The following is a 56,348-nucleotide window of genomic DNA, read 5'->3' as shown; positions in this document are numbered from 1 at the left end:
CCGGGGAGATCCTGCGCGTCCCGGCCAGGGGCGGCGATCCGCAGCCGGTCGGGACCGTACCCGGGGTGCGGGCCAGCTCGGAAGGGGGACTTCTCGGCATCGTCGCCTCCGCCGGGTTCGCGACCGATCGCACGGTCTTCGCATCGGTCTCCGGAGCGGACCAGAACCGGATCGTGGCGCTCACCATCGCCGCCGACTACGGCGCGCTCACCGTCGACCGGGTACTGCTCGACGGCATCCAGACCGCCGACCGGCACCACGGTGGCCGCATCGCCATCGGGCCGGACGGCCACCTCTGGATCGGCACGGGCGACGCTTTCGAACCGGAGAACGCCGCGGCCGACGACTCACTCAACGGCAAGATCCTCCGCATCGCGGTCGACGGCTCCGTCCCCCGCGACAACCCGGGACCGTCTCCGATCTACTCCAGCGGCCACCGCAACGTCCAGGGCATCGCGTTCGGACCCGACGGCACGCCGTACGCATCGGAACTCGGGCATCGCACCTGGGACGAGGTGAACGTCCTCCGCGCGGGCGCCGACTACGGGTGGCCGGAGACCGAGGGGATCGCCGGCTCCACCGGGGAAGCCCCGATCGCCACGCTCCACCCCGACGAGGCGAGCCCGTCCGGCGTCGCGTACGCCGAGGGGTCACTCTGGATCGGTGCGCTCGGCGGCCAGCGGCTCTGGCAGCTCCCCGTCCAGGGTGGGGCCGCGACGGCCGACCCCGTCGCCCACCTCGTCGGCGACCACGGCCGGATCCGCACCGTGGAGGTGGCCCCCGACGGAGCACTGTGGATCGTCACGTCGAACACCGACCGCGCCACCTGGGGTGGCACCGACCCACGGCCGGGCGACGACCGTATCCTCCGGGTCGAGGTGAACCAGGGCTGAGTCCTCCGCCGGTTTTCCACCGCCGTGCTTCAACCTTTCCGCTCCGCTCCGGGTCATTCGGATAGCTGACAGAAGCGGAGAGCAGATGACCGTGGACGACGACGGCTTCCGGGAGTTCGTCGAGACGCGCTACATGGACCTGTTGCGGGTGGCGTACCACCTGACCGGGTCGGCGCCGGAGGCGGAGGATCTCGTGCAGACCGTCCTGGTCAAGGCGATGCGACGGTGGCGGCGGATCGACGAACCCATGGCGTACCTGCGTCGGGCGATCGCCAACCAGCACATCACGGCGTGGCGCCGCCACCGGGCCGTCGAGGTGCTGACCGCGATCCTGCCCGACCGGCCGGGGCGGGACGTGGCGGACCGGGTGGTGGAGCACCAGGAGCTGCGCGAGGCAATGGACGAGCTGCCCCGGCGTACCCGGGCCATGATCGTGCTGCGGTACGTGGCGGACCTGCCGGAGGCGGAGGTGGCCAGGACGCTCGGCTGTTCGGTCGGTTCGGTGAAGAGCCGGGCGTCCAGGGGACTGGCCCGGCTCCGGGAGGCGCTGGGCCAGGCGCCGCAGGCCGTGGACGTGATGGGAGCGGAGCGATGAGCCTCGACGAGGAGGTCCGGCGGACGTTGGCCGAGATGACCGAGGAACTAAGGCCGGTACCCGATCCGTACGCCCGGGTGCTGGCCCGGCACCGGCGGATCGTGCGGCGGCGGGCGGTCGCCGCCGGTCTCGCGGTGGTCGCCGTGCTCACCGCCACCGGCGTCGTCGTCAGCACCGGTCTCGGCCGGCGCGGCACTCCCGACGGTGGCACCGCCACCGCCAAGCCCGCCACGCCGGAGGAGACCCGTCTGGCCTGGATCGAGCGGCTGCTGCAGTCCCCGCCTCGTGGTGCGCTCGGCGCCGACCGGGACTATGTCGCGGCGCTGTCGCAGAAGGTCCGGCAGGAGCAGGCCGCCGGCCGGTTCGCCGAGCTCACCGGGGCGATGCGGGACATCAGGATGCTCTACGTCGACGACGTCGGACCGCACCGGGTCGCCTTCGTCGCCTTCGTCCGGGCGGAGCCGGAGTCGCCGGAGCGATCGACCCATGTCGGGCGATGGCTGGTGGCCGGGCGGGCGCCACCCCACAGGTGCTGGGAGACCCCTCCCGCGTCGAGGCCGTCTCCGTCCGGTTGATGCCCCACGAGCAGCTCACGCTCCGCAGTGAGGTCGGGGCGGGCGGTCTCTACCACGTCTCGATCGTGCCGGACGGGTGCCGGTTCGCCGCCGCCGCGCGGGCGACGCTGACCTCACCGACACCGCCGTGGACCCCGGAGCCGACCGGCTCCTACCTGCTTCGCCCCCCCGACACGCTGCGGAACGAGTGGTGGCAGATCACCTGCGACGGCGTGGTCCGGCAGCGACTCCCCGCCCCGCGGTCGGCGCTGCGAGGCGAACTCACCGAGGCGCTACTCGATCAGACGATCTCGGCGGCCCGGGGCACCCCCGACGTCGCGCACGCCCGCTCGGCCCTGCGCGAGGCGGACTCCTCGTTGCGTACCCACGCCCTCGCCCTGCCGTCCCTCGTCTGGGGTGGCCGGACCGCCGGCACACCCGGCAGGGAGTACGACGGTGACGCGGCGGTGGTCGCCGGTCCGCTGCTCGGCGGCGGGTGGAGCGGGATGGTGAACGTCCGGTACGACCGACCCAGGCCGAACGGTTCGCTCGGCAGCCCGCTCGCCTACTTCTCCACCGACACGGACCCGACCGACCCCCGGGCGCTGCTCGGCATACCGCTCGGACGCAAGGGCGGGACCCTGCTCGTGGTCGGTCCGGTCGGAGCGGCGGAGATCCGCGCGAGCCGGGACGGCCGGGAGCTGGCCCGGACGGCGGTCGCCGACGACGCGGCGCTGCTGGTCGTGCCGTCGACCGAGAAGCTCGTCCTGGAGGCGCTCGACACCGCCGGCAACGTGATCGGCACCGGCCCGGTCGCCGACACCGCCGTCGGCTCCGCCGAGTCGGAACGTGGCTTCGAGCTGGACCGCTGGGGAGTGTACTGAGCCGCTCGCCCGGTCGGCGGTCCGCCGCGCCGGCACGATTCTTCCGGGCCGGTGACCGCCCTCCCGCCCGCCGCGACCAGGGCTGATATCGGAACGCGTATCGGCGGATCCGCCGGATGGTCTTGGACGGCGAGGACCGGCCGGTGGTTGGGTTTCGGCACTCGACCGCTCGACCGGGCGTGCCGGCGCTGCTCCGGCGCCGCACGCCCGGCCGGGCCCGAACGGAGGGGGAGACCCATGCCCGAAGCTCGACTCGACCGCCGGGGCCTGCTCCGGACCGCCGCCGCGACCGGGCTCGCCGCCGCCGCAGCGGGGCCGGCGGCACCGGCCGTCGCGGCGGCACGGCCGGGGCCGACCGCTGCCACCCGGCCGCGGGCTCGCGGCGCCGCCGCGACGTTCCGCTGGTTCGGTACGGCCGGCTGGCGGATCGACATCGGCTCCCGGACGGTACTGGTCGACCCGTACCTGAGCCGGTACCGGACCGGACTCTTCGAGGGCGGGATGAACCCGGCCACCCCGCTGACCGTCGCCACCGGCATCGTCGACGAACACGTCGGCCGGCCCGAGACGGTACTCGTCACCCACTCGCACTGGGACCACTTCAACGACGTACCGCACATCGCGACGACGACCGGGGCGCGGGTGCTCGGCACGATGACGACGTACCAGCTCGGGTTGGCCTCCGGCATCCCGTCCGGGCAGCTCGGTCTGGTCAAGGGTGGCGAGGTCCTCGACTTCGGTGACTACACCGTCGAGGTGGTCGCCTCGCTGCACAGCCGGAACGCCGCGTACTCGATCGGCCTCCCCGGGCTGCGGCTGAGTCGCCCGGCGGAGCCGGCCACCGTGGCCGACCTGCCCGAGGGTGACACCCTGGCCTACCAGGTGACGGTCCGGAACGGGCCGGCGGTCTTCTTCATGGGCGCCAGCGACTTCGTGGAACGGAACGTGGCCGGGCTGCGGCCCGACATCGCGATGGTCGCGATGGCCGCCAGTGACGCCACCCACGAATACCTGCCCCGGCTGCTGGCCGCGCTGGACTATCCGGAGACAGTGGTACCGGTGCACTGGGACAACTTCGAGACCGCGCTGCGGAATCCGCCGCCGATCGCACCGGCGGACCGGCCGCGCTTCGAGGCGATGATCACGGCGATCCGGAGGGCGTCGCCGAGGAGCCGGATCGTCGTCCCGGAGTACCTGACCGGCTACACCTTCGGCTGAGGCGATCGACGAGACCCGGCAGGGTCGGAGAGGCTCCAGATGACGATCGGCATCCCGCCGTACCGGTCCGGGCGGATGCGCCGGCTCGGGTGGCTGCTCGGTGCGGTCGCGCTGCTCGCCGCCTGCGGTACGCCGAGCAGGCCGCCGATACCCGAGCCGACCCTGACCGCCGAGCCGGCGCCGACCGCTGTCGAGTGTCCCGACGGCTTCCTGATCACCGCCGGTGAGGTGGAGCCCGCGCTCGGCCTGCGGGCGCTCGGGATCGAGCTGCGCAACTGCGGCACGGCTCCGTACCGGCTCGACGGCTATCCGGTGGTGCGGGTACTGGACCAGGAGCGGCGGCCGCTCGACGTCACGGTCGGCAACGGGTCGGCGCCGGTGAGCAGCCCGGACAGCTACGACCTGCCACCCCGGCCGGTGCTGCTGCAACCGGGCGGGACGGCGAGGGCCCGGGTGCTCTGGCGGAACACCGTCACCGGGTCGGCCGAACCGGCGACGGATGCCCGCTACCTGGAGATCGCTCCGTCGCCCGGCGCACCGACGCAGCTCGTGGCGCCGCGTGGCGGGATCGACCTCGGCACCACCGGCCGGCTGGCGGTGAACGTCTGGCGGTCGCCCGCCGGTGCCGCCGCGCCGGCCTCGGACGCGGCCGTCACACCGAGCGCGCCGGGCCCGGGTGTCGGCGAGGGTCCGGCGGTCGACGGGAGGCCGGCCGGCGGCGCGGGGTGACCAACGGGAGGCCGACCGGCGACGCGGGGGAGGTGGCCGACGGGGCCGACCGGCGACGCGAGGGAGGTGGCCAACGTGGCCGACCGGCGGCACGGGACGACCCGGCGAGACGGCATCCGGCCCGGCCGCTTGTGGCGACCGGGCCGGATGTGGTGCCCGGGATCAGGCCGGGAGTCGCCAGATCTGGTTGGCGCCGCCGAAGCAGTCCCAGATCTGTAGCCGGGTGCCGTCGGCCGAACTGTTGTCGGTGGCGTCCAGGCACCTGTTCGAGGCCGGGTTGCGCAGGGTGCCGTTGCTCTGCGCCTGCCAGACCTGCGCGCCGGTGCCGTTGCAGTCGTAGAGCTGCACCTTGGCGCCGTTGCCGGTCGCGGCGGCGGTGATGTCGGCGCACTTGCCGAGCGCCCGCAGGGTGCCGTCGGTGCCGACCGTCCACCGCTGGGCGTTGCTGCCGTTGCAGGCGTAGAGCTGGATCGCCGCGCCGTTCGCGCTGGAGGCCGCCGCGACGTCGACACACTTGCCACCGATGCCGGTGATCTGGCCGGTCCGGCCGCTCGGCGGCGGGGTGCCGCCACCCATCACCGTGTCGTAGATGGCGCTGACCAGCGAGGTCGCGTTGTTGGTGTCCTGGGAAAGCTCCCAGTTCATCATCCCGCCGGCGTTGGCCATCGCCCACTGGGTCTTGCGCTTCACCGTCGGGATGCCGTTGTAGCACTGTTGCGCACCGCCGGCCGTGGTGCAGTCCCGGTTGGCGTTCGCCGGATCCATCGCGACCAGCGCGGAGTAGGTGTAGTAGCCGGGGCGGCTGTAGAAGGGTACGCCGAGCACCGCCTTGCTGGCCGGCAGGCCGCGCGCCTTCCAGCCGTTCACGGCGTTGATCGACCAGTCGTAGTTGGCGTGCGGGCTGCCGCCGTCGTACGCCATGATGTTCAGCCAGTCGACGTAGCCGAAGACGGCGGGCTGCACCCCGTTGACGCTGCCGCCCTCGGAGACGACGGCGGCGGTGAGCAGCTTGCCCCGGCTGCGGAGCTGGCCGCTGAGCTGCTGCATCAGGGCGGTGAAGTTGTTCGCCGAGGTGCCGGGGTCCGGGTACTCCCAGTCCATGTCGACACCGTCCAGGTTGTACTGCGTCACGAAGCTGATCACGCTGTTCACGAAGGTGGTCCGGCTGGCGGCGTTGGCGGCCAGGGCCTCGAAGGCCGAGTCGTCGCCGTCGTTCCAGCCGCCGATCGCGATCGACACCTTGACATTGCTGCCGTGCGCCCGCGACACCAGCGCGGAGAGTTTGCTCGGGTTCTCCACGGCCCGCAGTGTGCCGTTCGCGTTCGGCAGTACGAAGGCGTAGTTGATGTGGGTCAGCTTGTTGTACTGGACGGCGTTGACGTCGCCGGCCCAGCTCGGCAGGTAGCCGACGCTCTTGAAGTTGTTGGGCAGCACGACGGCCTCGGCCGGGGAGAGCGGCGCGAGCGCGAAGGCGGTCCCGGTCGCGACGGTGGCGAGCGCGAGCGCTCCGGTGCAGAACCTGGACCGCCAGCCGGGGCGGCGTCCCGGCTGGCGTACCCGGCCGGCGCTCATGGTGGGTGACATCGACGTTCCCTTCTGTCGCAGGCCTCAGCCGCTCGATCCGACCTGGTGGGGGTGGGGGTCGCCACGGCACCGGTGCGGCGGCTGCGAGGTTCGGCGCCGGCACCGGGCGAAGCGGATCGGGATCGATGTCGCTGAGTTGCTGAAACATTAGGAAAGTTAACTAATAATGTCAATGCATCGCCCACCGTCGAAACGACGGCCGGGCCGGGTGGCGGTTCAGCGCGGGCGGAGGCCGTCGAGCAGCAGGTCGCAGACCGCGTCGAGCTGCCGCTCGATCTCCGGGTCGGCCCACTGGGCCGAGTGCGTCGGATCGTGGAACCGCGCGGTGGCGTGCAGGACCGCCCGGGCGGCCCGGGGCACGTCGGCGACGGCGAAGTCGCCCTCGGCCACCCCGTCGGCGATGATCCGGGAGAGTTGCCCGACCAGCCCGTCCAGCGACGCGGCGATCACCGCACTGGCCTCACCGACCAGCACGATGTAGGTGGCGAAGAGTTCGGGGTCCTCCAGCGCCGTCGCCCGCTTCGTGCCGTGCAGCGTGTGCAGCCAGGACCGCAGCCGCTCCGGCGCCGGTGCGGTGCTGGCGGTCACCGCCGGCAGGTCGGCGTGCACCCGGTCCAGCCAGCGGTCGGCGACCGCCTCGCGCAACGCCGTCTTGCTGGCGAAGTGCCGGTAGACGCTGCCGTGGCTCACTCCCAGCGCCCGGGCGACGTCCACCACGGTCGCCTTTGCCGGGCCGAAGCGGCGGAGGACCTCCTCCGCCGCTTCGAGGATCCGTTCCGGGGTCAGCGTCGAGTCGGCCATGGGCACCATTTCACCGTTCGCTGTCCAGGTGCGCCATCAGGGGGGCGGCGTAGCGGGCGCCAGCGGCGGACCCGACCGGTACGGCCCGCTCGATGGCGGCCAGGTCGTCGGCGTGGAGCTTCAGGTCGAGCGCCCCGAGCGACTCGGCCAGCCGGTCCCGGCGCCTGGCCCCGACCAGCGGCACGATGTCGGTGCCCCGGCTGAGCACCCAGGCGATGGCGACCTGGGAAACGGTGGCCCCACGGGCCTGGGCGACCTCGCGCAGCGCATCCACCAGCAGCAGGTTCGCCTGGAGGTTGTCCCCGGTGAACCGGGGGCTGAACGAGCGGAAGTCGCCGGGGGAGAGCTGCCGGTCGGCGGTCCAGTGCCCACTGAGCAGTCCCCGGGACAGCACCCCGTACGCCGTGACGCCGATGCCCAGCTCGCGACAGGTGGGCAGGATCTCCGCCTCGACGGTCCGGGACAGCAGCGAGTACTCGATCTGAAGGTCGGCGATCGGGTGTACGGCCTGGGCCCGGCGGATCGTCGCCGCGCCGACCTCGGAGAGGCCGACGTGGCGTACCCGGCCGGCGGTCACCTGCTCGGCGATCGCGCCCACGGTCTCCTCGATCGGCACCGCCGGATCGAGCCGGGAGAGCCGGTACACGTCGACGTAGTCGGTGTCGAGCCGGCGAAGGGTGTACGCGAGGAAGTTCCGTACCGCCTCTGGGCGGCCGTCGGTGCCGTCCCAGCCGCCCTCCGGGTCGCGCAGCGCGCCGAACTTGACGCTGATCGCGACCTGGTCGCGGTTGCGCTCGCGCAGCGCGCGGCCGAGGAGCATCTCGTTGTGCCCGGCTCCGTAGAAGTCGCCGGTGTCCAGCAGGGTGACCCCGGCGTCCAGGGCGGCGTGGATCGTCGCGACGCTCTCCGCGTCGTCGGCGGGTCCGTATAGGTCGGACATCCCCATCGTGCCGAGGCCGAGGGCGGAGACCGTGGGTCCGTTGCTGCCGAGTGTCCGGTTCTCCATGTTCTACTCCTGTTCGTAGGTGCCGCCGCTGCTCCGGCGGCTGCCGGCGACGTCCGGGCGCGGCGATTCCAGGCTGGCCGCTGGCCGGGGCAGGTGTCGCCGCTTCACCAAGTATGGAATGACGACTGACAGAGTGCAAACTTTGTCAGTTGATTGTCGAGGTGCCCGCCGCGCCCACCCCAGCCGGTTACCGGCCCGCGTCAGGGGTACGAGAACCGGGCGGGACGACCCTCGTCGGGAGGAAACCATGAAGACCACCTGGAAGCCCGTCGACCAGCACGGGGTGATCAGCAGCAAGCAGTCCCGGGAACTGCCGGACAGCGCGTTCGCCTTCCCCGGCAAGCGCAAGGAACCACTCACCGACGCGTCGCACGTCCGCAACGCCATCGCCCGGTTCGACCAGACGCACGACGTCACCGACGCCGAGCGGGACCAGGCGTTCGCGAACATCCTCGCGGCGGCGAAGCACTACGACATCCAGGTCGCCGAGTCCGACTGGCGGCAGCTCGGCAAGCTCCCGCACACGCCGAACCCGGCACACGGCGGGCGCGGCTCGCGCGGCTGAACGATCGCCGACCCGGCACACGGCTCGCGCGGCTGGACCGCCGCCGTCGGTAGCCGGCCGGTTGCCGGGGCGGGGTGGTCGGGAGGGCTCAGGCCGCCCGGTGGTGGGTCCGCGCCTGAGCCGTACCGGGTTGGGTCCGGACCAGCCGCAGGCGCGGCGGCGCGGGTGCCGGCTCCTCCTCGAACCTCGCCCGCCAGCCCGGCCCGGGGCGCCGCCCGTGCCGGCTCGGCGGCTCGCCCGACTCGATCGTCGGGCGGGACAGACCGAGAATGATCAGATAGCCGGCGAGGATCAGCCCGTGGCTGAGGATCCGGCTGGGGTCGACCCGGCCGGCGATCGCGTCGTTCACCGAGAGCAGGGTCAGCACGGCGACGAACGCGGTCAGCGTGGGCACCAGGCCCACCGGCCGGGTACGGCGCAGTGCGATCCAGGCGAATCCGGCCCCGAGCGCGACGTTCCAGGCGGCCGACTCGTGCCACAGGTGGTCGGGGCCGCCGCCGAACACGACCTGGAGGCCGTGCGGATGCGCCGTCGAGCCGATCCCGGCGATCTGGGCCGCGCCGAGCAGGAACTGGGCGACGCCCACCACCCCGAGCGCGATCCGGAGCGTACCGGCCAGCCGGGCGAGCCGGCTCGGACCGGGAACGGCGGCGAGGAGGCTCTCGTCGATCTCCATCGGCGGCGGCACCAGACTGGTCCTGGCCAGCCGGTTCAGTGCCGTCGCGCTCTCCAGCCAGCTCCGGCACTCCGGGCAGGCGGCGAGATGACGGTCCACCCCGGCCCGCTCGGCCGGGTGCTCCTCGCCGTCCAGCCGGGCCGACAGGGCTTCTCGATACTCTTCGCACCGCACACACTCATAGTCGGGCCTGACCCGCCGTCGGTTCCCTCGGGGGTAAGTATTCCGCCGCCGACCCGGCCGCGACCGGCGGATCAGACCGTCCCGGCACCCTCATGATCGACCCGGGTAGCGATCAGATGCCCACCGGGGGTATTCGAACCGAGCACCGGTACGGGTAGCTTTGGGGCATGCCTCCCCCCGGCGTCGACAGCGACGAGATCACCAGGCTGGCGCTGGCCGCCAAGGCCGGCGACCGCTCGGCGGCAGCGGCCTTCATCCGGGCGACCCAGCACGACGTGCAGCGGTTCGTCTCCCACCTGGTCGGTGCCGGTGAGGCGGAGGATCTCGCCCAGGAGACCTACCTGCGGGCGATGCGCGCACTGCCCCGCTTCGCGGCCAGGTCCTCCGCGAAGACATGGCTGCTCTCGATCGCCCGGCGGGCCTGCGTCGACCACGTCCGGACGGCCATGCGGCGGCCCCGCGTCGCGGCACTGCCGGACTGGCAGCTCGCCGCCGACGCCGAACTCGCCCGGGGGAGCAGCACCGGCTTCGAGGGCGCGGTGGAACTCGACCGGCTCCTCGCGGACCTGCCACCGGATCGCCGGGAGGCGTTCGTCGCCACCCAGGTGGCCGGGCTGAGCTACGCCGAGGCGGCCGAGGTCTGTGACTGCCCGATCGGCACCATCCGGTCCCGGGTCGCCCGGGCCCGCGAGGACCTGGTCGCGGCGATGCGGACGGAGGGCCCCGGTCGCCGGCTCCGCTCGACGAGCTGACCGGTCCGCCGGGCGACACCGGCCCCCCGGATCAGGAGAGGGCGGCCTCGACCGCGCCGGGCTCCGGTCCGGAGATCGGCAGGCAGACCCGGAAGGTGGTACGCCCCGGCTCGGAGTCGACCCGGATGTCCCCGTGGTGCTTGTTGACCACGATCCGGTACGAGATGTCCAGCCCCAGCCCGGTGCCGTCCCCGATCGGCTTCGTGGTGAAGAACGGCTCGAAGATCCGGGACCGGACGTCGGCCGGGATGCCCGGCCCGGTGTCGACGATCTCCACCACGATCGACTCCTCGTCCCGCCCGGTGCGCACGGTCAGCACGCCCTCCTCGCCGATCGCGTAGAGCGCGTTGTCGACCAGGTTGGTCCAGACCTGGTTCAGTTCGGCGGCGTAGACCGGGATCGGCGGCAGGCTGCGGTCGTACTCGCGGACGACCCGGACACCCGGCTTGAGCTTGGCGTTGAACATCGCCAGGGTGGCGTCGAGCAGGTCGTGCACGTCCACCGTCCGGTGCGGTGCCCGGTCGAGCTGCGAATACTGCTTCGCCGCACCGACCAGCCCGGTGATCCGGCTCAACGCGTCGTCGATCTCGCCGAGCAGCAGTTCGGTCTCGACGGTGTAGGTCAGCCACCGGATCGCCGGCTCCAGGTCGTCGGGGCGTACCGCCGTGCCGACCTGCTCCAGCCAGGCCACGTCGATGCCGCCGGCGGTCAGCGTCGGGGCGAGGTCCCAGCCTCCGGTGACCTCGTGCTCGTCCAGCCAGTCGGCCAGGGCCTCCTCGGCGTCGCTGGTCTCCAGCGGGGAGAGCGTCGGTGCCGTGGCGGCCTGCTTCACGGCGGCCTCCTGGAGTTCGACCAGGCGTTGCAGCCGCTCCCCGTCCAGCCGGCCGTCGGCGATCATCGCCAGCTTGTGCCGCATCCCGGCGACCCGGTCCCGGAGCACCGAGGTGGCCCGGACGGCCGCGGCGGCCGGATTGTTCAGCTCGTGGGTCAGCCCGGCCGAGAGCGAGCCGAGGGCCAGTAGCCGCTCCCGTTCGCCGACCACCGTCTGGGTGGTCCGCATGCCGAGGAAGAGCCCGTCCAGCAGGTGCATCGCCATCGGGAACCAGCGGCGCATCGCGGTGCTGATCACCTCGGCCGGCAGCACGAAGAGCGTCACGTCGGTGATCGCCCGCATCCCGTTCTGGTACGTCTGCACCCGCTGCTCGTTCAGGTAGGACTGGGTCGCCCCGCCGTACGCGCCGCGCTGGTCGCTGCGGGTGATCTCGACCCGGTCGCCCTGCACCAGCCGGATCAGCGAGACGGTGCCGTCCAGCAGTACGAAGAAGCAGTGCGCCTCGGCGCCCTCGACGAAGATGTCGGACCCGGCCGGCAGTCGCTGCACCCGGCCGTGCTGGTGGATGTAGCCGAGCTTCTCCTCGTCCAGCGACTCGAAGAGGAACAGCGTACGCAGTTCCTCGATCGCCAGCCGTTCGTCCGATTCGGTCATCTCGTCACCCGATTCGTGTCCGTGGGCCGACCGTCTCCCACCCGAAAGAGCTTCACTGCGCAGCCAGGTACTGGTGGGCCAGGGACACCACCATGGCACCTTCGCCGACGGCCGAGGCGACCCGCTTGATCGAGTCGGCCCGGACGTCCCCGGCCGCGAAGACCCCGGGCAGGCTCGACTCCAGCGGGTACGGGTCGCGGGGCAGCGACCAGCCGGCCGGCCGCCGGCCGTCGCTGCTCAGGTCCAGCCCGGTCAGTACGTAGCCCCGGGCGTCCCGGGCCACCACGTCGGCCAGCCAGTCGGTGCGCGGCTCGGCGCCGATGAAGACGAAGAGCCAGGACGCCTTCACGGTCCTCTGCTGCCCGGCCCGGTTGTCGCAGATGACGAGCTGCTCCAGGTGGTCGGTGCCCTCGCCGCCGACCACCTCGGAGTGCGGGTGCACCTCGATGTTGTCGATCCGCTCGATCTGCTCGATCAGGTAGTGCGACATCGAGCGGTGCAGGTCGGGGCCGCGCACCAGCAGGTGCACCCGGCGGGCGTGCCGGGCGAAGTAGACCGCCGCCTGCCCGGCCGAGTTCGCCCCGCCGACGATGTAGACGTCCTGGCCGGCGCAGTTCGGCGCCTCCGTCGACGCCGAGCCGTAGAAGACGCCCCGGCCGGTCAGGTCGGCGAGTCCGGGCGCGGTGAGCTGCCGGTAGGCGACCCCGGTGGCCAGTACCACGGTGTGCGCGGCGATGGAGGAGCCGTCGCTGAACCGGAGCAGCCGGGTGGTGCCGGCCGCCTCCAACCCGACGACGTCCCGGGCGGTCAGCAACTCGGCGCCGAACTTCAGCGCCTGCCGGCGGGCTCGGTCGGCGAGCTGCGATCCGGAGACCCCGTCGGGGAAGCCGAGGTAGTTCTCGATCCGGCTGCTCTGTCCGGCCTGGCCGCCGGTCGCCTGGCGTTCGACCAGTACCGTGCGCAGCCCCTCGGAGGCGCCGTAGACGGCGGCGCCGAGGCCGGCCGGGCCGGCCCCGACCACCACCAGGTCGTAGAAGTCGGCGGCCGGGGTGGTGGAGAGCCCGACCCGGGTCGCGAGTTCGGCCTCGGTCGGCTTGACCAGTGCGGTGCCGTCCGGGGTGACCACCACCGGCACGTCGGCCGGATCCGCTCCGGCGGCGGAGAGCAGCCGGCCGCCCTCCGGCTCGTCGGCGAGCAGCCAGCGGTACGGCACCAGGTTGCGGGCCAGGAAGTCGCGGATCTCGAACGACGGCGCGGACCAGCGGTGACCGACCACGCGTACCTCGTCGGGGGCGGCCTCCGGGGTCGCCGCCCAGGCCTCCAGCAGGCTGTCCAGTACCGGATAGAGCTTCTCCTCCGGCGGGTGCCAGGGCTTGAGCAGATAGTGGTCCAGGTCGACGACGTTGATCGCGTCGATCGCCGCGTTGGTGTCCGCGTAGGCGGTCAGCAGCACCCGGCGGGCCGTCGGGAAGAGGTCCATCGCGGCTTCGAGGAACTCGATGCCGTTCATCTGCGGCATCCGGTAGTCGGCGAGCAGCACCGCCACCTGGTCACCCCGGAGTTTGATCTCCCGCAGCGCGGTCAGCGCCTCCGCGCCGGAGGAGGCGCGGACCACCCGGTACCGGTCGCCGTAGCGCCGCCGCACGTCCCGGGCCACCGCGCGCGACACCGCCGGATCGTCGTCGACCGTCAAGATCACCGGGTTTGCCATGGCACCAATGAAAGCATCCGGAACGGGCCTTGACGAACGCCGATACCGACCCGCCGGTAGCGTCGGGCGGTCAGGCCCGACCGGGCTCGACCAGCCGGATGCCGCCGACCGGCGGCCGGTCCAGGGTCGCCAGCGCCGCCGGGGTCTCGACCAGCCCGATCGTCTCGGTCACCAGCTCCGCCGGTCGGAGCACCCCGGCGCCGACCAGGGCCAGCAGTTCCGGGTACGCGTGCGCGGCCATCCCGTGGCTGCCGCGCAGCTCCAACTCGTACCCGATGACCCGGTCCATCGGCACCGCCGGGTGCCCGGTCGCGGCCGGCAGCAGCCCGACCTGCACGTGCCGGCCCCGCCGCCGCAGGCTCTCGATCGACCCGACACAGGTCGGCGCACTGCCCAGCGCGTCCAGCGAGAGGTGGGCGCCCCCGCCGGTCAGTTCGCGGATCGCCCCGGCCACCGCCTGCGGGCCGGAGAACGTGCCGGCGTCCAGGCAGGCTGCGGCGCCGAAGCGCCGGGCCAGCTCCAGCGCGGCCGGGCTGACGTCGACCGCCACCACCCGGGCGCCGCAGGCCACCGCGATCATCACCGCGGAGAGTCCCACCCCGCCACAGCCGTGCACCGCCACCCACTCCCCGGCGGTCACCCGACCCTGCGCGACCACCGCCCGGAACGCGGTGCCGAACCGGCAGCCGAGCGCGGCGGCACCGGCGAAACTCAGCTCGTCGGGGAGCCGGACCAGGTTGACGTCGGCGTGCTCGACCGCGACGAGTTCGGCGTACGAGCCCCAGTGGGTGAAGCCGGGCTGGGTCTGCCGCTCGCAGACCTGCTGGTCCCCGGCGAGGCAGGCCGGGCAGGTACCGCAGGCGCAGACGAACGGGGCGGTGACCCGGTCACCGGGCCGCCAACCGCGTACCGCCGGACCGACCGCCGCCACCACACCGGCGAACTCGTGCCCCGGCACGTGCGGCAGCCGGATGTCCGGATCGTGCCCCTGCCAGCCGTGCCAGTCGCTCCGGCACAGCCCGGTCGCGCCGACCTCGACCACCACGCCGGCCGGGCTCGGCACCGGGTCCGGCACGGTACGCAGCTCCGGTCGACCGCCGAACTCCTCGAACACCACCGCCCGCATAGCGGATCATCCTCACACGCGCACGCCCGGAGCGTTAGGAAGGGCCCCCACTACAACAGAAAACGATAAGAGGGGGCCCTTCCTTGCACGTCAGGCGGCGTAGTCGCGGGCTATTCGGAGCAGCTCGACGAGGCCGGTGGCGTACTCCTGCGACTCGGCATGCGCCTCGGCGAACGGCGGCTGGAAGCCGACCGCCTCCCACTCGCCGGTCGCCTCGTTCCAGATGTCGTTGCCGACCTCGAAGTCCCAGGCGAAGATGCCCAGCTCGTAGTAGAGCTGGTCGGCGGAGTTGCCGGCCGCCGAATAGAGCACGTCGGCGACCGGACCGGTCTGGGACGGCCAGGTGACGGTGTCCCGCACGCTGGCGATCGCCGAGACGATCCGCCGGGCGCTGTCCAGGAACATCTTCGACTCGTCGATCGACGGGCGGGGCAGCGGGATCCGCCCCTCGGCCTGGTACGCCCCCGGCGGCCACATGAAGTACCCGCCGTAGCTGTGCACGTTCATCGCGAACTTGATGTTCGGGTGCGCCTTGGCCAGGTCGACCACGTTGCGGCTCTCCGGCTCGGAGAGTTCGCCGGTGCCGGCGTACGTGCCGGAGAGGCAGTTGGTGCTGGCCCCGGCGTAGCCGTCGAAGAGCGAGCCGACCGTGTAGTTCCGGTTGACGTCGACGCCCCAGGAGTCCCGGTTGGCTGGGTCCCGTGCCGCGCCGGTGCAGTGGTTGACCAGGTTCTTGCGCTGGAAGTTGGCGTCGTGGAACGAGTAGTTCGCCCCGTCCGGGTTGACCGTCGGCATCACGAAGACGTCGACCGCCTCCAGCAGTTCCCGGGTCGCCGGGTCGGTGCCGGCGTTGGCCAGCAGCCGCTCGGCGAACTCCAGGGTGACCAGCGGGGTGGCCCACTCCCGGGCGTGCTCCTGCGAGTACGCCAACACCCCGATCCGGGAGCCGTCCCGGTGTACCCCGATCCGCAGCGCCTGTACCGTCCACGGCTTCTTCGGCACCTCGGCGCCGGCCAGGCCGTCGTCCAGGCGTACCGGGCCGGCGACCGGCATCGGCAGCCCGGCGGAGCCGGTCTCCACGAAGGCCGAGAAGTGCTGCGGGTAGCGGGCGGAGACGAACGCCGCCACCTGGTCGGTGGTGCTGATGGTCTTACCGGCGGCGTCGGTGGCCAGCGAGATGGTCAGCACCCGGTCACGGTAGGTAGCCGACAGTGGGCGGTTCGCCCGGCCGGGCTCGACGGTGCGGACCTGTACCCCGTTCATCTTCTGGTCGCCGAACTTCACCGACTCGACCACGACCGCGGCGGTGGCCGGGTCGCCGAGGTAGCCGGCGGCGGTGCGCCGGTAGCCCTGGGTCCTGTTCGGCAGGTCGATGACGTCGACCAGGTTCCGGTACTGCCGGGCCAGCCGCTTGATCCGGGCCTGTACGTCCACCGGCGTGACGTACGCGTCGATGAAGTCGGACTGGTAGCCCTCGGGCAGGGCCGGCGGGGTCGCGTTCGGCCACGTGGCCGGCGTGGTCGGCCGGGCGGTCCCGCCGAGACTGGAGGTCGCGGTGACCTGGGTCGGCCGGGCCGGAATCCGTTGCGGCTGCGCGTAGTGGTACTGGTATTCGCCCGCGTCGGCGAAGCGGACGAGCGGGAAGCTGCCGGTGGTGCCGTCGGCGGTACGCCAGGTGACGGTGATCTCCACGTCCGGGTCCTCGGCGGCGGTGGTCGCCACCTGGGTCTGCACGAAGGTCCGTCCCCCGCTGGTCCACCAGTACGCCTGGAGGAAGTGCAGGGTGTCGGCGGCCGCGACGGCGACTCCCCGGCGGTCCGCCGGGGCGCCGCGTCCGGCGGCGCTGCGCGCCTGTGCGGCCTGGACGCTCTCGGTGTAGTGCCGGGCGGCGTCGCCGTCGCGCTGCACCACCTGCCGGGCGACGGCGCCGGTCGCGGTGAGCGCCGCGAGTTGCCGGCCGGTCAGCACCAGGTCGGCGAGGAGGTGGCCGTCGCGTTGTCGTGGCCGGTTGGCGATGTCGGCACCCTCGGCGAGGAGTTGCCGGAACTGCGCCTCGTCGCGGAGCTGGACCCGGACCAGGGCGGTCTCGTCGGCGGCGAGGGTGATCGGGCTGCCCGCGGCGGGTGGCGCGGAGTCGGGCGCGGCCATGCTCGCTCCCGGGTTGCCGAGCGCCGCTGCGGTCAGGACCAGCGTGGCGGCGGTGGCCGTCCACCATTGTCTGGCCAACGTGGACCTCCTGACGGGTTGTCGAGGTGAGTGGTTACAGACCAGTCCCTTGATCGACTGATGTCAAGGCCCGGCCGCCCCGGTGGTCCCGTGCCGCCCGCCGGCCGTCCGGTGGCCAGATTGGAACGTACGCGTTTCCGCAGAACGTCGTACGTGCACCTGCCGAGCGGATTGATATTGGCGTCGATCTACCCAAACCATCGCTCAGCCTGCACTGTTTACGCCGCAATTACCCGATCCTTTCAGGACGGTGCGCCGGCCGGGGCCCGGCCGTCCCGAGAGGGTCTCGCGACCCGGCTCGCCCGGGATCCGGTGACTCGGGGTGACGTCCGACCAGCCGGTGTGACCAGGCGGCAAGGTGCAGGCGGCAACTTGCACCCCCGGGTCGGCGCGATCTTCGTCCCGGCGCACCCGGTGCACCGGCCCGACGCCAATACAATGGCACAAACGAATACCTTGACTTACCGTCTGCCGCAGCGCATCGTGAGATTCCCAGATGTCGTCGGGAGTTTCGGGGCAACTGATTCCCGGTGGGTGAACTATTGCCATCGGATCCCTACGACAGCGTGCCGAGCGTGGGCCAGGAGGCGGCCATGGAACTCAGCCCGTTCGCTGGTAGCTATCTGACCGACCCGGCCACGGTGTGGCGGGATCTGCTGGACCGCCCCGAGAGCGTGCACTACGCCGAGGATCTCGGCATGTGGTTGCTCAGCCGGCACGAGCACGTCCGGCAGGCGTTCGGGGACGCGGACAGTTTCGGCAACGCCCTCACCCTGGCCCCGGTCTACGAGATGTGTCCCGAGGCGCTGGCGATCGTGATGCGGCTCGACGCGCCGCCGACGACGGCCGCGGCCGACTCCCCGGTGCACACCCGCACCCGTAGGGCGTTGCGGGCCACCTTCGCCAACACCGGTCCCCGGGTCGCCGCCCAGTACGGGCCGATCGTGCGGCGCCGGGTCGACGAACTCGTCGACGGCGTCGCCGCCCGCCGGGGCGAGGTGGTCGACCTGATCGGAGAGTTCACCGCCCTGCTGCCCCTGCTCGTCGTGCTGGACATCCTCGGCGTACCCGATCGGGACACCGCCCGGATCCGGCAGTGGGCCGACGGGCAGATCGCCCTCGTCTGGGGCCAGCCGGACCCCGCCGAGCAGGTGCGCCTGGCCCAGGGGTTGCTCGACTTCTGGCACTACTGCCAGGACCTGGTCGACCAGCGGGCGCGGGGCGATCTCGACGGCGACGACTTCGTCTCCCGGGCGCTGCGCTACCGCGACGGCGACGACGAGATTCTCACCGTCGCCGAGGTCGCCAGCATGGCGTTCAACCTTCTGGTCGCCGGGCACGAGACCACCGCCGGACTCCTCGCCCACGGTCTGGAACTGGCACTGTCGACACCCGCCCGCTGGCAGCGCATCGCCGATGACCCGGCCTGGGTACCGGCCTTCCTGGAGGAGGCGCTCCGGTTCGGTCCGGCCATCGACGGCTGGCTGCGGGTCACCCTGCGACCGGTCGACATCGGCGGCGTCACCATCCCCGCCGGGCAACGGTGCCTGCTCCTCGTCGGCGCCGCGAACCGCGACCCGGCGACGTTCACCGGTCCGGATCGGTTCGATCCGGACCGGGACGACTTCAAGGATCATCTCTCCTTCGGTTACGGTCCGCATTTCTGCATCGGGGCCGCACTCGCCCGCCTCGAGGCCCGGATCGCACTCGTGCGGCTCGCGGAGGCAATTCCCGGGCTGCGTCTGGTGCCGGGTTACGTGAGTAGCTACAAGCCCAATGTCGCGTTCCGTGCACACCGGATGCTGCCCGCGGTCGTCGATATCGCCGGTGCGCCGGGGGAACGGTCCGAGGATCCGCCGGACGCGCTCACCGGCTACGCCGCCTAGGCCGATCCCGTGCCGACCGGCTGATTCCGCCACCGACCGGCCGGGTCGATCCCGGCCGTCGCCCGACGACGGGTCCGGCCCGGCACCGACCGGTGCCTCCGACCGGCCGGGTCGAGGCCCGCCCGCCCGGATCACGGTCCGTCAATGAACGCCGAGAGATCGATCGACGTCGTCATGTCGACCGGTGGTCGACGTCTCCGATCGCCGACGGATCATTGTCGGGTGTCGCCATTCGCCGGTCGCGGCGGAAGGGGTGAATCCGGGCAACCGGCGGACCGGGCTTCCTTCCGAGATCATTTCCGTACCGTCAAGTAGATCGGCGTACGAGGTTTTTCACTTACCGTCAACGATAGGTGGCGCGTAAGCCTTCACACCCGTCGCTCCGAGGGTAAGAATTGGCCCCGGCAAATGCCAGGTCATGATCTGTCCCGGCGTCTCGTGACCTGGTGCGACTGATCGGATCGCTGACCAACGAAGGTGAGCAAATGGACGCTGCGTCGTCAGGTACCGCAGAATCGATGGCCACCCGACAGTTCCAGCGCGAACTGCGTCGCTGGCGTACCCGCAAGGGGTTGACCCAGCGCGCCCTCGCCGACCGCGTGCGGTTCAGCCGGGAGACGGTGGCGGCGGTCGAGGCGGGTCGCCGGTACGGCAGCCAGGAGCTGGCCGTGCGCTGTGACGACGTACTCGGGACCGGGGGTCTGCTCACCGCGCTCTGGCCCCGGGTGGCGGTGGAACAGATCGCCGCGGACGGGCGGCGTGGGCCGCGCGGAGCCGCGGCCGGTGGCCCCGACGGGACCGGAACCGACCCCGCGACCGCCGTCGGGGAGCGACAGTCCGTGGTGGAGGCGATCGACGGGTTGCGGGACCTGATCGACCAGATGTTGCGGGTCCACTTCCCGGCGGGGTCGGACCGGCCGCCGGCGGAGGCGCACCGGCTGACCGAGGAGGCGCACCGCCTCGCGGCGCAGGTGCACCGGCTGCACGGCGACGACCCCGATCCCTCGGAGGACCCGTCGTCGGCGGAGGCGCCCCGGCAGCCGGTGGCCGAGTCGCGGCGGCCGGCGGCCGGCGAGCCCCGCCGGTCCTTCGAGTCACACCGGCGCGGTCGGGTCGGCGCGCTGCGCCGCCGGCACTGAACCCGTCCGGCCCGGGTTCACTGAGTCGCGGAACAGCGGCGGCAGCGGTCGGCGAGGGTGCCGGCGGAGCCCGGCGGGTACTGCTGCCTGCGAAGGTAACTGCCTGTTCATCGGCGGGTACAGATAGTGGTACGAGCTGTTTGTACCACGGTTAACCCTGTTGCCCGCCCCGCCGGTCCGGCGCAATGGGACTTGCTAACTGCAAGATGCAGATCCCCTCGATGACGAGCCGTGGGAGTCAGTCTTGGCCTCGACCACCCGATCCCACGCGGCCCGACCCCAGCCCGTCTCCCGGCGCGGCTGGAAGATCGCCTCCCGGATGCGCATCATCGTGGCCGCGCCGTTGGTGGCGGTCGTCGGGTTCGCCGGACTCGCGCTGGCCGACAGCGTCCGGCAGGCCGGGCAGGCCAGCAACCTCGGCGTACTGGCCCAACTGGGCGCCGAGGCCGGTCGGCTGGCCTACCAGCTCCAGCGGGAACGGGCGGCCGCCGCCGACCTGTTGACCGCCGCCACGCCCCGCCAGCAGGACACCTACGCCCGGCAGGCCGCCGACACCGACGAGATCGTGGCGCGCTACCAGCGCCAACGCGCGCTCGCCCCCGAGCCGGCCAGCGGACCGGGCATCGTGCTGGCCCGGATCGACAACGCGCTGGCCGACCTGCCGCCGCTGCGTACCCAGGTGCGTACCGCCGCGCACGCGGCCGTCTCGGCCACCACGTTCAGCTACCGGATCATCATCGCCGACCTGCTCGCCTACCGGGAGTCGATCGCCCAGGGGGTCGTCTCGGCCGAGGTCGCGGACGGGATCCGGGCCGCCGCCGCGCTGTCGAAGACCGCGGAGTCGCTCGGCCAGCAACAGGTGGCCGTGCTGCGGGCCATCGCCGCCGGCCAGCTCACCCCGGCGATGCAGCAGGACATCACCGCCGCCCGGACCGGCTTCACCGAATCCAGCCTGGCCTTCCTCGGCCTCGCCCCCGGCCAGTGGCAGGTGTGGTGGGAACAGGCCGGCAGCGGCAAGGAGGCGCTCACCCTGCAACGCCTCCAGGACCAGGTCTCCCGGGCCGAGATCGGCGCCCCGCTGGAGGTCGGCACCAACGCCTGGATCGGCGCCACCCAGGGCTGGGCCGCCCGGCTCTTCGAGGTGCAGCAGCGGGTCGACGCCGCCGTGCTGGCCGAGGTGGACGCGGCCCGGGTCGAGCAACGCTGGCGGGCCGTCGCCGAGGGCGCCGCGATGGCGGTCGCGCTGCTGTTGACCGTACTTGTCACCTGGGCGGTCGCCCGGCAGATCACCCGGCGGCTGCGTCGGCTGCGGGACGCGGCGCACTCCGTGGCGTACACCGAGCTGCCGGCGATGGTCGCCGAACTGCGCAGCCTCGACAGCGCCGGCATCCATCCGGAGGCCCTCGCCCGGGCATCCGCCTCCACACTGGAGGCGTCCAGCGGGGACGAGATCGGCGAGGTGGGCCAGGCGTTCACCGCCGTGCACCAGGCGGCCGTCCGGACCGCCGCCGAGCAGGCCGTCATGCGGGCCAACACCGCCGACATCTTCGTCCACCTCAGCCGCCGCGAGCAGCGGCTGGTGGACGCGGTACTCGCCCAGGTGGACAAGGTCGAGCAGGACGAGACCGACCCGGAGCGGCTACAGCAGCTCTACACCCTGGACAGCCTGGCGACCCGGATGGGACGGATCAACGCCAGCCTCCTCGTGCTCGGCGGTGTGGGCGTCGGGCGGGTACGCCACGAGGACGTACCGATGCAGAAGGTCGTCCAGGCGGCACTGTCGCAGATCGAGCACTACACCCGGGTCAGGATCGGCGTCGTCGACCCGGACGTGGCGGTCGCGGCCGACAAGGTCGACGAGGTGGTGCACCTGCTCGCCGAGCTGATGGACAACGCGACCACGTACTCGCCGCCGGAGACCGAGGCCTGGGTGACCGCGCGCAGCCTCGGCGACCGGGTCATCGTGCAGGTCAGCGACGAGGGTGTGGGGCTCTCGCTACAACGGCTGGCACAGCTCAACGACCTGCTGGCCCGGCCACCTGCCACCGACGTGGCGGCGGTCCGGGCGATGGGTCTGGTCGTGGTCGGCCAACTCGCCGGCCGGCTCGGGGTGGCGGTCGAACTGCGGCCCGGCCCCAAGCTCGGCACCATCGCCGAGATCTCACTGCCGGCGACGCTGATCCGGCCGGTACCGCCGGAGACCCAGTTGCTGGCGCCCGGCCGGCTCGCCACGATGCCGGAGGGCCGGGTACGCGGTACCGCGGTGCCGGCCGCCGCGTCGACGGTCGGTCCGAACGACCCGGCCCGGCGACCGGCCGCGGAACGGGCCCTGCCGGCCACATCCGTCTTCCGGCCGGCGGCCCGGCGGACGGACCGGGGTGACGACCCGACCCAGGAACTCGTCATATTCGAGCAGGTCAACAACTGGTTCCGTACCGACCGGTCGAGTCCGCCGGCCGGGGTCGCCACCGGCAACGGCGCGGGCAGCCCGGTGCCGAGCAGTCCCGTTCCGGCCGGCCCACCGGTCGGTGCCTCCAACGGGACCGACGGATCCAACGGTGGCTACGCCGCGACGGGCTGGCAGACCCGAGCCGACGACGGATGGCGGGCGGCCACCGAGCTGGTCAACCCGGACATCTCCGCGACCACCCCGTCCGGGCTCCCGATCCGTCAGCCGCAGCGGCACCTCGTGCCGGGTGGCGTCGCCCTGCCACCGGAACAGCAACCGGTCTCGGAGCACCGCGACCCGGCCGAGGTGGCCAACGCGATGGCCGCCTACGCCCGGGGCGTGGCCGCCCGCCGTCCCAAGCTGGTGAACGCCTCGGCGACAAGCGACGCGACAGGGAGTACTACGTGAACCAACGAGATCTCGGCTGGATGCTGGACAGTTTCGTCGAGCGGGCCCCGGAGGTCAGCCACGCGATCGCCATCTCCAGCGACGGACTGATGGTGGCGTCCACCCGCAACCTGCCGCCGGACCGGGCCGACCAGCTCGCGGCCACCGGCAGCGGCCTGGTCAGCCTGCTCCGTGGCGCGGCGGGCTTCTTCGAGGCGGGCGCGGTGATCTCCAACGTCACCCAGCTCGAGGGCGGCTTCATGTTCTCGATGGCGTTCAACGACGGTGCCTCGCTGCTGGTGCTCGCCGCGCCCAGCTGCGACGTCGGCAAGGTCTCCTACGAGATGACAGAACTGGCGAACCGGATTGGAGACGTACTGACGCCGGCGGCCCGCGCCGCGGTGGCGCAACGACGCTGACGCGGCGAGGTACCCGGGTCCGGAGCCAGTTCCGGCGACCACCACCACGAGCACACCTTCCCCACAACCTTCCCTCACCCCTCGACTGGAGAAGTCATGCCTTTCCCCACCGGTACGAGCCGGCGTCGCGCCCTGACCGGCGCGCTGCTCGCCCTCGGGTTGACCGTGGCCGGCAGCGCCTGCAACAGCGGCGGCGACACCGGCGGCACGCCGGGCACGATAAAGATCGGCCTCCTCGCCTCGCTGTCCGGCACCTACGAGGCGGTCGGCACGGAGATCCGCGACGGTTTCGAGCTCTACCTGCGGATGCACGACGGCAAGCTCGGCGGCCACAAGGTGGACCTGATCGTCGCCGACGAGGGCAACGGCGCGCAGACCGCCGTACCGGCGGCGACGAAGCTGATCAAACAGGATCGGGTGCAGGCGCTCACCGGCATCGTCGGTGGCGGCTCGGTGGCCGGGGTCGCCCCGGTGCTCGCCGAGGCGAAGATCCCGTTCGTCGGCTCCAACGGCAACCCCGGGCTGAAGGACGTCTCCCGGTCCTGGTTCACCTCCTACCTCTCCGACGAGCCGGGCGCGGCGATCGCCGAGTACGTCCGGGACAACGTCAAGGGCGAGGTCTTCGCGATCGGCCCGAACTACCAGGGCGGCTGGGACGAGCTGCGCGGCTTCACCGAGACCTTCACCGAGATCGGCGGCAAGCTCGCCAACCCGGACGGCAAGACGCTCTGGACGCCGTTCCCGCAGACGACGAACTTCCTGCCGTACTTCGCGAAGATCAAGGCGTCCGGTGCGGAGGCGGTCTTCACCTTCTACGCCGGCAACGCCGCCGTCGACTTCGTCAAGCAGTACGCCCAGTCGGAGATCAAGGACCTGCCGCTCTACGCCGCCGGCTTCCTCACCGAGGGCGGCGTGCTGAACGCCCAGGGCGAGGCGGCCCGGAACATCTACTCCGTACTCAACTACTCGCCCGACCTGGACAACGCCGAGAACCGCTCCTTCGTCGCCGCCTGGAAGGAGAACCACGACGGTTCGCCGACCACCTACGCGATGGCCTCGTACGACGCGGCGGCGGTGCTGGACAAGGCGATCGGCGCGGCCGGCGACAACCCCACCCCGGAGGAGATCAACAAGGCGATCGCCGGGCTCGGCCAGATCGACAGCCCGCGCGGCACCTGGCAGTTCTCCAAGGAGACGCACTCGCCGGTGCAGAAGTGGTATCTGCGGCAGGTCCGGCAGGACGGGCGGGCGCTCTCCAACACCGTCGTCGGTGACCTGGCGACCGTGGGCGGATGATGCTGCAAGCGGCACCGGTACTCGGCCCGGTCGACCCGTACCTGATCCCGGCGCTGGACGGCGTCGCCTACGGGCTGCTGCTCTTCGTCGCGGCATCCGGGCTGGTGTTCTGCTTCGGCGTGGCGAACATCCTCAACCTGGCGCACGGCCTGCTGTACGCGATCGGCGCGTACCTCGCCGCGGCGGTGCTGGACGGCGGCTGGGGGAGCCTGCTGCTCGCCCTGGGCCTGGGGACGCTGGCGGCGGCCGGTGCGGGAGGTCTGCTCGCGGGCCTGCTCGCGCCGGTCGCCCGGCGGGACCATCTGACCCAGGCACTGCTGACCTTCGGGGTCGCGCTCGCCGGGGGCGCCCTGCTGGTCACCGCCTTCGGTCCGGACAGCCTGCCGGTGCACATCCCCGCCGCGCTGGACCGTTCGGTGGAGGTGGCCGGGCACCGGTACGCGGCGTACCGGCTGGTCTTCATCGGGGTGGCGGCGCTGATCGCGGTGCTGCTCTGGCTGGCGGTGGCCAAGACCCGGGCCGGGATGCTGGTCCGGGCGGCGGTCGACGACGCCGACATGGTCGCCTGCCTCGGGGTGAACCCGGCCCGGATCCGGCTCGGCGTGCTCGGTGCGGCCGGTGCGCTGGCCGGGGCCGCCGGGGTGCTCGGGGCACCGATCATCGGTCCGGCCCCGACGACCGCCGACACCGTGCTGCTGCTCTCGCTGGTCGTGGTGGTGCTCGGCGGCCTCGGCTCGGTCCAGGGCACCCTGCTGGCCGCCCTCGCGGTCGGCGAGATCCAGAGCCTCGGCGTCGCGCTGGCGCCGACGGCCGCGCCGTTCCTGCTCTTCGCGGCGATGGCCCTGGTGCTGGCCGTCCGGGCCCGTGGGCTGCCCGGTCGGTTCCTGCGGCTGCGCGCCGGGAGTACGCCGTGACCCCGGCCGCCCGGCGCTGGCTGGTCCGGGCCGGGGGAGTCGGACTGCTCGCCGTCGCCGTGGCGGTGCCCTGGTCCGTGGACGCCTACACCACCTCGCTCTTCGCCCGCACCCTGGTGTTGGGGCTGGTCGGGGTGAGCGTGGCGCTGCTGACCGGTCTGGCCGGGCTGCCCACGCTGGGCCAGACGGGGCCGTACGCCGCCGGCGCCTACGCCAGTGCCCTGGTCGCGATGCACGTCTCGCCGGTCGGGGTGGTGCAGGTGCTCGCCGGGGCGGCGACCGGGGCACTCTTCGCCCTGCTCACCGTCCCGCTGGTGGTGTACGCCCGAGGCGTGGTCGTCCTGATGATTACCCTGGCCATCGGTGAACTGACGGTGACCGCCGCCGGTCGGTGGACGTCGGTCACCGGAGGGACCGACGGGCTCGCCGGAATCCCGGCGATCCAGCCCGTCTGGGGCATGGCTCCGCTGGCCAGCGACCGGGCACGCTATCTGTACACGCTGGTCGTGGTCGGGGTGGTGATAGCGGCCATGGTGATGCTGCTGCGTACGCCGGCAGGGCTGCTGTTGCGGGCCAGCCGGGACGACGAGGCGCGGACCCGCGCCTCCGGACACCGGGTCACCGGTTACCTGGCGGTGACCTTCGTCGGGGCGGGTGCGGTGGCGGGAGTGGCCGGTTCGCTGCTGATCACCGCACAGCAGTACGTCTCGCCGGCCGACTTCGGCTTCGACGTCTCCGCACTTCTGCTGCTCGGCGTGGTGATCGGTGGCGCGGCGTCGATCGGCGGCGCGATCGTCGGTACCGCCCTGGTGATCGCGGTACGGGACTGGCTCTCCGGCCTGCTGCCCGGCTACGCGCCGCTGCTGCTCGGCGGTCTCTTCGTGCTGACCGCCTATCTCTTCCCCCGTGGCGTGGCCGGTTTCTCGACCGAACTCGCCAACCTGGTCAGGTCCCGCTCGCGGGACCGGACCGGGCCGGGGGATCGCCCCGGGACGGGAATCCAGGGCCGCCCGTCCCGGGGCGAACCCGTCACCGCCGCCCGGCTGTCGAACGGGGAGAGACGATGACGGCACTGCTGACGGCCGAGGCGGTGGTCCGCCGGTACGGCTCGCTGGTCGCGGTGGACCGGGTGGACCTCCGGGTCGCCGACGGGGAGCGGCACGCCCTGATCGGGCCGAACGGTGCCGGCAAGACGACCCTGCTCGACCTGATCGGCGGGGCGACCCGGGTCGACGGTGGACGGATCCACTTCGACGGTCGGGACATCACCCGGCTCGGCCCGGCACGCCGGGCGAGGATCGGGATCGGCCGGATCCACCAGCGTCCGGCCGTGTGGCCGTCGCTGACCGCGGTGGAGAACGTCGTGGTCGCCGGCTGGCACCAGGCCGGCGGATTCCGGGGCGTGCGTACCCGGGACCGGTTCCGGCGGCGGCTGCGCGAGCCGGCGATGGCCCTGCTCGACCGGGTCGGCCTCGCCGACACGGCGTCGAGCACGGCCGCGCACCTGTCGCACGGCCAGCGGCGCCAGTTGGAGATCGCGATGGCGCTGGCCGGGCGGCCCCGCCTGGTGCTGCTCGACGAGCCGGCCGCCGGGCTATCCAATGTGGAGGTCCACCGGCTGGCCGAGCTGTTGGCGGGGCTGCCCCGGGACGTCTCGGTGCTGCTCGTGGAGCACCGGTTGGACCTGGTGTACGCCCTGGCCGACACGGTCACCGTGCTGCACGACGGACGGCTGGTCGCCAGCGGCGAGCCGGACGAGATCCGCACCGCTCCCGCCGTGCGGCGGGCGTACGCCGAGGCGGTGCGGTGATGCTGCGGGTGCAGGGGCTGTACGCCGGCTACGACGGCGGTACGGTGCTGCACGACATCGACATCGAGGTGCCGGCCGGTACGGTGCAGGCGCTGGTCGGCCGCAACGGCGCCGGCAAGAGCACCCTGGTGCACGCGGTCGCCGGCCTGCTCCGGCCGTACCGGGGAATCGTCTCGGTCGACGGCGCGGACCTTGCCGGCAGGCCGGCGCACCGGGTGGCCCGGGCCGGTGTCGGGCTGGTGCCGCAGGGGCGGCGGGTGTTCCCCCGGCTGACCGTGGCGGAGCACCTGACGCTGGCCGCATCGCTGCGCCGTCGCAGCGGCCCGCGGTCCGGTCCGAACTGGACGGTTCCCGGGGTGCTGGAACTGCTGCCCCGACTGGCCGAGCGGTTGGACCACCGGGGCAACCAGCTCTCCGGTGGGGAGCAGCAGATGCTCGCCATCGCCCGGGCGCTGCTCATCCAGCCCCGGGTGCTGCTCCTCGACGAACCGGGCGAGGGGCTCGCCCCGGATCTGGCGGCCCGGGTACGCGAGCTGGTGACCCGGCTCGCCGGAGCCGGGCTCTGCATTCTGCTCGTCGAACAACAACTCCAGCATGCGGTCGAGGTCGCCGACCGGATCGCGGTGCTGGACTACGGCCGGCTGGTCTTCGCGGACTCGACGGCCGCCGTGCGCGCCGACCCCGCCCCGGTGGAGGCGGTACTCAGTGTGGCGGGCGCGGCCATGCCGGCAGGGGCCGGACCGGTCCCGTCCGGCCAGGAGTCGACGGCCCCGACCGGGCCCGGCTCCGTCCGCTCCGGGCCAACGGGAGGCCCGGGCGTGCTCGTCCCTGACTCCGAATCCCCGGCGGGCTCCTCGTCCGCCCCGACCACATCCTCTTCCTCATCCGCACCCTGAGAACCGTCGGATCCCGACGTTCGTCACAGCGCTGACTGGCGTGTCCGCACCGGTCCCCCCATGCACCTCCGGTGCCGACGCGCGATGAAGCCTGGGCGGGTCGTCGTCACAGATCATCACGAAGGAGGTACCGATCGTGACTGCCACCCCTGTCAAGAGCAGCTACGCGTTCGACAACCGCTCTCCGGAGGCCGAGGCGCAGATGCGTGCGCTGGAGGCGTTCCTCGACCCGATAACGGCGGAGCGGCTCGCCCCGGTGCTGACCCCCGGCGCGAAATGCTGGGAACTGGGCGCCGGTGGCGGCTCCGTCGCCCGGCACATGGCCAGGGTCGTCGGCCCCACCGGCCTGGTCGTCGCGACCGACATCGAACCGTCCCGGCTGGAGCCGGAGGGGAACCTCGTCGTACGCCAGCACGACGTCCGGACCGGCGCGCCGGAGGGCGGCCCGTTCGACGTGATCCACGCCCGGCTCGTCCTGCTGCACCTGCCCGAGCGGCGGCGGGTACTCGCCGAGCTGATCGGTGCGCTGGCCCCGGGCGGCTGGTTGGTCGTCGAGGAGTTCGACTGCACCGCCGGACTGCGGGTGCTGGCCGCCCCGACCGACGACGCGGCGAAGCTCTTCCAGCAGGTGATGGAGGCGACCCTCGGCATCCTCCAGGACCGGGGCGCGGACCTGGCCTGGGCGCAGGACGTACACACCGAGATGGTGCTGGCCGGGCTGACCGACGTGGACACCATCACGCACTCGCAGAGCTGGCCGGGCGGCTCGACCGGGGCGTCGCTGCACGAGACGAACTCCCGCCAGCTCGAACCCCGGCTGCTCGCCACCGGCCTCTCCCCGAACCAGTTGGAGGGGTTCCGGGAACTGGCCAAGGACCCGGCCTTCGCCTCGCTCTCCTACCAGTTCGTCTCCACCCGGGGCCGCCGCCCGAGCGGCCTGAACTGACCATCTCCCCGCGCCAGCGGGCGGCGGGTCGGGGCCGACGCGGCCGCTTCCTCCCCAGCAGAAGGCCGCAGGATCCGCCGCCCCCGGCTGGCCGGTCCGGGGGGGGGGCCCCCCGCCGCCGGCGCCCCCCGCCCCCCCACCCCCCCCCGGGGGCCGGGGGGGGGGGCCCCCGGGCGCCCCCCGCCCCCCCCCCGGACCACCACGTCCATCCGCCAGGACTGCTGGATCCTCCAGGAATGCCGAGAGCGGTGGCTTTGGACCGAGGCACCGTTTCGCAGACTGTCGAGCTGCCCCGCCCGTGCACCCGGGTTCGCGCGGCACCGACCCCACCGATCAGCGGCGGCGGGGCACCCGGTAGAGGATCTGCCCGGCGAGCAGTGCGGGATGTGTGTCGGGCAACTCCCGCAACGCGCGGGCGAGGTGCGCGCCGAGGTACACCATCAGGCCCACCCGGTCGTCGCGGTAGGCGGCGGCCAGCGCCAGCCGGGCGGGTCGGCAGGGCCAGGGATCGGTGCACCTGCGGCACCGGTACGACGGGTGCGTCGGGGTGTGCCTACGCCAGCGTTCCTGCGGGCCGATCACCGGTCACACGCGTGCACCACGCCGGCCCGCTACTCCGGCGCGGGCGTCGGTCCGGCCGCGCGACCGTTCGCCCGAGGACGCCATCATGGCCGAGCAGTTCGCGCACCTGCTGCGGATGACCGAACGGCCCTACATCCGGCGGGGCCGGTGCTGGCCTTCGGGCCGGAGGCGTGGCGGGCCTTCGTCAGCCTCGTTGCCCGGCAGCGCTAGCGCGGTCCCTGCCCGGCCGGCGGAAGCCCGTAGCCCGTACATCACCAGGTGCCCGATTCCGCCGGGCCGCGGCAGTCCGGCGACCACGAGTGCCCGGCGGTCCAGGCCGACCGCTGCTCGTCGCGGCCAGGGGCGTGGCGCCGGGACGTGACGAGCAGCGGCAGGAGACGTACGGTCAGCGTGACCGGGTCAGCTTGCCCCGGTCGATCCGATGGTTGGCGGCGACCTTGGCGAGTTCTTCGTAGAGTCGTTCCGGTTGGTCGGGGTTGAGTTCGAGGCCAGCAGGCGCCTCGATCACCGTCGCGCGCAGCGCGGGGTGACCGGTGGAGACCACTTCCACAGGGGTCGGATCATCCGAGGGGCAGGCCGCCAGGCCCACGATGGTGCCGTGGATGTCGTGGTAGGCCGTCAGGTGCATCAGAACCTCCTCAGGGTCCGATCACGGTCAGCGCGACGGAGAAGTACCGCACGGTGTAGTTGCCGCGGTTCCAGACATTGAAGCCCGCGTAGGCGTAGGTGAAGACCAGATCCCCCTGTACCGAGGGGACCGTGGTGTTGAAGACCTCGGGCACCACCAGCGTTTGGACGGCGTGTGACGTGCTGGTACCCACTTGAGTACTCGGACAGCACATCACCTGGACGGTGCCGTTCTTGTATCGATCACTTGGTCCGTACGACAGCCAGAGGCCCTGTCCGGGAGCTAGATTCCAGGTCCAGTACTGAATCTGGTGAAATACACTTGCCATGTTCCCACCCGATGGATCGCGATTTCTTCTGTCCGCGAGCGTGCGGAATAAGGTCGCCGAGTCGGCCGCACCCGGCGAACCGCCGACTGGCGGTCGGTGCTGATTCCCTCCGCCAGGGCCTGTGATGTGTTGGGCGAGCCGTGCACGACCTTTCTTTCTGGTCAGGCGCCACGCCCCATGTCCAGGACCATAACTGCGGCAAATGGTCAACAGATGCTAGTGTCAGCTCTCTGACCTAACCGTCACATGGTCATTCCGCCGGGTCCTCCATGTTCGACAGCGGGCTGCATATGCCCAGGTCACGAGCGCAGTCTCGCTCGGATGCCGCACCGTGTCCGCCGCACCGCCGATGATGACGCAGTTCGAAAGAAGACCCGGCCGACAATATCTTGGAATGCTCATCGCCGACCACGGGAAGAACGCGTTGGCCCCGCCTCGTTACCGCCGGCCGGGACGCCCGAGCCATCGGCCAGAATCGGCTAGGGATCTGCCCGGAGACGGCGCCGACGGCGGAGTGCGCGAATCGCTGCCAGCGCCACGATCCCAACCACCACGGCGAGACAGCCCAGCGGGACCGCCGCCACCCAGATGATGCCGCGGGCCGGGAAAATGGCGGCCGTCGACGACGGACCGCCGAACCGGCCGTCGGTCAGCAGGTCCTGCGCGACGTCCATCGTGAGCACGTCGTCCGGCGGGTCGATCAGGGTACGGGTCGAGCCGTCCGGGTCCAGGGCGAGCAGGGTGACGTGGCCGGTCTCGTACCAGCCGGTGTCGTTCCAGTCCCGATCACGGGTCTTGTGCGCGCCGCGCTCCGGCTCGTAGCGCAGCACCACCAGTTCACGACCGTTCGCCCAGCCCAACGCCCGCACGGCCTGGCCGGTGACGACGGGGTACCCGACGCCGGGCAGCGTGCGCCCGGTCGCGGCGTCCAGGAAGCCGACGCTCCACCGCCGGGCCGCCAACGCCGCCTCGTCGCACTCGTCGAAGCAGCCGTCGAGGGTGACGGTCGCGATCCGGGTACCGTCCGAAGTGAACGCTCCCGTCCCGGCCAGGTACGTCCGGTCGCCCAGCTCGGCCGACCAGCGCACCCTGCCGCTCCGGTCGACCAGATGCACCGTGCTGCCCTCGGTCACCGCCAGCGTCTGCCCGTCCGGGGCGAAAGCGGCCCGCGACGCGGTGCGGATCGCCTGCGCCGGGGTGAAGTCGCGCAGTGGCAGCAGGGCGTCGGTGGCCAGGTCGAGCAGTGCCAGCCGCTCCGGCTGCCGGACGAGCCCGGTCTGCTGATCGACGGCCTCCGAAAGACCGGAGACCGCGACCAGCAACGAGTTGCCGTCCGGTGCCCAGGCCAGCGGCTCGCAGCAGCCTGTGCCGTGCCGGGCGCCGTGCTGGGTACTCCGGCCGGTCGTCAGGTCGACGACCGTGACGCCGTCGAAATTGTCGAAGCCGGAACCCTGTAGGAAGGACTGGGCGACCCGGGTGCCGTCCGGGGCCAGCAGCGCGCTCTCCCCGGCGGTGACGGTGTCCCAGCCGGCGTAGAGCAACATCCGGTAGTCACCGTCCCGGCCGACCACGGCCAGTTTGCCTTCGCTGTCCACCAGGTCGGTGCCGCGCAGGCCGATCGAGTCGCCGCCGAAGAGCACTGACGCCGGTCCGGGCGGATCCATCTGCACGGTCGCCTGCCACATCCACGGCAGCGACAGTCGTGCCGGCACGGCCGGGCCGCCGTCACCGGTGGTCAACGGCAGCGGGTACGGCCGACCCAGCCCCCAGGGCAGCGCCAACGCGACCAGCAGCACCACCAGTGCGGCCGTACCGGAGCGGAGCAGCCGGGACCGCCGCCGGGCCCGCCGGCCACGCCGCCACACGTCCGGGGTCAGCCGGGCCGGTGGCATCGAGTCGCCGACCTCGGCGAGAACATCGCGCAGTTGCTCCGTCATCTCAGCTCCGCTCCACCGACCAGCTCACCCAGCTCCGGCGCGAGTAACCGCAGCCGGGCCAGAGCGTCCCGGGTCTGGCTCTTCACCGTGTTCACCGAGCAGTCGAGCACTTTCGCCGCCTCGGCCTCGGTGAGGTCCTCGAAGTACCGCAGTACCAGCACGGCTCGCTGGCGGGGCGCGAGCCGGGCCAACGCCTGACGGACGACGACCGCCCGGTCGGTCGCGGCGGCCGGATCGGCGACCGGCGTCTCGGGTGGGCGGGACCACAGCTCCACGCCGCGCCAGCGCCGCCGCCAGAGCGACACGTGCTGCGAGTGCATGATCCGCCGCACGTACGGGTCGGGGTCGCCGCCGGCCACGACCCGCTCCCAGTGCCGGGCGACCCGCTCGAAGGTGATCTGAACCAGGTCCTCGGCCAGGTGCCGGTCGCCGGTCAGCAGGAACGCGATGCGTGACCACCTGGCCAGCCCGCCGGCCAGGTACGCGTTGAATGCCTCCTCGGCGTTCATCTCCACCTTCCCTCCAACCGACCACACGCCGGCCGGTACGGATCGGGGTGGGTGCGCCGCGCGGCGAATGTCCCGGACCGGCGAACGAAGCTCCGCAGGACCGGGCCACGAATCGGGTTGGATTCGATCATGCGACGGCCGGATGAGGTGGAACCGACCGGGGCACCGGCCCGTCTGATTGGCATGAGAACGTGGCGAGGTGTCCGGATAACCTGTGTCGGCGCACTGCTTCTGCTGGTGGCCGCCTGTGCCCGGGAGGGTGCGGGGTCGGGCGGGGACGGGCCGGGCGGCGGATCCGGCGGCGACTCCGGTCCCGCCGACCCGAACGGCGTGGTGCTCCGGGTGGAGCAGGTCGGCGGGTTCGTGGCCCCGGTCTCCCGGCTGACCCGGGTGCCGACGGTGACGATCTACGCGGATGGGCGGGTCATCACCGAGGGGCCCCAGCTCGCCATCTATCCCGGGCCGGCGCTGCCGAACCTCCAGCAGCAGCGCCTCGCCCCGGAGCAGGTCGACCGGCTGGTCGAGCGGGCCCGAGCGGCCGGAGTCGGCTCCGGCGTCGATCTCGGCAGACCGGCGGTCACCGACGTCCCATCGACCCGGTTCACCGTGTCGTCCGCCGCCGGAGTCGACGAGCTGGAGGTCTACGCGCTCTCCGAGGGCGGGCAGAACGCGCCCGGGCTGACCGAGGCGCAACGGGCCGCCCGGGCCGAGTTGCAGAAGCTGCTCGCCGCGCTCACCGATCTGGCCGGGACGCTGGGGCAGGACAAGGTCGACCAGCCGCAGCCGTACCAGGCCCAGGCGGTCGCGGCGGTGGCGATCCCGTGGCGCCCGGACGACAACGGGCTGGCCGCCCCGCCGGAAATCGCCTGGCCCGGCCCGGCGCTGCCGGGGTCACCGCCGGCACCCGGCGTCGACCAGGGCTGTGTGGAAGTACGCGGCGCCGAGGCGACCGCCCTGCTGGCGACGGCAGCCAAGGCGAACGCCCGTACGCCGTGGACCTCCGGCGGTGACCGCTGGCAGGTCGGTCTGCGGCCGTTGCTGCCGGACGAGACCGGCTGCGCCGACCTCTCCGTCGACTAGGTCCCGTGTCACCGGGGTGACGCACCCGCCACCGGTTCCCGCTTCTGTCCCGGGGCGGGGGCATCGGCAGCACGTGGGCGAGACTGGCGCGATGGGGACGGACGAACACCGGGCACGGATACGCCAGCTCCGCCCTGGCCATCGGGGAGGCACTGGTCGCCGTCGGTTCGCCCTCCCCCGGGGAAGTTCGTCATCGATCCGTTCCAGGAGAGCGCGTGCCTTCGCCGACGGGACCTGGCGAAGCGTCGGCGACGACCCCGGGGCCGGGGTCGCGCCCCGCTGCCGCGCGCTCCGGCTTCCCGACTCCCTGGTCGAGCCGCCCTTCGAGCAGTTCCAGGCGTCCTGATCCACCTCGCGGCGGGCGCGGACGGTCGGGGACCGGTTCAGGAGTTCCGGCCCGACCGTTCCGCCCAGGCGTGCAGCGCCTCCCGGTCACCGGCGGCGTCCACGTTCAGCGCCGCCTCGATCAGCGCCAGGTGGGTGAAGGCCTGCGGATAGTTGCCGAGCGCGGTGCCGTCAGCGGTGAGCTGTTCGGCGTACAGGCCGAGCGGGCCGGCGTGCCGGCACAGTTCGGTGAAGGCGTCCCGGGCCTGCTCCACCCGCCCGGCCAGCACCAGGGCCGAGACCAGCTCGAACGAGCAGAGCAGGAAGGCGCCCTCCTCCCCGGGCAGCCCGTCGTCGGCCGCGTAGCGGCGCAGCAGCGCCGGGGCGACACCGAGCCGTTCGCGGATCCGGTCGATGGTGCCGACGACCCGTGGATCGTTGCCGGGCAGGAAACCGACCAGCGGGATGCGGAGCAGCGACGCGTCCAGCTCGGTCGAGCCGTACGCGAGCACGAAGCTGCCGATCCCGGCGTCGTAGCCGCGGTCGAGGATCTCGGCGTGCAGGTCGTCCCGGGCCCGCCGCCACGTCGACACCGGGGCCGTGTCATCGCCGAGCATGCCGGCCAGCGTTACGCCCCGGTCCAGGCACACCCAGGACATCACCTTCGAGTTGACGTAGTGCCGGCACGGTCCACGGATCTCCCAGACGCCGTGGTCCGGTTCCCGCCAGCGGGTGGACATCGTGTCGACCTGGCGCCGGAGCACCGCCCACTCCGGCCCGGTCAGCTCGCCGGTCAACTCCTGGTATGCCAGCGCCGCGTCCAGCACATGCCCGTACGTGTCGAACTGCACCTGGTCGGCGGCCTCGTTGCCGATCCGGACCGGCGACGAGTCGGCATAGCCGGTCAGGTGCGGCAGGATCCGCTCCTCGGCCATGCCGCCGGCGATGCCGACCACCGGTGCGAGCCGGTCCGCCGATCCGGTGCAGACGTCGAGCAGGAACCCCAGATAACGACGGCCCTCCTCGGCGTGCCCGAGCCGGAACAGGGCGAGCAGCAGCAGCGCGGCGTCGCGGTGCCAGGTGTAGCGGTAGTCCCAGTTGCGCACCCCGCCGATCTCCTCCGGCAGCGCGGTCGTCGCCGCCGCGACCAGCGCACCGGTCTCGTCGAAGGAGAGTCCGCGCAGCACCAGGGCGCTGTGCCGGACGGCTGCCGCGCCGACCCCGGCGTAGTCGCTGCGGGCCGACCAGTCCCGCCAGATCCGGCAGGTCTCGGCGAGCAGGGCGGCCCCGTCACCCGGGTCGGTCGGCCCGTTCCCCTCCGGAGGGCTGCCGTAGCCGAGCACGACGTCCACGCTCTGCCCCTCGGTGAGTTCGACCTCGCCGTACAGGTCGGTGTCCCGCAGCTCGAAGGGCAGGTCGGTGTGGAGGCGCAGGCACGGCTCCGGAGCCGACCACCGCGCGCCGATCCGCTCCCAGCCCGGGACACCGCGGCCGTACTCCGGCCGGACGGCGATCCGGACGGCCAGCCGGACCGTTCCCCGCACTGCGGTGAGCCGGCGGACGAGCAGGTGGTCGGCGTGGATCGGCCGCTCGGCGGAACCGGCCCGGACGGCCAGGAAGTCGTGTCCGACGGCCCTGCCGGACGCCGTCCGGTAGCGGCTCTCCAGCACCAGCGTCTCCGGCAGGTACCGGCGGTCCGGGGCCTCCGCACCGGCCACGGTCATCGAGAAGACGCCGGCCCGGCGGTCCAACAGCCGGGCGAAGACCGCGTCGCCGTCGAACCGTGGCACGCAGAACCACTCGACCGCGCCGTCCGGGGCGACCAGCGCCGAGGTGTGGGTGTCGGAGAGGAAGGCGTACGAGTCGATCGGCGGAAATGGGTCGGTCATGCCAACTCCGACGGAATCCGCTCGGGCACGGCGCGCAGGCCGGAGGTCGGCACCGACGAGTACCTCCGTTCTGGGACTGCGGGCAGGTTGCCCGCGCAGCGCTGCCGCTAACCTCCTCCCGCACGCCGGTGCCGGTTCTGGGCGGACGCGGCGCGGACGCGGGGGTTCGACCGGGCCGAGCGGGGTAGTAACGCCCATGGCGCTCCTCCGGGCCCTCCGAGAGCGTGCCGCGCCGTCCACCGATGCCGACGGCCGTCGGATCGGCGCCGCCCTGGCAGCGCTGCGCCACCACGGGCAGCGCAGCGGAGTGGCCCGGCTGCGCCGGTTGCGGACCTATCTGGTACTCGCCGTGCAGGCCGGGTTGGCCGCCTCGCTGGCCTGGGTGATCTCGCACGAACTCGTCGGCGCGGCGGAACCGGTCTTCGCCCCGATCATCGCGGTGGCGGTCGTCGCCACCTCGATCGACCGGCGGCTGCGCCGCAGTCTCGAACTCATGGTGGGGGTGACCATCGGGATCGGCGTCGGAGATCTGCTGATCGCGGTGACCGGTACCGGACCGTGGCAGATCGGGGTCATCGTCGCGCTGGCCATCATGGTGGCGATCGTGCTGCGCGGCAGCTCCTCGCTGATCACCCAGGCCGGCGGTACCGCCGTGCTGATCGCCTCGCTCACCCCGATGACGCAGGACCTCGAGGTACCCCGGTTCGTCAACGCCGGGATCGGTGGTGCCGTCGGCCTGGCCGTCGCACTGCTGTTGCTGCCGCTGAACCCGCTGCGCCTGGTACGGCGGCGGGCGGCACCGATGTTCGAGCAGCTCACCAGACAGCTCGCCGCGACCACCCGGGCCTTGCGGAACCGGGATGCGGAGCAGGCCCAGGACGCGTTGCACACGCTGGCCGGCGACCGGGAGCTACGGCAGCTCCGGGAGGCCCTACAGGCGGCCCGGGAGGTCGTCACCTACTCGCCGTTGCGGTGGAGCCGACGTGGCACCCTGGCCCAGTACGAGGAGGGCGCCGAGCACCTGGAGCAGGCCTTCCGGGACAGCCGGGGGCTGGTCCGCCGGATCGCCAGCATGATCCGCGACGACGAGCCGGTGCCGGACGCGCTGCCCGGTGCCGTCGAGCGGTTCGGCGCGGCGGTGCGCGTGCTGCACCGGGAACTGAGTGCTGGCCGGGAAGCCGACCGGACCCGGGCCGAGACGCTGCGGGCAGTCGCCGAGGCCGGCCGGGCCACCCAGGCCCGACTCGGGTTCCACGGTACCGCCGCCGTCGCCCAACTGCGCACCATGGCCTACGACCTGCTCCGGGCCACCGGGCTCGATCGCTCCGACGCCCGTACGCTGATCCGCCGTACCTTCGCCACCGAGCCCGGCGGATAGTCGCCGTCCGTGTCGCGATCATGGCGTGGCCGGGTTGTCCGGCGCCGGGTCGGGTAGTAGCCGACATGCCGCCCCGCCCCCACTACCGGTCACCGCTGGCCACAGTCGTGCACCGGGTGCGCGGAACCGCCGGTCGTGCCCGCTACGAGGGGCGCCGCGCCACCCGGCTGCGGATGCGGCAACTGGAGATCATCGCGGTGATCGCGGTGCAGGCGGGGCTCGCGGCCGGACTCTCCTGGTGGATCGCGCACAACCTGCTGGGCAACCCGAGCCCGGTTTTCGCACCCACGGCGGCGGTCGGCACGATCGTCGCCGCCCTCGGCCAGCGCACCCGGCGCACGGTCGAACTGCTCGCCGGAGTGGGACTCGGGATCGTCATCGGCGATGCGTTGATCTTCCTGATCGGCACCGGACCGTGGCAGACCGCGGTCGTCGTCACCCTGGCCATCGGGGTCGCGCTCGGCCTGGTGGGCCGGAGCGGGATGGTGGTGAGCCAGGTCGGCGGTACGGCGGTGCTGATCGCGACCCTCTCGCCCAGCGAGCGCGACCTCGAACTTCCCCGCATCGTCGACGCGGCGGTCGGCAGCGGGGTGGGGCTCGTCGTGGTGGTGCTGCTGCTGCCGCTGAACCCGATCCGGGTCGTCAACCGGGCGGCCGCACCGGTCTTCGCCATCCTCGCCGGCCGGCTCCGGGACACCGGGGTGGCGCTGCGGGAGCGGGACCCGGACCGGGCCACCCGGGCGCTGGACGGGCTGCGCGGGATCGAGGCGGACCTGCGGCGGCTACAGGAGGCGGTGAGCGGTGCGGAGGAGGTGGTCAGGGTGGCGCCGCTGCGGTGGCGCCGCCGGCAGGAGTTCGAGCGTCACGCCCGGGGCGTGACGGAGCTGACCCGGGTGATCGAGGGCGCCCGCCACCTGGCCCGGCGTGCGGTGACCGTCATCGACTACCGGGAGCCGATCCCCGACTGCCTGCCCGACGCGATCGAGATGCTGGCGAGCGCGGTATGGGAGTTGAAGTACCAGGCGCGGATCGGGCGGGACACCGGGGGCGCCCGTCGCCGGGCACTGGTCGCCGCCCGTCACGGCGGACGGGCCCGCCGGGAGGGACTGCACAACTTCGGCGACGCGCTCGTCACGCAGTTGCGGGTCTCCGCCGCCGACGTCATCCGGGCCACCGGTTGTCCGAGCCGCCAGGCCGCCCGGGCGGTACGGCGGGCGGCCCGGGACGGCGAGCGGGCCAAACCGGCGTACGACGAGATTGGCTGACCCGCCGGCAGGTCGGCGGACTCGCCGGATCGCACCCGCGGGATTGCGCCCAGGGAGCACAATGGGTGCCGCGGCGGCTACGGGACGGGTTCTGCGGCGATGTCCGGTTGGGCCTGGGTCGTCGGTGTCCAACCGCCCGTCAGGGCCCGGCCGGAGGCGAGTCGATGGAACAGGAGAGGCGTTTCGCGGTGGATCCGCCGGAGACGAGCGCGGGCAGCATTCCCGGTCCACAGTTGCTCGGCCGGCTCTACCGGCCGGATCCCCGGGACTGGGACATCCCGCGCCTTATGGAGATCGCCGAGCCGGCCGAGTCGATCCGGCAGATGACGGTGGAACAGGTGCTCACCGAGACGCCGTACTTTTCGGACTGGCGGGCGTACCTGGTCTTCTGGCGCTGGTTACGGACCCAGCGGCAGCCGACGGCGGCACCGGCTCCGGCTCGGGACAGGGCGCCGGCCTGGGAGTTGACCGTGCAGCTCGACCAGGGGCAGACCGGCCACTGCGTCGGTTTCGGCTGGGCGGGCTGGGTGGATGCGATGCCGGTCGCCGGCACCTACCAGAACGCCGACGGCCACGCCCTCTACTACGAGGCCAAGGTGATCGACGGCGAGCCCGGCAAGGAGAACGGCTCGACCGTCCGGTCCGGGGCGCTCGCCGTCCGGGAGCGGGGCCGGCTCGCCGCGTTCGCCTTCGCCCGCACCACGACGGAGATCGACGAGTGGATCGACAGCCAGGGCTCGATCGTGGTGGGCACCGCCTGGACCGCCGACATGTTCAACCCTGACGAGAACGGGTTCGTCAAGCCGACCGGTGCCGGAGCGGGCGGGCACTGTTATCTGATGCTCGACCGGATCGAGTCCGAGGACGCATACCTCTTCCAGAACTCGTGGGGGACGGCCTGGGGTTGGGGCGGCCGGTTCAAGATGAAGCGCGGGGACTTCGACGGATTGCTTCAGGATCAGGGAGAGGCGTGCTGTGCGGTGGAGTTGCCGCACTAGTCGGCCGGGGAACCGCCCGCCGCGCCGAGATCGGGGTACGGCGTGGCGCGCCTTGAGCTGACCGAGGTGGACGCTGGCCGGACGTACCCGGCGGCGCCGGGGGATCTGGTGGTCGTGCAGCTCGCCGAGACGCCCAGTTCGGGCTACCGGTGGCAGCTCGACGCGGTGGACAGCGACGTGCTCGCGCCGGCCGGGGACTCGTTCCGGCCGGAGCGGGAGGGGTGGGGCGGCGTCGGGAGCCGGCAGTTGCGGTTCACCGTGACCGGGGTCGGCCGGACCGCGCTGCGACTGGTGCTGCTGCGCGGCTGGGCGACGGGGGAGCGCCCGGCGCGGCGGTTCGAGGTGACCATCCAGGTGACCGACCCGGTGCGGTCGGAGTGATGAGCCGCTGAATTGGAACTTTTCCAATTTGAACGGCGCGACGCGTTCGCCTCGCCTTTCACCTGCGACTCCGGAGGCGCCGCAAGGGGCCGGAGTAAGGGCTCATTGGGATGCTATTGACAGCTATCAATGTGAATGGTTAGCGTGACTCTGCCGTGGGACCCAACAGCTATTCCTGCTAGTCGCAAGGAGTGTCCCATGTCCAATGCCCGAGTCACCGACCTCGTGACCACGCTGTTCCGGATCGTGCTCGGACTGCTGTTCGCCCTGCACGGCGCCGCCTCCCTGTTCGGGATCTTCGGCGGCAACCGGGGCAGCGGCGAGGCGGTCGCGATCGGCACCTGGCCCGGATGGTACGCGGCCCTCATCCAGTTCGTCGGTGGACTGCTGGTGCTCGTGGGCCTGACCACCCGCCCCGCCGCGATCATCTGCTCCGGCTCGATGGCGTACGCGTACTTCGTGGTGCATCAGCCCGACGCGCTGCTGCCGCTGAACAACGGCGGCGAGACCGCCGCCCTGTTCTGCTGGTCCTTCCTGCTGGTCGCCGCCCTCGGCGGCGGACGGTGGTCGCTGGACGCCGCGCTCGCCCGTCGTCGGGGTCGCAGCGTGGCCCAGGAGCCGGCGACGGTGGCCGCCACCCCCTGACCAGGATCAGACCTCGGGGAGACCGACGTAGTTCTCCGCCAGGCTGGTGGCATACGCCCGGGACGAGGCGAGGTAGTGCAGCGTCGAGAGCTGCAACCTCGCCTCGTACGGGTCGTCGGTCCGCAGCCGGTGCAGCAGCGAGGTCATCCACCAGGAGAAGTGCTGGGCGCGCCAGACCCGACGCAGGGCGGTGTCGGAGTAGCCGTCCAGCAGGTCGTCCCGGCCCTCCCGGTACCAGGCGGCGAACGCCTCGCCGAGCAGCGTGACGTCGGCCAGCGCCAGGTTCATCCCCTTGGCGCCGGTCGGCGGGACGATGTGCACCGCGTCGCCGGCCAGGAAGAGCCGCCGCCACCGCATCGGCTCCACCACCAGGCTCCGCATCCCGGTGACGCTCTTCTCCAGGATCGGACCGGTGTTGAGCGTCCAGCCCGGAACCGTCTCCAACCGGGTACGCAGCTCGGCCCAGATCCGCTCGTCGGGCCACTCCGCCAGATCGGTATCCGGCTCGACCTGGAGATAGAGCCGGGAGATCTCCGGGGAGCGCATGCTGTGCAGCGCGAATCCCCGGTCGTGGTGGGCGTAGATCAGCTCATCGGTCGCCGGGGCGGCCGCGGCGAGTACCCCGAGCCAGGCGAAGGGATAGCTGCGGTCGTACTCGGTCAGCTCGCCGGCCGGCACGCTCGCCCGGCTCACCCCGTGTGAGCCGTCGCAGCCGGCGACGAAGTCGCAGTGCAGTTCCTCGTCGCGGCCCCGGTGCCGGAACCGGATCACCGGCGAGTCGGAGTCGAGCCCGCCGAGGCGTACGTCCTCGACCTCGAACCGGAGGTCGCCTCCGGCGGCCGTACGGGCGGCGATCAGGTCCTTCACCACCTCCTGCTGGCCGTAGACCGTGATCGCCCGGCCGGTCAGCTCGGTCATCGCGATCCGGTGTGCGGCACCGCCGAAGCGCAGCTCGATGCCCTCGTGCCGGAGCCCCTCCCGGTCCAGCCGATCACCCAGCCCGCACCGCCGGAGCAGGTCGACCGAGCCCTGCTCCAGCACGCCGGCCCGGACCCGGTGCTCGACGTACTCCCGGCTGCGGCGCTCCAGCACCACCGACTCGATGCCGGCCCGGTGCAGCAGGTGCGACAGCAGCAGACCCGCCGGTCCCGCCCCGACGATCCCGACCTGGGTACGCATCGTTCACTCCCTCACCTCTCGCGACTTCCCGAACACCGGGCCGGCACGTCACACCTGCCGGTCCCGGCCCGCACCGAGTGCGCTCACCGCCATCACCGCGGTCACCACGAGCAGGGCGGCGAGCGGCAGGCCCCAGCCCGTGGAGACGTCCCGGAGCGAGCCGACCAGCACCGGGGCGGTGGCGCTGAGCAGGTAGCCGATCGACTGCACCGCGCCGGAGAGTTCCCGGGCCGACCCGGGGGTGCTGGCCCGGAGCACCAGCAGGGTCAGGGTGAGGCTGATCGCGGCGCCCTGGGCGAGCCCGGCCGACACCGTCCAGAGTGGATACCACGACGGCAGGGCGACCAGTCCGACCAGGCCGACCGCCCAGCCGCCGCAGACGACCAGCGCCAGCCCCCGCTGGTCCGGCCGGCGGACCGCCAGCGTCGGCACCAGCAGCGCGGTGCCGATCCCGAGCAGGTTGAACACCGCCAGCGCCGCTCCCGCCCGGGTCGGCTCGACACCCTGGTCCCGCAGCATGCTCGGCAGCCAGGTGAGCAGCGCGTAGTAGAGCATCGACTGGGTACCCATGAAGACGGCGAGCTGCCAGGTGACCGGCGACCGCAGCACGCTGCCCCCGGGCCGGGGCGGCTCCGGGGCCGGCGCGGTGTGCCGACGGCGTACCTGGGGGAGCCAGCCGAGCGCCGCGACCACGGCCAGCCCGCCAAGCGCCAGCAAGGAACCCCGCCAACCCAACCCCACGGTGTACGCCAGCGGCGCGCTCACCGCCGCCGCCAGCGTCGCCCCGGTGGTCAGCGAGGCGGTACTCAACCCGGTGGCCAGCCCCGGCCGGCCCGGAAAGTGCTGCTTGACCGCGCTGGGCACCAGGACGTTGCCGACGGTGATCCCGGCGCCGATGATCGCGGTGCCGAGCAGCATCCAGCCGGCGTGCGGCAGCGTCCGGGTCAGGCTGCCCAGCACGATGCCGAGCATCGCGGCGAAGAGCGCCAGCTCGACGCCGACCCGGCGGCCGAGCAGCGCGGCGAACGGGGAGAGCAGCCCGAAGCAGAGCACCGGCAGGGCGGTGAGCAGCCCGGCCGCGCCCCTGCCCAGGTCGAGATCGACCTGTAGCTCGGGAAGCAGCGGCGGAACCGCCGCGATCGCCGCCCGGAGGTTCAACGCCAGCAGGACCAGCCCGAGCAGCGTCAGCCAGCCGCCCCGGGCCATCCCGAACCGGCCGCCGCCCGGGTCGGCGACCGGTGCGGCCGGGACCGGGGATTCGCGGTTCAGAAGGGGTACCTCGTGATGTCGCCCTGCACGGTCACCCACTGCGTCTCGGTGAACGCGGCGAGGTTGGCCGCCGTACCGCCCAGCCGGGGGCCGTTGCCGGAGGCGGCCACCCCGCCGAACGGGGCGACCGCCTCGTCGCTGACCGTCTGGTCGTTGATGTGCACGATGCCGCTCGGCACCCGCTCGGCGAAGGCCATCGCCTTCATCACGTCCCGGCTGAGGATGCCGAGGGAGAGGCCGTACTCGCTGTCGGCGGCGAGCTTCGCGGCCTCGTCCAGGTCGCCGAAGCGCAGTACCGGGGCGACCGGGCCGAAGACCTCGTGCGCGTACGCCGGGGTGGCCGGGGTGACGTCGGTGAGCACCGTCGGCCGGTAGAAGAGGTTCTCGTACGTCCCGCCGGTGACCAGGGTCGCTCCGGCGTCGACGCTGCCGGTGACCAGAGAGTGGATCTTGTCGCGCTGCCGCTCGTCGATGATCGGCCCGAGCGCCACGTGCTCCCGGGCCGGGTTGCCGACCGGCAGGTGGGCGGCCTTCTCCGCGAGCCGCTCGACGTAGTCGTCGGCGAGCGACTCGTGCACCAGGTGCCGGCCGGTGGTCATGCAGATCTGCCCCTGGTGGAGGAACGAACCCCAGGCACCGGCGGAGACCGCCAGGTCAAGGTCGGCGTCGTCGAGCACCACCAGCGCCGAGTTGCCGCCGAGTTCCAGCAGTACCCGCTTGAGGTGCCGGGCGGCGACCTGCCCGACCTGGCGGCCGGCCGACGTCGAGCCGGTGAAGCTGATCAGGCGTACGTGCGGGTCCGCGACCAGCGCCTCGCCCGCCTCCGGCCCGCCCGGCAGCACGTGCAGTACCCCCGGCGGCAGGCCGGCCTCCTCGAAGATCCGGGCGATCGCGACCCCGCCGGCGACGGCGGTCCGCGGATCGGGCTTGAGCAGCACCGCGTTGCCCAGCGCCAGCGCCGGGGCGACCGAGCGGATCCCGAGGATCACCGGCACGTTGAACGGGGAGATCACCCCGACCACACCGACCGGCAGCCGGCGGGCCAGGCTGAGCCGGGGCTGCGCGCTCTGGATGATCTCGCCGAGCGGGTGCGAGGCGAGCGCCGCCGCCTCGTAGCACTCCTGCGCGGCGGTGTCCGTCTCGAGGGTCGCCTTCGGCGGCACCGAACCGGTCTCCCGGACGATCCAGTCACCGACCTCGGCGGCGTGTTCCTCCCACAACCGCCCGGCGCGGCGCAGCACGGCGGCCCGCTTGTCGTAGGGGGTCGCGGCCCAGTCGCGCTGGGCCTGGGCGGCGCGGGCGGCGGCCCGGGCCACGTCGGCGGCGTTGGCGATGCCGGTACGGCCGATCTCGTCGCCGGTGGCCGGTTCCCGTACGGCCGCGTCACCGCCGTCGGCGTGGACCCATCCGTCGCTGAATATCCTGCCGTGCCAGTCGGCCGAGTCGAGAAGAGTCACGGGAACCTCCTTGGGGTGGTGGCGGTGCGCCGCCTCGGCGGCGCGGAGCGGGTCACGGCGCGAAGTGCGGCTCCGGGTTGACGGCCACGTCGAGCAGCAGCGGTTCGGTCCGTTCGGCGAGGCTCGGCACCACCTCGTCGAGCACGGCGAGGAGTTCCGGACGGGTCCGGACCCGCCGGGCGGGACAGCCGAACGACCGGGCCAGGCCGTGCACGTCCACCTCGCCGAACGCCGGCCAGGGCGGCTTGCCGCCGTACTGCTCGGTGAGCCGGTCCAGCACCGCGTACCGGCCGTTGGCGAGGATCACGTAGAGCACGCCGCAGCCGTACCGGGCGGCGCTCCACAGTCCCTGGACGGCGTAGAGCGCCGAACCGTCACCGAGGATCGCCACCACCGGCCGGGTCGGGTCGCCGAGCCGCAGTCCGGCCGCGGCGGGCAGCCCGAAGCCGAGGCCGCCCATCGCCGCGCTGACGAAGCCGCGCGGTTGCCGGGCCGGCAGCATCCGGTGCAGGTCCGGCCGGGTGGAGGGGGTCTCCTCGACGAGTACGACGTCGTCCGGCAGCCGGGCCGCCAGCGCGGCGAAGACGTGTGCCGCCCGGAGCGGCTCGCCGGGACCGGGTGGCGGCACCGCCGCCGGGGCCGGGCGGTCCGGGGCGGGACGGTGCCGCTGGGCGACCCGGGCGGCGAGGGCGGCGACGCAGGCGGCAGGGTCGGCCAGTACCGCCAACTCCGCCTCGCTGCGGTGCAGCTCCGCCGGGTCGGCCGAGACCACCGCGACGGTCAGTCCCTCCGGCAGCAGCGGGCCGGGCTCGTAGACGTACTGCCGGAAGGCGGCGGTGCCGACCACCAGGGCCAGGTCGTGCCCGCCCAGCGTGGCGCGCAGCCGGGACCGGGCGGCCGGCAGGTGACCGGCGAACCGGGGATGGTGCTGCGGGAATCCGGCCCGGGCGCCGAACGCCTCCTGCCAGACCGGTGCGCCGATCCGGTCCGCCAGGGTCGTCAGCGCGTCCCAGGCCGCCCGGTCGTCCGCTCCGGCGCCGACCACCAGCACCGGGGCGGTGGCCGCGTCGACGAGCCGGGCCAGCTCGTCGAGCGCCGGGCCGGGTGCGAGCACCGGCGCGCGGACCTGCTCCGGTGCGGCCCGGCCCAGCGACGGGTCGACCTCGGCGGTCCAGTCGTCCATCGGCACCACCACCAGGGCCGGGCCGCGCCGCAGGGTGGCCTCGTGCCAGGCCCGGCGTACCGCCGCCGGCACGTCCTGGGCCAGCACCGGCTGCTCCACCCAGACCGGGTACGGGCCGGCGAGCTGGTCGAGCCGCCCGGCGAGGAACGGCTCGGCGGCGAGGTGCCGGCGGTCCTGCTGCCCGACGATGACCACCAGCGGGGCCCGGTTGACCCGGGCGGTGGCGAGCGCCCCGACCGCGTTGCCGAGGCCGGCCGTGGTGTGCAGGTTCACCACCGCCGGCCGCCCGGTGGCCAGCGCGTAGCCGGTGGCCATCCCGACCACGGAACCCTCGTGCAGGGCGAGCACGAAGGTCAGGTCGTCGGGCAGGTCGGCGAGGAAGGCCACCTCGGTCGAGCCCGGGTTGCCGAAGATCCGGTCCACGCCGTACCGGCGCAACACCGCCAGGGTGGCGTCCCGGACCGTGGTCATCGGGTTCCCGCGTCGCTGGGCTGGCGTGGTGGCGTGTTCCCGTCCGCCGGCCCGGGGCCGGCGCTCTTGGCCCGCTGGATCTGGCCGAACACCTGGGCCCGCAGTTCGGCGAAGCGGGCCGACGACCGGGTGCCGAGCTGGTCCCGCTCGGCCGGCAGGTCGATCGTCACGTCGTCGAGGACGACGGTCGGCGACCCGGAGAGCACCAGCACCCGCTGGCCGAGGTAGACCGCCTCGTCGATGTCGTGGGTGACGAAGAGGATGGTCACGCCGAGCCGCCGCCACAGCGACCGGACCAGGTCCTCCAGGTCGGCCCGGGTCTGCGCGTCGACCGCCGCGAACGGCTCGTCCATCAGCAGGATGTGCGGCTCGTACGCGACCGCGCGGGCCAGCGCCACCCGCTGCTGCATGCCGCCGGAGAGCTGCCACGGATAGGCGCCCGGCACGTCGGCGAGGCCGACGGCGGCGAGCGCGTCCCGGACGAGTTCCTCGCGGCGGGACCGGCTCAGGGACTTCTTCTGCTTCAGCGGCAGCTCGACGTTGCGCTGCACGGTCATCCACGGGAAGAGGCTGCGGCCGTACTCCTGGAAGACCACGGCCATGCCCGGCGACGGTCCCTGCACGGGCGCGCCCTCCAGGAGCAGCTCGCCGGAGGTCGGTGGGAGCAGGCCGGCGATGCACTTGAGCAGGGTGGTCTTGCCGGCGCCGGAGGGGCCGACCACGCAGACGAGTTCGCCGGCACCGACGGAGAAGGTGAGATCGCGGACCGCCTCGACCGACCGCCCGCGCCCGCTGTAGACCTTGCGCAGCGCGCGGACGTCGAGCAGTGCCGCGGTGCCGTCCTGGGGAGGATCTGTCGGGGTCATCGCTGCCCATCGTCTCGTTGTGAGTGCCGCAGGCCGAGGTACCAGCGCAGGGCCGACCGCTCGAAGAGCCGCAGCAGCATGGCGAGCAGGAAGCCGAGTAGACCCAGCAGCAGGATTCCGGTCCACATGTCGGTGACCGCGAAGTTCCGCTGGAACTGGATGATGGTGAAGCCGAGCCCGTTGTTGGCGGCGAACATCTCGCTGATCACCATCAGGATGATGCCGACCGAGAGGGCCTGGCGCAGGCCGGTGACGATCTGCGGGGAGGCGGACCGGACCACCAGGTGCCAGAGCCGGGCCGGGCCACGGATCCCGTAGCAGCGGCAGGTCTCGGCCAGCACCTCGTCGACCGCCCGCACCCCCTCCACCGTGTTGAGCAGGATCGGCCAGACGCAGCCGGAGAGCACCACCAGTACCTTCATGGTGTTGCCGAAGCCGGCGAAGAGCATCAGCACCGGCACCAGCACCGGCGGCGGGATGGCCCGGAGAAACTCCAGCACCGGCTCGCAGAACGCGCGGACCCGCCGGAAGGAGCCGATCAGGACGCCGAGCCCGACGCCGACGGCGACCGCGAGTCCGAACCCGGCGGCGAGCCGCAGCAGGCTCGGCAGCACGTCGGCGCGGAGCCGGTCGCTGTGCAACCAGACGTCGTCGAAGCTGACCAGGATCTCCGACAACGGCGGCAGGTAGAAGGTCTCGCTGTCGGCGGAGAGCACCCACCAGAGGGCGAGCAGCCCGAACGGCAGGCCGAAGACGGCGGCGGTCCACCACAGGGCCCGGCCGACGGCCGTCCCGATCCGTCGCCCCGGACCCGACCCCTGTCGGCGGAGCACGTCACCGCTCACCGGGTGCCCTCGCCGCGTACCGAGGGATGCCAGGAGAGGACCGCGCGTTCGAGTCGCCGGGCCAGCACGTTGACCGCCACCCCGAGCAGGCCGGTGACGATGATCAGGGCGTACATCGAGTCGACGGCGCCACCGGACTGGGCCCGGTTGATCTCGTTACCCAGCCCCGGGGCGCCGACGATCAGCTCGGCGGTGATCGCCAGGATCAGCGCCACGGCGGCGGCGAGTCGTACCCCGGTCAGCAGGTACGGCAGGGCGGTCGGCCAGAGCAGGTGCCGGATCCGGGCCCACCGGCCGAGCCGGAAGGTGTACGCGGTGTCCCGGGCCACCGGGTCGACGTCCCGGACGCCGTAGAGCACCTGGACGAGCACCTGCCAGAACGCGGCGTAGACCACCAGGAGCAGCACGGAGCGCAGGTCGGTGCCGAAGAGCAGCACGGCGAGCGGGATCAGCGCGACCGAGGGGATCGGCCGGAGGAACTCGACCGTCGAGGCGGTGAACTCGCGCAGCACCGGCACGGTGCCGAGGACGAAGCCGACCACCACGCCGAGGGCGACCGCGATGGCCAGGCCGAGGAACCAGCCGCGCAGCGTGTCGGTGAGCGCCGTCCAGAACCGGGGCTCGCCGAGCAGTTCGCCGAGGGCGACCGCGATCCGGCTGGTCGGTGGCAGGTAGTCGGCCGAGACCAGGCCCAGCCTCGGCACCAGTTCCAGCACGAGCAGGAACGCGGCGAAGCCGAGCAGCCCGAGCAGGGCGGTGTCGCCGCGCGGCCGACCGGTCCCGCCGGACCGGCCGGCCGGGGCCGGTGCGGTCGCGGCGGGCCGTGGCACGGTGGCGGCTCGGGTCACGGGAGCAGTTCCGCGACGTCGACTTTCTCCTTGATCAGCCCGTCGGTCAGCATCAGGTCCGCCAGGGTCTGCACCGACTCGCGGTTGATCTCGGCGGGCCAGGCCGGCAGGGTGATCTTCGCGGCCACCGCCGGCTCGATCTTGGTGTACGTCTGGAGCACCTGGCGGGCCTCGTCCGGGTGCTCCTGGGCGTACTTCAGGGACTTCTCCATCGCGGTCTTGAACCGCCCGGTCAGGTCGGCCTTCCGGTTGATGGTCTGCTCGGTGGAGAAGTAGGCCGCCACCGTCATGTTCGGGATGGCCTCGGCGAAGTTGTAGGCCACGACCCGGGCGCCCTGGTTCTGCGCGATGGTGAAGAAGGGTTCGACGACCATGGCCGCGTCGACCCGCTTGCCCAGCACCGCCGCCGGCATCTCCGGGAAGGGCAGCTCGGTCCACTTGATGTTCGACGGGTCGCCGCCGGCCTTGCGGATCGACGCCCGGGTGGTGGTGTCGGTGATGTTGTTCAGGTTGTTGATCGCGATGTTCTTGCCGGCCAGTCCGGCGGCGTCGGTGATCGGGCTGTCCGGTGGCACCACGACGCCGCCGAAGTCCGCACCGGGCTTGCCGGTGGAGGAGTTACCCACCGTGATCGCCTTGACCGGGATCTTCTGCGAGCGGGCGGTGATCAGCGAGACGACGTTGCCGAAGGCGAAGTCGAACTGGCCACTGACCACGCCGGTCACCGCGATGGAGCCGCCGGTGGTGTTGACCACCTCGACCTCGATGTTCTGCTCCTTGAAGAAGCCCTTCGCGACGCCCAGGTGCAGCGGGGCGACGTCCACGATCGGGATCGCACCGACCTTCACCCTGTCCACGCCGCCGGATCCGTCCCCGCCGGGGTCGTCGGACGAGGAACCGCAGGCGGCGACGGCGAGGAGGGCGGCAACGGCGGTGGTGGTGGCGGCGAGACGGCGCATCGGGTCTCCCGGCGTCCGGCGGTCCTGTCGGGACCGGGCTGAAAGGCTCCCGAAGGAGCCTTGAGGGGTGGTGGTGGTCGCTAGCCGAACGAATGTTCTCATTTGGAACGTTGGCACAGTGAGCGAGTTCACGTCAACCAGCGCCCCGCAACTTCTCCGCAACGGCGCCGGGCGCTGCGCCGAGCGGTGCCAGGGCCTCGTTGACGTATCCGGGGTAGGGGATTACGTTCGTCATAAGCACGGGAGTCCGCATGTCGAACGTGCCTTGGTCGGTGGACCGGACGCGGCGAGGGGGCCCATGGCGACGACCGCCGGTAGCGTCGGAGCGACCCGGCGACCCCGGCAGTAAGGAGACATGGTGACCAACGACGTGTACGTCCTCGACGCCGTACGGACCCCGATCGGCCGGTACGGCGGCGGCCTCGCCGGAGTACGCCCCGACGACCTCGCCGCGCACGTACTGCGCGAGGTGACCCGGCGCAGCCCCGACCTCGACCCGGCCCGGATCGACGACGTACTGCTCGGCAACGCCAACGGTGCCGGCGAGGAGAACCGGGACGTGGCCCGGATGGCGGTCCTGCTCGCCGGGCTCCCGCCGACGGTGCCCGGCGCGACAGTGAACCGGCTCTGCGGCTCCGGCCTGGAGGCGGTGATCGGGGCGGCCCGGGCGATCGCGGTCGGCGACGCCTCGATCTGCGTCGCCGGTGGCGTCGAGTCGATGACCCGGGCCCCGTGGGTACTGCCCAAGCCCGAGACCGGCTACCCGCGCGGCCACGAGACCCTGCACTCCACCACCCTCGGCTGGCGGATGGTCAACCCGGCGATGCCGGCCGAGTGGACCGCCTCGCTCGGCGAGTGCACCGAGATCCTCGCCGAGCGGTACGGGATCTCCCGCGACGAGCAGGACGCCTTCGCGGTACGCAGCCAGCGGCTCGCCGCGCAGGCGTGGGCCGTCGGGGCGTACGCCGACGAGGTGAGCGCGGTACCCGGCACCGAACTGGAGACCGACGAGAGCATCCGACCGGGCACCAGCACCGAGGCGCTGGCCCGGCTCAAGCCGGTCTTCCGGCCCGACGGCACCGTCACCGCCGGCAACTCCTCCCCACTCAACGACGGCGCGAGTGCACTGCTGCTCGCCGACCGGGCCGGTGCCGAGGCGGCCGGCCGGACCCCGCTGGCCCGGATCGTCTCCCGCGCCGTGGTCGGCATCGATCCGCAACTGTTCGGGATCGGTCCGGTACGCGCCGCCGAGGAGGCGCTGCGCCGGGCCGGCATCGGCTGGTCGGACCTGGCCGTGGTCGAGCTGAACGAGGCGTTCGCGGCGCAGTCGCTGGCCTGCCTGGCCCAGTGGAAGGAACTCGACCCCGAGATCGTGAACCCACAGGGCGGGGCGATCGCCCTCGGCCACCCGCTCGGCTCCTCCGGATCACGCATCCTCGGCTCGCTCGCCTGGCAACTGCGCCGCCGTGGTGGTGGGCTGGGCCTCGCAGCCATCTGCATCGGCGTCGGCCAGGGCCTGGCCGTCGTACTGGAAGCCTGACCGGAGGACGGCCATGACCACCGACCACATCCGTTCCGCCGACCCCGACCTGCCGGCCGCCGGGCCGACCCGGCCCGGCCGGCTGGTGCTGCCCCGTTACCGGCACGACGACCCGGACACCCACCCGCCGCTGCTCTTCCCGGACTACGGCTCCACCAACCTGCGCGCCCCGAAACAGCCGCTGGCCCTGCTCCCGCAGCGGCTGACCGAGGTCACCGGGCCGCTGCTCGGGGAGGGCCGGCTCGGCGACCTGGACCACGACCTGACCCGGCAGCACGCCGGTGAGCCGCTCGGCCAGCGGATCATCGTGCACGGCCGGGTGCTGGACGGCAACGGTCGACCGGTGCCGAACACCCTGGTGGAGATCTGGCAGCCGAACGCGGCCGGCCGGTACCGGCACGCTGTCGACAACTGGCCGGCACCGCTCGACCCGAACTTCACCGGGGTGGGCCGGACCCTGACCGACGCCGACGGCCACTACCGGTTCGTCACCGTGCAACCGGGCGCCTACCCCTGGCGGAACCACCCCAACGCCTGGCGGCCGGCACACATCCACTTCTCCCTCTTCGGCCAGGCGTTCACCCAGCGGCTCGTCACCCAGATGTACTTCCCCGGCGATCCGCTCTTCTTCCAGGACCCGGTCTTCAACTCGGTCCGCGACCCGCTGGCCCGGGAACGGCTGATCTCCCGCTACGACCACTCGGTGACCGAGCCGGAGTGGGCGCTCGGCTTCGAGTTCGACCTGGTGCTGCGCGGCCGGGAGGCCACCCCCTTCGAGGACGGCGAGGACGATGACTGAGCAGCACACCGACCTGAGCCCGACCTTCGGCACCGGCCCGGCCGTCGACACCTCCGCCGAGCCGGCCGCCACGGCGGCGCTCGCCCCGACTCCGCCGCTCGGCTCGACACCCGCGCAGACGGTCGGGCCGTACCTGCACATCGGCCTGCTCTGGCCGGACGGCCCGGACGTGGTGCCGGACGGTACCCCAGGGGCGATCTGGATCCGCGGCCAGATCTTCGACGGCGCCGGAGAGGCGGTGCCGGACGCGCTGGTGGAGACCTGGCAGGCGGATCCGGACGGCCGGTTCGACCATCCGGACGACCCCCGGGGTGCCCGGCCGCCGTCGGTACCCGGATTCCGTGGCTTCGGCCGCAGCGCCACCGACCCCGACGGCCGGTACGAGATCCGTACCCTCAAGCCCGGCGCCCTGCCCGGCCCGGACGGGGAGACCGAGGCACCGCACCTGAACCTGTCGATCTTCGCGCGCGGCCTGCTGCACCGGCTGGTGACCCGGCTCTACTTCCCGGACGAGGAGGCGGCGAACGCCACCGACCCGGTGCTCGGCTCGATCGACCCGGCCCGCCGCGCCACCCTGGTGGCCCGGCCGGCCCCGGACGGTTTCCGCTTCGACATCCACCTACAGGGCCAGGATGAAACCGTCTTCTTCGCGGTCTGAGCAGGCAGCGGTGCCCGGCCCCGGACTGCTCTCCGGGCTCTCCGGCGCCGCCGAGGTGGACGCCGAACTCACCGACCGGGCGCTGCTGACCGCGCTGCTCGACGTGGAGCGGGCGCTCGCCGAGGCGGGCGCCGACTGCGGCGTGCTGCCACGGCCGGCCGCCGAGGCGATCGCCGAGCGGTGCCGGCCGGACGGGTTCGACCTCGCCGCGCTCGCCGGCGCGGCCGACGCCGCCGGCAACCCGGTGGTGCCGCTGGTCCGCCAGCTCACCGAGGCGGTACCGGCCGCCGCCCGGCCCTGGGTGCACCCCGGCGCCACCAGCCAGGACGTGCTGGACACCGCGCTGGTGCTGGTCGCCACCCGGGCCGGCGAGCCACTGCTGCGCCAGCTCGACACCGCACTCGCCGCCGCCGCCGGACTCGCCGAGCGGCACCGGGACACCGTGACGCTGGCCCGTACCCTCGGCCAGGCGGCCGCACCCACCACCTTCGGGTTGAAGGCCGCCGGCTGGCTGCTCGCCCTGCTGGACGCCCGGACCCGGTTCGCCGCCGCCCGGTCCGCGCTGCCGGCACAACTCGGCGGGGCGGTCGGCACGCTGGCCGCGCTCGGCCCGGCCGGGCCGGAGGTGGCCGACCGGCTCGCCGCCCGGCTCGGCCTCGCCGCACCCGCGCTGCCCTGGCACACCCGGCGGCAGCCGCTGCTCGACCTGACCGCGGCGCTCGGCAGCCTGCTCGCCGCCACCGGCAAGGTCGGCCTGGACGTCGGGCTGCTCGCCCAGACCGAGGTCGCCGAGGCCGCCGAGGGCGGGGGTCCGGGCCGGGGCGGCTCCTCGGCGATGCCGCACAAGCGCAACCCGGTGGACGCCGTGCTGCTCGGCGCGGCCGCCCGGCGCGGGCCGCACCTGGTCGGCACGCTCTTCGCCGCCGCCGTCCAGGAGCACGAACGGGCCACCGGCGGCTGGCACGCCGAGTGGGAGCCGCTGCTCGACCTGCTCCGGCTGGGCGGCGGGGCGGCCAGCCGGACCGCCCGGCTGCTCTCCCGGCTCGACGTGCGCCCGGAGCGGATGCGGCACAACCTCGACGCGCTCGGCGGCCGGATACTCGCCGAGGCGGTCGCCGCCCGGCTCGCCCCGGCGCTCGGCCGGGCCGACGCGCACGACGTGCTGGCCCGGGCGGCCGCCGCACCGGACTTCCGGGCCGCGCTGCTGGCCGACCCGGCGGTACGGGCACACCTCGGCGAGCCGGAGCTGGACCGGGTGCTCGATCCGGCCAACTGGCTCGGCTCGGCCGGCACCTTCGTCGACCGGGCGCTGCGGGAGTACCGGGCGTCCGGGGCGTACCGGAAGATGGAGAACCCGACATGACCCCCCGGCTGCACGCCTGTCTCGACGGGCCGGCCGACGCGCCGGTGCTGGTACTCGGCAGTTCGCTCGGCACCTCCGGGGCGATGTGGCAGCCGCAGTTGCCGGCGCTGACCCGGCGCTACCGGGTGGTCCGGTACGACCACCTCGGGCACGGCGACTCCGACGTGCCGGCCGGCCCGTACACGATCGCGGATCTCGGGCACGCCGTGCTCCGGCTGCTGGACGACCTCGACCTGCCCCGGGTCTCGTACGCCGGGCTCTCCCTCGGTGGGATGGTCGGGATGTGGCTGGCCGTGAACGCCCCCGACCGGGTCGACCGGTTGGTGCTGCTCTGCACCTCGGCCTGGCTCGGTCCGGCCCAGGGCTGGTGGGACCGGGCCGCCGCCACCCGGGCCGGCGGGGTCGAGGCGGTCGCCGGCACGGTGCTGGGGCGGTGGTTCACCGAGGGATTTGCCGCGAGCCGGCCGGAGGTGGTCGCCGAGTACCGGTCGATGCTCACCGCCACCCCACCCGAGGGGTACGCCGGCTGCTGCGAGGCGATCGCCGGAATGGACCTGCGGGACGAGCTGGCGCGGATTGCCGCGCCGACTCTGGTGATCGCGGCCGCCAACGACCCGGCGATCCCGATCGAACATGCCCGGGTGCTGGTCGACCGGATTCCCGGCGCCGGGCTGCGGGTGGTCGGCGACGCCGCCCATCTGGCCAGTGTGGAACAGCCGGACCGGGTCGCCGGGCTGCTCCTCGCACACCTCGACGACCCGACCGGGGGCGGGTGGCCGGAGCGGAGCGGGTGGAAGGAGCCGGCGGGTGGATGACCGGGAGCGGCACGCGGCCGGCATGGCGGTCCGGCGCGAGGTGCTCGGCGACGCGCACGTGGACCGCGCCGTCGCCGGCACCGACGAGTTCACGGCGGACTTCCAGGACCTGATCACCAGGTACGCCTGGGGCGAGATCTGGACCCGGCCGGGGCTGGACCGCCGTACCCGCAGTTGCATCACCCTGGCGGTGCTCGCCACCCTGCACCACGACGAGGAGCTGGCGATGCACGTCCGGGCGGCCCTGCGCAACGGGCTGACCGCGGCGGAGGTCCGGGAGGTCCTGTTGCAGGTGGGCGTCTACGCTGGCGTTCCAGCGGCGAACCGGGCGTTCAAGGTCGCCCAGGAGACACTGCGGCAGGAGGACGGGTGACCGAGGTGACCGAGGAGACACCCCGGACCGGTGAGTTCGTCCAGTCGTTGGAGCGGGGACTCGCGGTCATCCGGGCGTTCGACGCCGACCATCCGCAGTTGACGCTCAGCGAGGTGGCCCGGGCGACCGGACTGACCCGGGCGGCGGCCCGGCGGTTCCTGCTCACCCTGGTCGAGCTGGGCTACATGCGTACCGACGGGCGGCTCTTCTCGCTGCGTGCCCGCATCCTCGAACTCGGGTACGCCTACCTGTCCAGCCTGAGCCTGCCCGAGGTCGCCCAGCCGCACATGGAGAGCCTGGTCGCCGAGGTACACGAGTCCTGCTCGATGTCGGTGCTCGACGGTGACGAGGTGGTCTACGTCGCGCGGGTGCCGACCAAACGGATCATGACGGTGGCGATCAGCGTCGGCACCCGGTTCCCGGCGTACGCCACCTCGATGGGGCGAGTGTTGCTGGCCGCCCAGCCGACCGACTGGCTCGACAACTATCTCGACACCGCCGAGCTGCGTCCACTCACCCGGCGTACGGTCACCGATCCGGTGCGCCTGCGGACCATCCTGAACCGGATCTGCAACCAGGGCTACGCGATCGTCGACCAGGAGCTGGAGGAGGGGCTGCGGTCCCTGGCGGCGCCGATCCGGGACGCCG

General features: G+C 72.9%; 53 protein-coding genes (2 of these 53 cut by a window edge). 31 read left to right on the top strand and 22 right to left on the bottom strand.

The window, feature by feature from the left end; genetic code table 11:
• The 6 genes from V1634_RS14020 to V1634_RS13995 all read left to right on the top strand — a co-directional run.
• Window positions 1-893, top strand: the 3' portion of a protein-coding gene (locus V1634_RS14020; protein ID WP_331208219.1) for a PQQ-dependent sugar dehydrogenase. The gene continues 133 nt to the left of window position 1, outside the view; 893 of the gene's 1,026 nt are visible here — the last part of the coding sequence; its start codon lies off the left edge, out of view; its stop codon occupies window positions 891-893.
• Between the two features lie 85 nt (window positions 894-978).
• A complete protein-coding gene (locus V1634_RS14015; protein WP_331208218.1) occupies window positions 979-1,488 on the top strand; it encodes a SigE family RNA polymerase sigma factor in 510 nt (169 codons plus the stop codon).
• Window positions 1,485-2,063 carry an RNA-binding protein gene (locus V1634_RS14010; protein ID WP_331208217.1) on the top strand — a complete coding sequence of 193 codons (579 nt, stop codon included), beginning with the start codon at window positions 1,485-1,487 and terminating at the stop codon, window positions 2,061-2,063. The genes V1634_RS14015 and V1634_RS14010 overlap by 4 nt, the downstream gene beginning before the upstream one ends.
• Window positions 2,063-2,926: a hypothetical protein gene (locus V1634_RS14005; RefSeq protein ID WP_331208216.1), complete on the top strand. Its 864-nt coding sequence runs from the start codon at window positions 2,063-2,065 to the stop codon at window positions 2,924-2,926. The genes V1634_RS14010 and V1634_RS14005 overlap by 1 nt, the downstream gene beginning before the upstream one ends.
• 237 nt (window positions 2,927-3,163) lie before the next feature.
• A complete protein-coding gene (locus V1634_RS14000; RefSeq protein ID WP_331208215.1) occupies window positions 3,164-4,144 on the top strand; it encodes an MBL fold metallo-hydrolase in 981 nt (326 codons plus the stop codon).
• 39 nt (window positions 4,145-4,183) lie between these two features.
• Window positions 4,184-4,873, top strand: coding sequence for a DUF4232 domain-containing protein (locus V1634_RS13995; protein WP_331208214.1), 690 nt, complete (start codon window positions 4,184-4,186; stop codon window positions 4,871-4,873).
• A gap of 162 nt (window positions 4,874-5,035) precedes the next feature.
• On the opposite strand, the gene V1634_RS13990 is transcribed toward V1634_RS13995, so the two are convergent.
• The 3 genes from V1634_RS13990 to V1634_RS13980 form a co-directional block, all read right to left on the bottom strand.
• Complete coding sequence (locus V1634_RS13990) at window positions 5,036-6,457, bottom strand: glycosyl hydrolase family 18 protein (RefSeq protein WP_331208213.1); 1,422 nt, start codon at window positions 6,455-6,457, stop codon at window positions 5,036-5,038.
• 216 nt (window positions 6,458-6,673) lie between these two features.
• The gene (locus tag V1634_RS13985; RefSeq protein WP_331208212.1) at window positions 6,674-7,258 is read right to left on the bottom strand and encodes a TetR family transcriptional regulator; all 585 of its coding nucleotides are present in this window, start codon (window positions 7,256-7,258) and stop codon (window positions 6,674-6,676) included.
• A gap of 10 nt (window positions 7,259-7,268) precedes the next feature.
• On the bottom strand, window positions 7,269-8,264 hold the full coding sequence (locus tag V1634_RS13980) for an aldo/keto reductase (RefSeq protein WP_331208211.1): 996 nt from the start codon (window positions 8,262-8,264) through the stop codon (window positions 7,269-7,271).
• A gap of 247 nt (window positions 8,265-8,511) precedes the next feature.
• Between V1634_RS13980 and V1634_RS13975 the strand changes: the two genes are divergently transcribed.
• Window positions 8,512-8,829 (top strand): DUF6582 domain-containing protein, encoded by a 318-nt coding sequence (locus V1634_RS13975; RefSeq protein WP_331208210.1) that lies wholly within the window; start codon window positions 8,512-8,514, stop codon window positions 8,827-8,829.
• Window positions 8,830-8,917: 88 nt separating this feature from the next.
• Here the strand turns inward: V1634_RS13975 and V1634_RS13970 are convergent, their stop codons facing one another.
• A complete protein-coding gene (locus V1634_RS13970) occupies window positions 8,918-9,679 on the bottom strand; it encodes a zf-HC2 domain-containing protein (RefSeq protein WP_331208209.1) in 762 nt (253 codons plus the stop codon).
• Between the two features lie 176 nt (window positions 9,680-9,855).
• Between V1634_RS13970 and V1634_RS13965 the strand changes: the two genes are divergently transcribed.
• A complete protein-coding gene (locus tag V1634_RS13965; RefSeq protein WP_331208208.1) occupies window positions 9,856-10,440 on the top strand; it encodes a sigma-70 family RNA polymerase sigma factor in 585 nt (194 codons plus the stop codon).
• A 31-nt stretch (window positions 10,441-10,471) separates the two neighbouring features.
• Here V1634_RS13965 and V1634_RS13960 read toward each other — a convergent pair whose 3' ends face one another.
• From V1634_RS13960 to V1634_RS13945, 4 genes are all read right to left on the bottom strand, one after another.
• Complete coding sequence (locus V1634_RS13960) at window positions 10,472-11,926, bottom strand: ATP-binding protein (protein WP_331208207.1); 1,455 nt, start codon at window positions 11,924-11,926, stop codon at window positions 10,472-10,474.
• A 52-nt stretch (window positions 11,927-11,978) separates the two neighbouring features.
• Window positions 11,979-13,637 (bottom strand): FAD-dependent oxidoreductase, encoded by a 1,659-nt coding sequence (locus V1634_RS13955; RefSeq protein ID WP_331208206.1) that lies wholly within the window; start codon window positions 13,635-13,637, stop codon window positions 11,979-11,981.
• Window positions 13,638-13,707: 70 nt separating this feature from the next.
• Window positions 13,708-14,763 carry a zinc-dependent alcohol dehydrogenase family protein gene (locus V1634_RS13950; protein WP_331208205.1) on the bottom strand — a complete coding sequence of 352 codons (1,056 nt, stop codon included), beginning with the start codon at window positions 14,761-14,763 and terminating at the stop codon, window positions 13,708-13,710.
• A 90-nt stretch (window positions 14,764-14,853) separates the two neighbouring features.
• Window positions 14,854-16,911 (bottom strand): M14 family zinc carboxypeptidase, encoded by a 2,058-nt coding sequence (locus V1634_RS13945; RefSeq protein WP_331208398.1) that lies wholly within the window; start codon window positions 16,909-16,911, stop codon window positions 14,854-14,856.
• Window positions 16,912-17,582: 671 nt separating this feature from the next.
• Here V1634_RS13945 and V1634_RS13940 point away from each other — a divergent pair.
• The 10 genes from V1634_RS13940 (at window position 17,583) to V1634_RS13895 (ending at window position 29,131) form a co-directional block, all read left to right on the top strand.
• The gene (locus V1634_RS13940; protein ID WP_331208204.1) at window positions 17,583-18,875 is read left to right on the top strand and encodes a cytochrome P450; all 1,293 of its coding nucleotides are present in this window, start codon (window positions 17,583-17,585) and stop codon (window positions 18,873-18,875) included.
• Between the two features lie 518 nt (window positions 18,876-19,393).
• Window positions 19,394-20,014 carry a helix-turn-helix transcriptional regulator gene (locus V1634_RS13935; protein WP_331208203.1) on the top strand — a complete coding sequence of 207 codons (621 nt, stop codon included), beginning with the start codon at window positions 19,394-19,396 and terminating at the stop codon, window positions 20,012-20,014.
• A 319-nt stretch (window positions 20,015-20,333) separates the two neighbouring features.
• A complete protein-coding gene (locus V1634_RS13930) occupies window positions 20,334-22,871 on the top strand; it encodes a sensor histidine kinase (RefSeq protein ID WP_331208202.1) in 2,538 nt (845 codons plus the stop codon).
• Between the two features lie 20 nt (window positions 22,872-22,891).
• Window positions 22,892-23,269 carry a roadblock/LC7 domain-containing protein gene (locus tag V1634_RS13925; RefSeq protein WP_203860499.1) on the top strand — a complete coding sequence of 126 codons (378 nt, stop codon included), beginning with the start codon at window positions 22,892-22,894 and terminating at the stop codon, window positions 23,267-23,269.
• Window positions 23,270-23,365: 96 nt separating this feature from the next.
• Window positions 23,366-24,565: an ABC transporter substrate-binding protein gene (locus V1634_RS13920; RefSeq protein ID WP_331208201.1), complete on the top strand. Its 1,200-nt coding sequence runs from the start codon at window positions 23,366-23,368 to the stop codon at window positions 24,563-24,565.
• Window positions 24,562-25,479, top strand: coding sequence for a branched-chain amino acid ABC transporter permease (locus tag V1634_RS13915; protein WP_331208200.1), 918 nt, complete (start codon window positions 24,562-24,564; stop codon window positions 25,477-25,479). The genes V1634_RS13920 and V1634_RS13915 overlap by 4 nt, the downstream gene beginning before the upstream one ends.
• A complete protein-coding gene (locus V1634_RS13910) occupies window positions 25,476-26,546 on the top strand; it encodes a branched-chain amino acid ABC transporter permease (RefSeq protein WP_331208199.1) in 1,071 nt (356 codons plus the stop codon). The genes V1634_RS13915 and V1634_RS13910 overlap by 4 nt, the downstream gene beginning before the upstream one ends.
• Window positions 26,543-27,289, top strand: a complete 747-nt coding sequence (locus tag V1634_RS13905; protein ID WP_331208198.1) for an ABC transporter ATP-binding protein — start codon at window positions 26,543-26,545, stop codon at window positions 27,287-27,289. Before V1634_RS13910 ends, V1634_RS13905 begins: the two co-directional genes overlap by 4 nt.
• On the top strand, window positions 27,289-28,185 hold the full coding sequence (locus V1634_RS13900; protein WP_331208197.1) for an ABC transporter ATP-binding protein: 897 nt from the start codon (window positions 27,289-27,291) through the stop codon (window positions 28,183-28,185). Before V1634_RS13905 ends, V1634_RS13900 begins: the two co-directional genes overlap by 1 nt.
• A gap of 136 nt (window positions 28,186-28,321) precedes the next feature.
• Complete coding sequence (locus tag V1634_RS13895) at window positions 28,322-29,131, top strand: class I SAM-dependent methyltransferase (RefSeq protein ID WP_331208196.1); 810 nt, start codon at window positions 28,322-28,324, stop codon at window positions 29,129-29,131.
• 333 nt (window positions 29,132-29,464) lie between these two features.
• On the opposite strand, the gene V1634_RS13890 is transcribed toward V1634_RS13895, so the two are convergent.
• The 5 genes from V1634_RS13890 to V1634_RS13870 form a co-directional block, all read right to left on the bottom strand.
• Window positions 29,465-29,713: a flavin reductase gene (locus tag V1634_RS13890; protein WP_331208195.1), complete on the bottom strand. Its 249-nt coding sequence runs from the start codon at window positions 29,711-29,713 to the stop codon at window positions 29,465-29,467.
• 385 nt (window positions 29,714-30,098) lie between these two features.
• A complete protein-coding gene (locus V1634_RS13885; RefSeq protein ID WP_331208194.1) occupies window positions 30,099-30,341 on the bottom strand; it encodes a hypothetical protein in 243 nt (80 codons plus the stop codon).
• 10 nt (window positions 30,342-30,351) lie between these two features.
• Window positions 30,352-30,534 (bottom strand): hypothetical protein, encoded by a 183-nt coding sequence (locus tag V1634_RS13880; RefSeq protein WP_331208193.1) that lies wholly within the window; start codon window positions 30,532-30,534, stop codon window positions 30,352-30,354.
• A 614-nt stretch (window positions 30,535-31,148) separates the two neighbouring features.
• Window positions 31,149-32,606: a WD40 repeat domain-containing protein gene (locus V1634_RS13875; RefSeq protein ID WP_331208192.1), complete on the bottom strand. Its 1,458-nt coding sequence runs from the start codon at window positions 32,604-32,606 to the stop codon at window positions 31,149-31,151.
• Complete coding sequence (locus V1634_RS13870; RefSeq protein WP_331208397.1) at window positions 32,603-33,115, bottom strand: SigE family RNA polymerase sigma factor; 513 nt, start codon at window positions 33,113-33,115, stop codon at window positions 32,603-32,605. The genes V1634_RS13875 and V1634_RS13870 overlap by 4 nt, the downstream gene beginning before the upstream one ends.
• Window positions 33,116-33,298: 183 nt before the next feature.
• Between V1634_RS13870 and V1634_RS13865 the strand changes: the two genes are divergently transcribed.
• Complete coding sequence (locus tag V1634_RS13865; protein WP_331208191.1) at window positions 33,299-34,195, top strand: hypothetical protein; 897 nt, start codon at window positions 33,299-33,301, stop codon at window positions 34,193-34,195.
• Window positions 34,196-34,578: 383 nt separating this feature from the next.
• On the opposite strand, the gene V1634_RS13860 is transcribed toward V1634_RS13865, so the two are convergent.
• Window positions 34,579-36,408 carry a glycoside hydrolase family 15 protein gene (locus V1634_RS13860; RefSeq protein ID WP_331208190.1) on the bottom strand — a complete coding sequence of 610 codons (1,830 nt, stop codon included), beginning with the start codon at window positions 36,406-36,408 and terminating at the stop codon, window positions 34,579-34,581.
• A 196-nt stretch (window positions 36,409-36,604) separates the two neighbouring features.
• On the opposite strand from V1634_RS13860, the gene V1634_RS13855 reads away from it, so the two are divergent.
• From V1634_RS13855 to V1634_RS13835, 5 genes are all read left to right on the top strand, one after another.
• Window positions 36,605-37,786: an FUSC family protein gene (locus tag V1634_RS13855; protein ID WP_331208189.1), complete on the top strand. Its 1,182-nt coding sequence runs from the start codon at window positions 36,605-36,607 to the stop codon at window positions 37,784-37,786.
• A gap of 65 nt (window positions 37,787-37,851) precedes the next feature.
• Window positions 37,852-39,051, top strand: coding sequence for an FUSC family protein (locus V1634_RS13850; RefSeq protein WP_331208188.1), 1,200 nt, complete (start codon window positions 37,852-37,854; stop codon window positions 39,049-39,051).
• Window positions 39,052-39,215: 164 nt separating this feature from the next.
• Window positions 39,216-40,049 carry a C1 family peptidase gene (locus tag V1634_RS13845; protein ID WP_331208187.1) on the top strand — a complete coding sequence of 278 codons (834 nt, stop codon included), beginning with the start codon at window positions 39,216-39,218 and terminating at the stop codon, window positions 40,047-40,049.
• Between the two features lie 42 nt (window positions 40,050-40,091).
• Window positions 40,092-40,430, top strand: a complete 339-nt coding sequence (locus tag V1634_RS13840; RefSeq protein ID WP_331208186.1) for a protease inhibitor I42 family protein — start codon at window positions 40,092-40,094, stop codon at window positions 40,428-40,430.
• A gap of 198 nt (window positions 40,431-40,628) precedes the next feature.
• Window positions 40,629-41,075: a DoxX family protein gene (locus V1634_RS13835; protein WP_331208185.1), complete on the top strand. Its 447-nt coding sequence runs from the start codon at window positions 40,629-40,631 to the stop codon at window positions 41,073-41,075.
• A 6-nt stretch (window positions 41,076-41,081) separates the two neighbouring features.
• Here the strand turns inward: V1634_RS13835 and V1634_RS13830 are convergent, their stop codons facing one another.
• Genes V1634_RS13830 through V1634_RS13795 form a run of 8 tightly spaced genes read right to left on the bottom strand, consistent with a single transcriptional unit; the run spans window position 41,082 to window position 50,152 of the window.
• Window positions 41,082-42,254, bottom strand: coding sequence for a 4-hydroxybenzoate 3-monooxygenase (locus tag V1634_RS13830; RefSeq protein WP_331208184.1), 1,173 nt, complete (start codon window positions 42,252-42,254; stop codon window positions 41,082-41,084).
• Window positions 42,255-42,302: 48 nt separating this feature from the next.
• Window positions 42,303-43,562, bottom strand: coding sequence for a CynX/NimT family MFS transporter (locus V1634_RS13825; protein ID WP_331208183.1), 1,260 nt, complete (start codon window positions 43,560-43,562; stop codon window positions 42,303-42,305).
• Complete coding sequence (locus V1634_RS13820) at window positions 43,520-44,980, bottom strand: benzaldehyde dehydrogenase (RefSeq protein WP_331208182.1); 1,461 nt, start codon at window positions 44,978-44,980, stop codon at window positions 43,520-43,522. The genes V1634_RS13825 and V1634_RS13820 overlap by 43 nt, the downstream gene beginning before the upstream one ends.
• Before the next feature lie 52 nt (window positions 44,981-45,032).
• Window positions 45,033-46,634, bottom strand: coding sequence for a thiamine pyrophosphate-binding protein (locus V1634_RS13815; RefSeq protein WP_331208181.1), 1,602 nt, complete (start codon window positions 46,632-46,634; stop codon window positions 45,033-45,035).
• The gene (locus tag V1634_RS13810) at window positions 46,631-47,500 is read right to left on the bottom strand and encodes an ABC transporter ATP-binding protein (RefSeq protein WP_331208180.1); all 870 of its coding nucleotides are present in this window, start codon (window positions 47,498-47,500) and stop codon (window positions 46,631-46,633) included. The genes V1634_RS13815 and V1634_RS13810 overlap by 4 nt, the downstream gene beginning before the upstream one ends.
• Window positions 47,497-48,345, bottom strand: a complete 849-nt coding sequence (locus V1634_RS13805) for an ABC transporter permease (RefSeq protein ID WP_331208179.1) — start codon at window positions 48,343-48,345, stop codon at window positions 47,497-47,499. Before V1634_RS13805 ends, V1634_RS13810 begins: the two co-directional genes overlap by 4 nt.
• Entirely contained in the window at window positions 48,342-49,193 is an 852-nt protein-coding gene (locus V1634_RS13800; protein WP_331208178.1) for an ABC transporter permease, read from the bottom strand. Before V1634_RS13800 ends, V1634_RS13805 begins: the two co-directional genes overlap by 4 nt.
• Window positions 49,190-50,152 (bottom strand): ABC transporter substrate-binding protein, encoded by a 963-nt coding sequence (locus V1634_RS13795; protein ID WP_331208177.1) that lies wholly within the window; start codon window positions 50,150-50,152, stop codon window positions 49,190-49,192. The genes V1634_RS13800 and V1634_RS13795 overlap by 4 nt, the downstream gene beginning before the upstream one ends.
• Before the next feature lie 358 nt (window positions 50,153-50,510).
• Here V1634_RS13795 and V1634_RS13790 point away from each other — a divergent pair, with 358 nt between their 5' ends.
• The 7 genes in view from V1634_RS13790 to V1634_RS13760 are tightly spaced (at most 13 nt apart) and all read left to right on the top strand, a layout consistent with a single transcriptional unit that may run on beyond the window.
• Complete coding sequence (locus V1634_RS13790) at window positions 50,511-51,692, top strand: thiolase family protein (RefSeq protein ID WP_331208176.1); 1,182 nt, start codon at window positions 50,511-50,513, stop codon at window positions 51,690-51,692.
• Between the two features lie 13 nt (window positions 51,693-51,705).
• Window positions 51,706-52,491 (top strand): protocatechuate 3,4-dioxygenase subunit beta, encoded by a 786-nt coding sequence (gene pcaH, locus V1634_RS13785; protein ID WP_331208175.1) that lies wholly within the window; start codon window positions 51,706-51,708, stop codon window positions 52,489-52,491.
• Complete coding sequence (gene pcaG, locus V1634_RS13780) at window positions 52,484-53,149, top strand: protocatechuate 3,4-dioxygenase subunit alpha (protein ID WP_331208174.1); 666 nt, start codon at window positions 52,484-52,486, stop codon at window positions 53,147-53,149. Before pcaH ends, pcaG begins: the two co-directional genes overlap by 8 nt.
• Window positions 53,150-53,159: 10 nt before the next feature.
• Window positions 53,160-54,512: a 3-carboxy-cis,cis-muconate cycloisomerase gene (pcaB, locus tag V1634_RS13775; RefSeq protein WP_331208173.1), complete on the top strand. Its 1,353-nt coding sequence runs from the start codon at window positions 53,160-53,162 to the stop codon at window positions 54,510-54,512.
• Window positions 54,509-55,327, top strand: coding sequence for a 3-oxoadipate enol-lactonase (gene pcaD / locus V1634_RS13770; protein WP_331208172.1), 819 nt, complete (start codon window positions 54,509-54,511; stop codon window positions 55,325-55,327). Before pcaB ends, pcaD begins: the two co-directional genes overlap by 4 nt.
• Window positions 55,320-55,700, top strand: a complete 381-nt coding sequence (gene pcaC, locus V1634_RS13765; RefSeq protein ID WP_331208171.1) for a 4-carboxymuconolactone decarboxylase — start codon at window positions 55,320-55,322, stop codon at window positions 55,698-55,700. Before pcaD ends, pcaC begins: the two co-directional genes overlap by 8 nt.
• Window positions 55,697-56,348: the 5' portion of an IclR family transcriptional regulator gene (locus tag V1634_RS13760; protein WP_331208170.1), read on the top strand. It continues 143 nt past the right edge of the window; the window shows 652 of its 795 coding nt (coding positions 1-652); it begins with the start codon at window positions 55,697-55,699; its stop codon lies off the right edge, out of view. The genes pcaC and V1634_RS13760 overlap by 4 nt, the downstream gene beginning before the upstream one ends.

The organism is Plantactinospora veratri (genome assembly GCF_036421995.1).
GTDB classification, from domain to species: Bacteria; Actinomycetota; Actinomycetes; order Mycobacteriales; family Micromonosporaceae; genus Plantactinospora; species Plantactinospora veratri.
The sequence above is the reverse complement of the archived record's forward strand: the minus strand, read 5'-3'. Positions and strand labels throughout refer to the sequence as shown.

Excerpts from the sequence above, each read along its gene's own strand:
- V1634_RS13870 (WP_331208397.1), bottom strand. The coding sequence starts at position 33,115 with ATGAACGCCGAGGAGGCATTCAACGCGTACCTGGCCGGCGGGCTGGCC.
- V1634_RS13815 (WP_331208181.1), bottom strand. The coding sequence starts at position 46,634 with ATGACCACGGTCCGGGACGCCACCCTGGCGGTGTTGCGCCGGTACGGC.
- V1634_RS14010 (WP_331208217.1), top strand. The coding sequence starts at position 1,485 with ATGAGCCTCGACGAGGAGGTCCGGCGGACGTTGGCCGAGATGACCGAG.
- V1634_RS13850 (WP_331208188.1), top strand. The coding sequence starts at position 37,852 with ATGCCGCCCCGCCCCCACTACCGGTCACCGCTGGCCACAGTCGTGCAC.
- V1634_RS13985 (WP_331208212.1), bottom strand. The coding sequence starts at position 7,258 with ATGGCCGACTCGACGCTGACCCCGGAACGGATCCTCGAAGCGGCGGAG.
- V1634_RS13875 (WP_331208192.1), bottom strand. The coding sequence starts at position 32,606 with ATGACGGAGCAACTGCGCGATGTTCTCGCCGAGGTCGGCGACTCGATG.
- V1634_RS13855 (WP_331208189.1), top strand. The coding sequence starts at position 36,605 with ATGGCGCTCCTCCGGGCCCTCCGAGAGCGTGCCGCGCCGTCCACCGAT.
- V1634_RS13865 (WP_331208191.1), top strand. The coding sequence starts at position 33,299 with ATGAGAACGTGGCGAGGTGTCCGGATAACCTGTGTCGGCGCACTGCTT.
- V1634_RS13990 (WP_331208213.1), bottom strand. The coding sequence starts at position 6,457 with ATGTCACCCACCATGAGCGCCGGCCGGGTACGCCAGCCGGGACGCCGC.
- V1634_RS13925 (WP_203860499.1), top strand. The coding sequence starts at position 22,892 with ATGCTGGACAGTTTCGTCGAGCGGGCCCCGGAGGTCAGCCACGCGATC.
- V1634_RS14015 (WP_331208218.1), top strand. The coding sequence starts at position 979 with ATGACCGTGGACGACGACGGCTTCCGGGAGTTCGTCGAGACGCGCTAC.
- V1634_RS13905 (WP_331208198.1), top strand. The coding sequence starts at position 26,543 with ATGACGGCACTGCTGACGGCCGAGGCGGTGGTCCGCCGGTACGGCTCG.
- V1634_RS13830 (WP_331208184.1), bottom strand. The coding sequence starts at position 42,254 with ATGCGTACCCAGGTCGGGATCGTCGGGGCGGGACCGGCGGGTCTGCTG.
- V1634_RS14000 (WP_331208215.1), top strand. The coding sequence starts at position 3,164 with ATGCCCGAAGCTCGACTCGACCGCCGGGGCCTGCTCCGGACCGCCGCC.
- V1634_RS13935 (WP_331208203.1), top strand. The coding sequence starts at position 19,394 with ATGGCCACCCGACAGTTCCAGCGCGAACTGCGTCGCTGGCGTACCCGC.
- V1634_RS13845 (WP_331208187.1), top strand. The coding sequence starts at position 39,216 with ATGGAACAGGAGAGGCGTTTCGCGGTGGATCCGCCGGAGACGAGCGCG.
- V1634_RS13885 (WP_331208194.1), bottom strand. The coding sequence starts at position 30,341 with ATGCACCTGACGGCCTACCACGACATCCACGGCACCATCGTGGGCCTG.
- V1634_RS13915 (WP_331208200.1), top strand. The coding sequence starts at position 24,562 with ATGATGCTGCAAGCGGCACCGGTACTCGGCCCGGTCGACCCGTACCTG.
- V1634_RS13860 (WP_331208190.1), bottom strand. The coding sequence starts at position 36,408 with ATGACCGACCCATTTCCGCCGATCGACTCGTACGCCTTCCTCTCCGAC.
- V1634_RS13930 (WP_331208202.1), top strand. The coding sequence starts at position 20,334 with ATGCGCATCATCGTGGCCGCGCCGTTGGTGGCGGTCGTCGGGTTCGCC.
- pcaG (WP_331208174.1), top strand. The coding sequence starts at position 52,484 with ATGACTGAGCAGCACACCGACCTGAGCCCGACCTTCGGCACCGGCCCG.
- V1634_RS13810 (WP_331208180.1), bottom strand. The coding sequence starts at position 47,500 with ATGACCCCGACAGATCCTCCCCAGGACGGCACCGCGGCACTGCTCGAC.
- V1634_RS14005 (WP_331208216.1), top strand. The coding sequence starts at position 2,063 with ATGCCCCACGAGCAGCTCACGCTCCGCAGTGAGGTCGGGGCGGGCGGT.
- V1634_RS13795 (WP_331208177.1), bottom strand. The coding sequence starts at position 50,152 with ATGCGCCGTCTCGCCGCCACCACCACCGCCGTTGCCGCCCTCCTCGCC.
- V1634_RS13995 (WP_331208214.1), top strand. The coding sequence starts at position 4,184 with ATGACGATCGGCATCCCGCCGTACCGGTCCGGGCGGATGCGCCGGCTC.
- V1634_RS13835 (WP_331208185.1), top strand. The coding sequence starts at position 40,629 with ATGTCCAATGCCCGAGTCACCGACCTCGTGACCACGCTGTTCCGGATC.
- pcaH (WP_331208175.1), top strand. The coding sequence starts at position 51,706 with ATGACCACCGACCACATCCGTTCCGCCGACCCCGACCTGCCGGCCGCC.
- V1634_RS13900 (WP_331208197.1), top strand. The coding sequence starts at position 27,289 with ATGCTGCGGGTGCAGGGGCTGTACGCCGGCTACGACGGCGGTACGGTG.
- V1634_RS13950 (WP_331208205.1), bottom strand. The coding sequence starts at position 14,763 with ATGCGGGCGGTGGTGTTCGAGGAGTTCGGCGGTCGACCGGAGCTGCGT.
- V1634_RS13945 (WP_331208398.1), bottom strand. The coding sequence starts at position 16,911 with ATGGCCGCGCCCGACTCCGCGCCACCCGCCGCGGGCAGCCCGATCACC.
- V1634_RS13975 (WP_331208210.1), top strand. The coding sequence starts at position 8,512 with ATGAAGACCACCTGGAAGCCCGTCGACCAGCACGGGGTGATCAGCAGC.
- V1634_RS13920 (WP_331208201.1), top strand. The coding sequence starts at position 23,366 with ATGCCTTTCCCCACCGGTACGAGCCGGCGTCGCGCCCTGACCGGCGCG.
- V1634_RS13940 (WP_331208204.1), top strand. The coding sequence starts at position 17,583 with ATGGAACTCAGCCCGTTCGCTGGTAGCTATCTGACCGACCCGGCCACG.
- pcaD (WP_331208172.1), top strand. The coding sequence starts at position 54,509 with ATGACCCCCCGGCTGCACGCCTGTCTCGACGGGCCGGCCGACGCGCCG.
- V1634_RS13980 (WP_331208211.1), bottom strand. The coding sequence starts at position 8,264 with ATGGAGAACCGGACACTCGGCAGCAACGGACCCACGGTCTCCGCCCTC.
- V1634_RS13960 (WP_331208207.1), bottom strand. The coding sequence starts at position 11,926 with ATGACCGAATCGGACGAACGGCTGGCGATCGAGGAACTGCGTACGCTG.
- V1634_RS13955 (WP_331208206.1), bottom strand. The coding sequence starts at position 13,637 with ATGGCAAACCCGGTGATCTTGACGGTCGACGACGATCCGGCGGTGTCG.
- V1634_RS13965 (WP_331208208.1), top strand. The coding sequence starts at position 9,856 with ATGCCTCCCCCCGGCGTCGACAGCGACGAGATCACCAGGCTGGCGCTG.